General features: G+C 69.3%; 47 protein-coding genes and 1 pseudogene (1 of these 48 running past the window's edge). 28 read left to right on the forward strand and 20 right to left on the reverse strand.

All coding sequences use genetic code 11. The features are described from left to right. Positions 1-132 precede the first annotated feature (132 nt). The gene (locus ACGFY9_RS00005; protein ID WP_393750348.1) at positions 133-1,662 is read right to left on the reverse strand and encodes a S1C family serine protease; all 1,530 of its coding nucleotides are present in this window, start codon (positions 1,660-1,662) and stop codon (positions 133-135) included. A gap of 258 nt (positions 1,663-1,920) precedes the next feature. Between ACGFY9_RS00005 and ACGFY9_RS00010 the strand changes: the two genes are divergently transcribed. The 3 genes from ACGFY9_RS00010 to ACGFY9_RS00020 all read left to right on the forward strand — a co-directional run bounded on the left by ACGFY9_RS00010 (position 1,921) and on the right by ACGFY9_RS00020 (position 4,689). Continuing rightward, positions 1,921-2,766, forward strand: a complete 846-nt coding sequence (locus ACGFY9_RS00010; RefSeq protein ID WP_393750350.1) for a glycerophosphodiester phosphodiesterase — start codon at positions 1,921-1,923, stop codon at positions 2,764-2,766. 218 nt (positions 2,767-2,984) lie between these two features. Next, the gene (locus ACGFY9_RS00015; RefSeq protein WP_393750352.1) at positions 2,985-3,536 is read left to right on the forward strand and encodes an ATP-binding protein; all 552 of its coding nucleotides are present in this window, start codon (positions 2,985-2,987) and stop codon (positions 3,534-3,536) included. Between the two features lie 187 nt (positions 3,537-3,723). Continuing rightward, entirely contained in the window at positions 3,724-4,689 is a 966-nt protein-coding gene (locus ACGFY9_RS00020) for a DUF5926 family protein (RefSeq protein ID WP_393750354.1), read from the forward strand. Positions 4,690-4,933: 244 nt separating this feature from the next. Here the strand turns inward: ACGFY9_RS00020 and ACGFY9_RS00025 are convergent, their stop codons facing one another. Both ACGFY9_RS00025 and ACGFY9_RS00030 read right to left on the reverse strand, forming a co-directional pair. Continuing rightward, positions 4,934-5,500 (reverse strand): hypothetical protein, encoded by a 567-nt coding sequence (locus ACGFY9_RS00025; protein WP_393750355.1) that lies wholly within the window; start codon positions 5,498-5,500, stop codon positions 4,934-4,936. A 56-nt stretch (positions 5,501-5,556) separates the two neighbouring features. Beyond that, a complete protein-coding gene (locus ACGFY9_RS00030) occupies positions 5,557-6,222 on the reverse strand; it encodes a bifunctional DNA primase/polymerase (protein WP_393750357.1) in 666 nt (221 codons plus the stop codon). 462 nt (positions 6,223-6,684) lie between these two features. On the opposite strand from ACGFY9_RS00030, the gene ACGFY9_RS00035 reads away from it, so the two are divergent. The 4 genes from ACGFY9_RS00035 (at position 6,685) to ACGFY9_RS00050 (ending at position 12,626) form a co-directional block, all read left to right on the forward strand. After that, on the forward strand, positions 6,685-8,238 hold the full coding sequence (locus tag ACGFY9_RS00035; protein ID WP_393751719.1) for a PP2C family protein-serine/threonine phosphatase: 1,554 nt from the start codon (positions 6,685-6,687) through the stop codon (positions 8,236-8,238). 93 nt (positions 8,239-8,331) lie between these two features. Further along, positions 8,332-9,798 (forward strand): aminopeptidase P family protein, encoded by a 1,467-nt coding sequence (locus ACGFY9_RS00040; RefSeq protein ID WP_393750359.1) that lies wholly within the window; start codon positions 8,332-8,334, stop codon positions 9,796-9,798. 129 nt (positions 9,799-9,927) lie between these two features. Beyond that, positions 9,928-11,313, forward strand: coding sequence for a PLP-dependent aminotransferase family protein (locus ACGFY9_RS00045; protein ID WP_393750361.1), 1,386 nt, complete (start codon positions 9,928-9,930; stop codon positions 11,311-11,313). Positions 11,314-11,381: 68 nt separating this feature from the next. After that, entirely contained in the window at positions 11,382-12,626 is a 1,245-nt protein-coding gene (locus tag ACGFY9_RS00050; RefSeq protein ID WP_393750363.1) for an MFS transporter, read from the forward strand. Between the two features lie 3 nt (positions 12,627-12,629). On the opposite strand, the gene ACGFY9_RS00055 is transcribed toward ACGFY9_RS00050, so the two are convergent. From ACGFY9_RS00055 to ACGFY9_RS00065, 3 genes are all read right to left on the reverse strand, one after another. Continuing rightward, the gene (locus ACGFY9_RS00055; protein WP_393750365.1) at positions 12,630-13,463 is read right to left on the reverse strand and encodes a triphosphoribosyl-dephospho-CoA synthase; all 834 of its coding nucleotides are present in this window, start codon (positions 13,461-13,463) and stop codon (positions 12,630-12,632) included. Between the two features lie 9 nt (positions 13,464-13,472). Further along, positions 13,473-14,405 carry an intradiol ring-cleavage dioxygenase gene (locus ACGFY9_RS00060; RefSeq protein WP_393750367.1) on the reverse strand — a complete coding sequence of 311 codons (933 nt, stop codon included), beginning with the start codon at positions 14,403-14,405 and terminating at the stop codon, positions 13,473-13,475. A gap of 108 nt (positions 14,406-14,513) precedes the next feature. After that, the gene (locus tag ACGFY9_RS00065) at positions 14,514-14,960 is read right to left on the reverse strand and encodes an ATP-binding protein (RefSeq protein ID WP_019055063.1); all 447 of its coding nucleotides are present in this window, start codon (positions 14,958-14,960) and stop codon (positions 14,514-14,516) included. A gap of 236 nt (positions 14,961-15,196) precedes the next feature. On the opposite strand from ACGFY9_RS00065, the gene ACGFY9_RS00070 reads away from it, so the two are divergent. The 9 genes from ACGFY9_RS00070 to ACGFY9_RS00110 all read left to right on the forward strand — a co-directional run bounded on the left by ACGFY9_RS00070 (position 15,197) and on the right by ACGFY9_RS00110 (position 25,187). Next, positions 15,197-16,033, forward strand: a complete 837-nt coding sequence (locus ACGFY9_RS00070; protein ID WP_393750369.1) for a hypothetical protein — start codon at positions 15,197-15,199, stop codon at positions 16,031-16,033. Between the two features lie 173 nt (positions 16,034-16,206). Further along, on the forward strand, positions 16,207-16,944 hold the full coding sequence (locus tag ACGFY9_RS00075) for a YcnI family protein (protein WP_393750371.1): 738 nt from the start codon (positions 16,207-16,209) through the stop codon (positions 16,942-16,944). A gap of 93 nt (positions 16,945-17,037) precedes the next feature. Then, on the forward strand, positions 17,038-17,688 hold the full coding sequence (locus tag ACGFY9_RS00080) for an SCO family protein (RefSeq protein WP_393750373.1): 651 nt from the start codon (positions 17,038-17,040) through the stop codon (positions 17,686-17,688). Continuing rightward, positions 17,685-18,134, forward strand: a complete 450-nt coding sequence (locus ACGFY9_RS00085) for a copper chaperone PCu(A)C (protein WP_393750375.1) — start codon at positions 17,685-17,687, stop codon at positions 18,132-18,134. The genes ACGFY9_RS00080 and ACGFY9_RS00085 overlap by 4 nt, the downstream gene beginning before the upstream one ends. 16 nt (positions 18,135-18,150) lie before the next feature. After that, the gene (locus ACGFY9_RS00090) at positions 18,151-20,196 is read left to right on the forward strand and encodes a copper resistance CopC/CopD family protein (RefSeq protein WP_393750377.1); all 2,046 of its coding nucleotides are present in this window, start codon (positions 18,151-18,153) and stop codon (positions 20,194-20,196) included. 8 nt (positions 20,197-20,204) lie between these two features. Beyond that, entirely contained in the window at positions 20,205-21,503 is a 1,299-nt protein-coding gene (efeB, locus tag ACGFY9_RS00095; RefSeq protein WP_393750379.1) for an iron uptake transporter deferrochelatase/peroxidase subunit, read from the forward strand. A gap of 111 nt (positions 21,504-21,614) precedes the next feature. Further along, positions 21,615-22,547 carry a prephenate dehydratase gene (gene pheA, locus ACGFY9_RS00100; protein ID WP_393750381.1) on the forward strand — a complete coding sequence of 311 codons (933 nt, stop codon included), beginning with the start codon at positions 21,615-21,617 and terminating at the stop codon, positions 22,545-22,547. A gap of 562 nt (positions 22,548-23,109) precedes the next feature. Further along, positions 23,110-24,387, forward strand: coding sequence for a serine--tRNA ligase (serS, locus tag ACGFY9_RS00105; protein ID WP_393750383.1), 1,278 nt, complete (start codon positions 23,110-23,112; stop codon positions 24,385-24,387). Next, the gene (locus ACGFY9_RS00110; RefSeq protein ID WP_393750385.1) at positions 24,384-25,187 is read left to right on the forward strand and encodes an HAD family hydrolase; all 804 of its coding nucleotides are present in this window, start codon (positions 24,384-24,386) and stop codon (positions 25,185-25,187) included. Before serS ends, ACGFY9_RS00110 begins: the two co-directional genes overlap by 4 nt. A 310-nt stretch (positions 25,188-25,497) precedes the next feature. On the opposite strand, the gene ACGFY9_RS00115 is transcribed toward ACGFY9_RS00110, so the two are convergent. From ACGFY9_RS00115 to ACGFY9_RS00135, 5 genes are all read right to left on the reverse strand, one after another. After that, positions 25,498-25,737, reverse strand: coding sequence for a hypothetical protein (locus tag ACGFY9_RS00115; RefSeq protein WP_393750387.1), 240 nt, complete (start codon positions 25,735-25,737; stop codon positions 25,498-25,500). 79 nt (positions 25,738-25,816) lie between these two features. After that, positions 25,817-26,536: an ABC transporter permease gene (locus tag ACGFY9_RS00120; protein ID WP_365301098.1), complete on the reverse strand. Its 720-nt coding sequence runs from the start codon at positions 26,534-26,536 to the stop codon at positions 25,817-25,819. A gap of 11 nt (positions 26,537-26,547) precedes the next feature. Next, on the reverse strand, positions 26,548-27,459 hold the full coding sequence (locus ACGFY9_RS00125; protein ID WP_393750389.1) for an ABC transporter ATP-binding protein: 912 nt from the start codon (positions 27,457-27,459) through the stop codon (positions 26,548-26,550). Then, on the reverse strand, positions 27,456-28,364 hold the full coding sequence (locus tag ACGFY9_RS00130; protein ID WP_393750391.1) for an ABC transporter permease subunit: 909 nt from the start codon (positions 28,362-28,364) through the stop codon (positions 27,456-27,458). The genes ACGFY9_RS00125 and ACGFY9_RS00130 overlap by 4 nt, the downstream gene beginning before the upstream one ends. Beyond that, complete coding sequence (locus ACGFY9_RS00135; protein ID WP_393751721.1) at positions 28,354-29,334, reverse strand: ABC transporter ATP-binding protein; 981 nt, start codon at positions 29,332-29,334, stop codon at positions 28,354-28,356. The genes ACGFY9_RS00130 and ACGFY9_RS00135 overlap by 11 nt, the downstream gene beginning before the upstream one ends. Positions 29,335-29,580: 246 nt before the next feature. On the opposite strand from ACGFY9_RS00135, the gene ACGFY9_RS00140 reads away from it, so the two are divergent. The 9 genes and pseudogenes from ACGFY9_RS00140 to ACGFY9_RS00180 all read left to right on the forward strand — a co-directional run bounded on the left by ACGFY9_RS00140 (position 29,581) and on the right by ACGFY9_RS00180 (position 37,352). Beyond that, the gene (locus ACGFY9_RS00140) at positions 29,581-30,423 is read left to right on the forward strand and encodes a M24 family metallopeptidase (protein ID WP_393750393.1); all 843 of its coding nucleotides are present in this window, start codon (positions 29,581-29,583) and stop codon (positions 30,421-30,423) included. Then, the gene (locus ACGFY9_RS00145; RefSeq protein WP_393750395.1) at positions 30,420-32,177 is read left to right on the forward strand and encodes an SDR family oxidoreductase; all 1,758 of its coding nucleotides are present in this window, start codon (positions 30,420-30,422) and stop codon (positions 32,175-32,177) included. The genes ACGFY9_RS00140 and ACGFY9_RS00145 overlap by 4 nt, the downstream gene beginning before the upstream one ends. Beyond that, complete coding sequence (locus ACGFY9_RS00150; protein ID WP_393750397.1) at positions 32,174-33,061, forward strand: metal-dependent hydrolase; 888 nt, start codon at positions 32,174-32,176, stop codon at positions 33,059-33,061. The genes ACGFY9_RS00145 and ACGFY9_RS00150 overlap by 4 nt, the downstream gene beginning before the upstream one ends. Continuing rightward, positions 33,058-34,023: a MerR family transcriptional regulator gene (locus tag ACGFY9_RS00155; RefSeq protein WP_393750399.1), complete on the forward strand. Its 966-nt coding sequence runs from the start codon at positions 33,058-33,060 to the stop codon at positions 34,021-34,023. Before ACGFY9_RS00150 ends, ACGFY9_RS00155 begins: the two co-directional genes overlap by 4 nt. 122 nt (positions 34,024-34,145) lie before the next feature. Next, positions 34,146-34,694 (forward strand): RNA 2'-phosphotransferase, encoded by a 549-nt coding sequence (locus ACGFY9_RS00160; protein ID WP_393750401.1) that lies wholly within the window; start codon positions 34,146-34,148, stop codon positions 34,692-34,694. Positions 34,695-34,752: 58 nt separating this feature from the next. Next, positions 34,753-35,211 (forward strand): hypothetical protein, encoded by a 459-nt coding sequence (locus tag ACGFY9_RS00165; RefSeq protein ID WP_393750403.1) that lies wholly within the window; start codon positions 34,753-34,755, stop codon positions 35,209-35,211. A gap of 42 nt (positions 35,212-35,253) precedes the next feature. Beyond that, positions 35,254-35,478: pseudogene (locus ACGFY9_RS00170) on the forward strand (LLM class flavin-dependent oxidoreductase); the annotation flags it as partial. Between the two features lie 285 nt (positions 35,479-35,763). Further along, on the forward strand, positions 35,764-36,696 hold the full coding sequence (locus tag ACGFY9_RS00175; protein ID WP_393750405.1) for a hypothetical protein: 933 nt from the start codon (positions 35,764-35,766) through the stop codon (positions 36,694-36,696). After that, positions 36,696-37,352 (forward strand): Pycsar system effector family protein, encoded by a 657-nt coding sequence (locus ACGFY9_RS00180; RefSeq protein WP_393750407.1) that lies wholly within the window; start codon positions 36,696-36,698, stop codon positions 37,350-37,352. The genes ACGFY9_RS00175 and ACGFY9_RS00180 overlap by 1 nt, the downstream gene beginning before the upstream one ends. Before the next feature lie 111 nt (positions 37,353-37,463). Here ACGFY9_RS00180 and ACGFY9_RS00185 read toward each other — a convergent pair whose 3' ends face one another. Together ACGFY9_RS00185 and ACGFY9_RS00190 are read right to left on the reverse strand one after the other, a co-directional pair. Continuing rightward, positions 37,464-38,636: a serine/threonine-protein kinase gene (locus ACGFY9_RS00185; protein WP_393750409.1), complete on the reverse strand. Its 1,173-nt coding sequence runs from the start codon at positions 38,634-38,636 to the stop codon at positions 37,464-37,466. Between the two features lie 45 nt (positions 38,637-38,681). After that, entirely contained in the window at positions 38,682-40,478 is a 1,797-nt protein-coding gene (locus ACGFY9_RS00190) for a hypothetical protein (protein WP_393750411.1), read from the reverse strand. 140 nt (positions 40,479-40,618) lie between these two features. Here ACGFY9_RS00190 and ACGFY9_RS00195 point away from each other — a divergent pair, with 140 nt between their 5' ends. Continuing rightward, the gene (locus ACGFY9_RS00195; RefSeq protein ID WP_393750413.1) at positions 40,619-41,404 is read left to right on the forward strand and encodes an SAVMC3_10250 family protein; all 786 of its coding nucleotides are present in this window, start codon (positions 40,619-40,621) and stop codon (positions 41,402-41,404) included. Positions 41,405-41,496: 92 nt separating this feature from the next. On the opposite strand, the gene ACGFY9_RS00200 is transcribed toward ACGFY9_RS00195, so the two are convergent. The 3 genes from ACGFY9_RS00200 to ACGFY9_RS00210 form a co-directional block, all read right to left on the reverse strand. Continuing rightward, entirely contained in the window at positions 41,497-42,399 is a 903-nt protein-coding gene (locus ACGFY9_RS00200) for an LLM class flavin-dependent oxidoreductase (protein ID WP_393750415.1), read from the reverse strand. Positions 42,400-42,667: 268 nt separating this feature from the next. Continuing rightward, on the reverse strand, positions 42,668-43,171 hold the full coding sequence (locus tag ACGFY9_RS00205) for a hypothetical protein (protein ID WP_393750417.1): 504 nt from the start codon (positions 43,169-43,171) through the stop codon (positions 42,668-42,670). Between the two features lie 272 nt (positions 43,172-43,443). Then, a complete protein-coding gene (locus tag ACGFY9_RS00210; protein WP_393750419.1) occupies positions 43,444-46,776 on the reverse strand; it encodes a CHAT domain-containing protein in 3,333 nt (1,110 codons plus the stop codon). Between the two features lie 140 nt (positions 46,777-46,916). On the opposite strand from ACGFY9_RS00210, the gene ACGFY9_RS00215 reads away from it, so the two are divergent. Then, the gene (locus tag ACGFY9_RS00215; protein ID WP_393750421.1) at positions 46,917-48,287 is read left to right on the forward strand and encodes a hypothetical protein; all 1,371 of its coding nucleotides are present in this window, start codon (positions 46,917-46,919) and stop codon (positions 48,285-48,287) included. Continuing rightward, positions 48,284-53,194 (forward strand): CHAT domain-containing protein, encoded by a 4,911-nt coding sequence (locus ACGFY9_RS00220; protein WP_393750423.1) that lies wholly within the window; start codon positions 48,284-48,286, stop codon positions 53,192-53,194. Before ACGFY9_RS00215 ends, ACGFY9_RS00220 begins: the two co-directional genes overlap by 4 nt. A gap of 43 nt (positions 53,195-53,237) precedes the next feature. Here the strand turns inward: ACGFY9_RS00220 and ACGFY9_RS00225 are convergent, their stop codons facing one another. The 4 genes from ACGFY9_RS00225 to ACGFY9_RS00240 form a co-directional block, all read right to left on the reverse strand. After that, on the reverse strand, positions 53,238-53,762 hold the full coding sequence (locus ACGFY9_RS00225) for a Pycsar system effector family protein (protein ID WP_393750425.1): 525 nt from the start codon (positions 53,760-53,762) through the stop codon (positions 53,238-53,240). 280 nt (positions 53,763-54,042) lie between these two features. After that, entirely contained in the window at positions 54,043-55,020 is a 978-nt protein-coding gene (locus ACGFY9_RS00230) for a thiopeptide-type bacteriocin biosynthesis protein (protein WP_393750427.1), read from the reverse strand. 29 nt (positions 55,021-55,049) lie between these two features. Continuing rightward, positions 55,050-56,201, reverse strand: a complete 1,152-nt coding sequence (locus ACGFY9_RS00235) for a lanthionine synthetase C family protein (protein ID WP_393750429.1) — start codon at positions 56,199-56,201, stop codon at positions 55,050-55,052. After that, positions 56,198-57,671: the final stretch of a lantibiotic dehydratase gene (locus tag ACGFY9_RS00240; RefSeq protein WP_393750431.1), read on the reverse strand. The gene runs 1,589 nt beyond the window's last position; the window shows 1,474 of its 3,063 coding nt (coding positions 1,590-3,063); the start codon falls outside the window, past its right edge — the gene reads right to left on this strand; its stop codon occupies positions 56,198-56,200. The genes ACGFY9_RS00235 and ACGFY9_RS00240 overlap by 4 nt, the downstream gene beginning before the upstream one ends.

Raw genomic sequence — 57,671 nt, forward strand, 5'->3', positions numbered from 1 at the left:
GGTGTTACCGAGCGCGCCCGGGCGGGCGGTGGGGCTCAAAAACCCCCCGCCGTCGGGGGGCGCGCGGTACTCGGGGGCGGGCGCCCACAGCAACGCGCCCCCCCCCCCGCCGGTTGATCGTCTGGCGCTACGTCAGCTGTCGCCGACCCTCGACCCCAGGGTCAGGTCGGTCGTGTGCTCCGTACCGCCCCGCTTGTACGTGATCTTGACCTTGTCGCCCGGCTTGTGGGTCCAGATCTCGCCGATGAGGGTCGGGCCGCTGTCGATCACCGAGTCGTCGAGCTTGGTGATGACGTCGCCGGCCTTGAGGCCCGCCTTGGCCGCGGGGCCGCCGGCCTCCACCGAGGAGGAGCCGCTGACGCCCTCGGCGGTGATCGTCGCTCCGGAGGTGCTGTCCTCCAGGGAGACGGAGGCGCCGATCTTGGCGTACACCGGTTTGCCGGTCTTGATCAGCTGCTGGGCGACGTACTTCGCCTGGTTGATCGGGATGGCGAAGCCCAGGCCGATCGAACCGGACTGGCTGGTGGAACCGAGGCCGCCGCTGCTGGTCGACTGGATCGCCGAGTTGATGCCGATGACCGAGCCCTGCGCGTCGAGCAGCGGGCCGCCCGAGTTGCCGGGGTTGATCGAGGCGTCGGTCTGCAGGGCGCTCATGTACGACGCCTTGCTCGTGGAGCTGCCGTCGCTGGAGGCCACCGGGCGGTTCTTGGCGCTGATGATGCCCGTGGTCACCGTGTTCGACAGGCCGAACGGGGCGCCGATCGCGATGGTCTCGTCGCCGACGGCCACCTTGTCCGAGTCACCGAGGGCCAGCGGCTTCAGGTTGCTGGGGGCGTTCTTGAGCTTGATGACCGCGACGTCGTAGCCCTGGGCGTGGCCGACGATCTCGGCGTCGTACTTCTTGCCGTCCGGGAAGGTCGCCGTGAGCTTGCCGCCGTCGACCGCGTCGGCGACGACGTGGTTGTTGGTGACGATGTGGCCCTGGGTGTCGAACACGAAGCCCGTGCCCGTGCCGCCCTCGCCGCTGGTGCTCTCGGCCTCGATGGTGACCGTGCTGGGCAGGGACTTGGCGGCCACGCCCGCGATGGTGCCGGCGGCGCGCTTCACGGAGGCGCTGCCGGTGTCGGCGGAGACGGTGGTGGAGTTGGTGTTGTTGTCGTTGTTCTTGGCCAGGGTGTAGCCGATGCCACCGCCCAGGCCGCCGGCGACCAGCGCGGCGATGAGCACCGCGGCGATCAGGCCGCCGCGTCCGCCGCCGGGCTTCTTGGGCGCGGGCTGCTGCTGGTACGGCGTGCCCCAGCCGCCACCGGCACCGGCGCCGTCACCTCCGTAGCCGTCGCCCCCGTAGCCGCCGACGCCCTCGCCGCCGTACGCGCCCGCGCCCGTGCCGCTGTCGGCGTACGACGGGGTGGCGGGCGGCGGGGGCGGCCAGGCGGCGTCGGGAGCGGATCCCGTGCCCTGCGGGGCCGCTCCGGCGTACGCCGGGGCGGGGCCCGCGTGCAGCGTGTCCTGCGGGGCGCCCGGAGGCACCGGCGGGAGCTGCGTAGTGGGCGCGCTCCCCTCGGCCGCGGCCGCCTGCGGGGAAGCTGCGGGAGATTCCACCGGCACAGGAGGTGCAGACGGGGCCGGGGGTACCTCAGTGCCCTCGTTCTCGGTGCTCACAGCTCTTCTCCTCGGTCCACGGCTGTTGTTCTCGGAAGCATGCGGTCACACTCTTCACGCTTGTCGATCGGTCCGGCGCGAAACAGCTGTGCATGTGCTTTTGTATGCCGTCAGCTTTTCCCACCGGCCGTCAGGGCACCATAAGCGGTGCCTGTGGGTTCATGGCGATCCTTTATAAGGTGTCATTCGCGTCAAAAAGCCCCATACCTATACGTTCTTGGTTCCACGTGTACCCCTTCGCGGTGGCACCATGACGCGGTGACCCTCGCACGGCAGCACCGGATCCAAGTCGTCGCCCACCGCGGAGCCTCCGAAGAGGCCCCCGAGCACACCCTGGCCGCCTACAAGAAGGCGATCGAGGACGGTGCGGACGCTCTCGAATGCGATGTACGGCTGACCGCCGACGGCCATCTCGTCTGTGTCCACGACCGCCGCGTCAACCGGACGTCGAACGGGCGCGGGGCGGTCTCGGCACTGGAGCTCGCCGATCTGGCCGCCCTCGACTTCGGTTCCTGGAAGGGCCGCGACTCCCGGACGACACGGGACGAGGAGCCCGACTGGGAGCACCTTCCGGAGGACCGCGAGGACACCTCCGTGCTCACCCTGGAGCGGCTGCTCGAACTCGTCGCGGACGCGGGTCGGCGCGTGGAGCTGGCCATCGAGACGAAGCATCCGACGCGCTGGGCGGGCCAGGTCGAGGAACGGCTGCTGGTGCTCCTGAAGCGCTTCGGCCTGGACGCCCCGGCCTCCGCCGCCGACTCCCCAGTACGGGTCATGAGCTTCTCGGCGCGCTCGCTGCACCGGGTGCGGGCGGCCTCCCCGACACTGCCGACGGTGTACCTGCTGCAGTTCCTCTCGCCCCGCCTGAGGGACGGTCGACTTCCGGCCGGTGTCCGGATCGCAGGCCCCTCGATCCGGATCGTGCGCAATCACCCTGCGTACATCGAGCGGCTGAAAAGCGCCGGTCACCAGGTGCACGTGTGGACCGTCAACGAGCCCGAGGACGTCGACCTCTGCGTTGACCTGGGCATTGACGCCATCATCACCAACCGGCCGGGGGCCGTTCTGAGCCAGCTCGGCCGCGGTCAGCAAACAACCTCATAAAGACCGCCAAACACCCCTTGACCCGGCCACCTCGCCTGCACCATCCTCCGAACCCGGCCACACCGTCGAAAACAAGCCACTCGATTACAGGGAGTGCACCGGCGCGTTCGGTCCGTGTTCGATCGTTGCGAATGCGTCACTGAACGTGGATTGGCCGGTTTCCGGTACAGGCCAAGGGGGCATCCACACCGTGGCGTGGGGCGAAGGAGGTCTCGGGGGTGGCGTTGGTGGTGGCACAGGAGGTGCCCACGTCGTCGAGCATGGCCGTGTCCCATGGCCCTGCGGGCGTGGGACAAGCAAGACATCGCATGCGCGATCAGCTGCGCACGGGCGGTGTGTCGGAAGCGGTCATCGACGACGCCGTACTGATCCTCTCCGAACTGCTGAGCAACGCGTGCAAGCACGGCCGGCCCCTGGGCGACGCCCTGGCCGGTGACGGCGACGTCCGGTGCGCCTGGCGCGTGGACACGGGCGGACGGCTCACGGTCGAGGTGACGGACGGCGGTGGCCCGACCCGCCCGGCTCCGGCCACCCCGTCGGTGACGGCACACGGCGGACGCGGGCTGAACATCGTCACCGCGCTGGCCGACGACTGGGGTGTCCGGGACGACACCCGGGGCGAGGTCACGGTGTGGGTCGTCGTGCAGGACGACGTCCATGATCCGGATGCCGGGCACCGGCGCGACGACTTCGCTACGCGCGTCACGGCTCCCGCGGTGTCGGCGGTCCCCCGGCTGGAGTTCGCGGACGCGTTCGACGACCTGGACTGACCCGTCGGCCCGTACCTGTCCACGTCGGCCCGTACCTGTCCACGTCGGCCACGTCGGCCACGTCGGCCGCGTTGTCCACAGGCCGCCGTCCACGCCCGCCGGGTTGTCCACAGGCTCCCGTCGGTCATGGCGTGAACGGCTAGGCTCCCGCCAGTACGAGACGAGCCGTAACCGGGAGACACCCACGATGGCCAAGAAGCGCCCCCAGACCACGGCCAGGCGGCCGCAGCTCAGCGACGGAGAGGTCGCGGTCGTCGGTGCCCGCGAGCCCTGCCCCTGCGGCAGCGGCCGCCGCTACAAGGCCTGCCACGGCCGGGCCGCCGCGCACGCGGTGACCGAGCTGGTGCAGCGCCCCTTCGAGGGCCTGCCCGGCGAGGGCGACTGGGTGGCACTGCGCGAGCTGGTGCCCGCGGCCACGGTCGCGCTGCCGCTGAAGGGCGGTCTCCCCGAAGGGGTTCCGTCGGTCACGCTCGCCACGGTGCTGCCGATGGCCTGGCCGGCCCTGCGCCGGGACGACGGCTCGGTGCTGCTCGGCCTGCAGAACGACACGGCCTCCGGAGACATCAGCCGCGACCTCGCCGACACCCTCCAGCGCGCGCTGGTCGCCGATCCGGGCACTCCGGTGCAGGCCCGCCGCGCCCCGGCCGAGGGTCCGCGACTGCAGGATCTGCTCGACCCGGAAGGCACGTTCGAGCCAGTTGTGCACCCGGGCTTCGAATTCTGGGTCCCCGAGGCTTCGAGCGCGGCGCCGGAGGTGACCGCCTCCCTGGAGCGCGCCAACGCCGCCGCCATCCCGACCGTGAAGCTCCAGGGCGTGGACGCCGCGTACTGGTGCGAGACCCCGGACAAGAACCATCTGCGCTGGGTCATGCCGTACCCGGAGGAGCAGCTTCTGGACGGTCTCGCCCGGCTGCACGCCGCGGGCCGCTCGGGTCTCGGCGAGGGCACGCGTCTCGTGGGGTCCTTCCGTGCTCACGGGCTGACCGTGCCCGTCTGGGACCTGCCGAGCGGGATGGGCGCGGACGACATCGAGAAGCCGGCCGCCGAGTTCGCCGAGCGCCTCGCCGCCGCTCTGGCCACGGAGGCACCGCTCACCGCGGACGAGCGCCGCGCGCGGGGCGGCCTCACCAACCGGCAGGTCACGCTGAGCTGACACCCGGAATGGGCCAAGGGTTCGACTGAACGACCACTCAGCCGCAACAGGCCTGTTCACTCGGGTGACTCCTGTCACAACTCCCCGTTGTGAAAGGGAAGTCGGTGTCCGAATAGCCGAGATCGAATTTGCTAACCGCCGATCTCTTGTTACCGTTCGAGTAGCCCGGTTGCTGGTGCATCCCCCGTCGCCAGCAACCGGGTCTTTTCATGCCCGGGTCGCGTGTACGGAACGACGTCGTCCGTCAACTCGCCGTAGGCGCCGAGGAGTTGCTCCCCGAGCGCAGCAACAGCGGCCCGCTCCCGCTCCGCCCCGCGAACTCCGCCACGGCCGTGTAGGCCGCCAGATCGCCCCGTGTCCGCTCCCGGGGTGTCTCGCACAGCGCGGGCTCGTCCTCGGCCGCCACGTCGCAGTGCATCTGCACGGCGCGGTCCGCCGGACCCATGAGGCTCAGCACCGAATCCAGGTCGTCGCCGGTCGCGTTCCGGTAGTAGGTGCGCGCCCAGGTGTCCTCACCCTGCGTCATGACACAGGTCTGCGCCTCGATGCCGTCGGGGGAGGAGACCTCGGGTCCGCAGCGCGCCGCCGTCGCGAGTCCCAGGCCGAGCGTCAGCGGGGAGCGGACGGGCGAGGGCGCGACGGACGGCGCCTTGGCGTCACCCTCAGAAGAGCCGGAGGAATCCGAGGAATGGACCAGGGACCGTACGACCGCGTGACCCTCGTCGCGTACGGGTCCCGCGGACGCCACGGCCAGCGGCAGCGCGACCGCGCACACCGCGACGCCCGCGAGGGCGAGCAGACGAAGGTTCATAGGTCGGAAGATAACGACCAACTACGGGCGCCATGTCCCGCGCACGCCCGACACCCTTACAACTCGGGCGCGCTCACACCCGTACGAGTGAGGGCCTCGACCACGGCGTCCACCACGGCCTCGACGTCGGGCACCCAGGGCGACGACGAGCCGGGCAGTGGTGCGCGCTCCCAGCGGATCTGGCCCTGGCCGGTCTCGGAGGGGGGCAGGGCGAGATAGCCGCCCTGGCCGTGGAAGCGGAGCGAGCCCGGGACGTGGTCCTTGGCGTAGAGCAGCTCGCCCAGCTGCTCCAGGGAGTACGGCTTGACGAGTAGCGACCAACGGGTCGGCGCGGCGACGACCGGGCCGAGGCGCATGCCCTGGCGGTCGAGCGCGGCGAGGGCCCGGGAGGCCGCGGGGGCGGGCAGGCTGACCGCGCAGGGAGCCTTGTCGCCGGTGGCGAGGACGATCGGGGCGGCGGGCCGGTTGCCCCACCACCAGCGCACCATGCGGGCGTCGGTGGTGGCCGCGAGGAGACCGGGGTCGAAGGGGTGTGCGCCGGGGACCGTGCACTCCGGATCCGGACAGCCGCAGCGCGCCCGCCCTTGGGGATCCGGTGCCACGCCCGGGAGGACGGGCCATTGCCATTCTGTCGCGAAGGTCAGGGCCGCGCTGAGCATCTCAGACCTCCTGTTGTCTCGCCTGGACAGGAGCCTGCGTCGCTTTCCGAGGATCTCGCGCATGAGCGCTCGTTCCTTTCCGTTGCACCGCTGGCAACACCGAGGACCACATCACACCATGTGTCGATCACTTCACTGTGCGTACCTGTTGGCGCATCACACCCCTGCCTTCGGCAAGGGGAACCCGTGCGTGCTTGAAAAGCATGGGCGTGGCGATTGGGGGTGGCGAAGTCTGGCGTTTTGCCGTCCCGCGTAGTTCTCTCCGCCTCCGCCACGGGAGGATGGGGCACGATCGTCGGTGGTTAAGACGCCCGGGTCCTTCACCAGGTTCCGGGTGGCTCCCAGCCACCCCTGGCCTTCTCCGAGTACGTACCCATCACGACCGCTGTGACGCTCCGTCGAGCAAACCCAGTCGACCGCAATGGACCGTCCCCTGATGCAGTTTTAAGCCAACTTTGCCAATCCGCAAGGGGAGAGCGAAATAGCACCCGTAAACCCATGGACACCAGGAATCCCAGCAGGACAATGCTGGACATCCCCTCACGAGTGCGTGTACATGTGGAGACACTGCCAGCGGCGCAGAATGACATGGGGGTTTGCGATGCTTTTGAGCAATACGCACCGGTCGGAAAGCCGGACGCCATGAACGCCCCGCACCCTCCGAAAGTGGCTGGAATCGATTCAACGGTTCCCTCGCCCGCACACACTGTCGCGCCCGCGCCTGCCGCCACCGATACCCCTCCGAGCCCCTCCTCGAACACGCAGAACAGGCCTGATACCGCTCCGAACGCGCCAAGTGCCCTGCTCCAGGACCGGCTCGCCGGGTGGGTGTCCGATCTCACGACCCTCCATGAACTCACGGAGCGGCTGGCACGCACGGACGCACTCGACGAAGCACTCCAGGAGCTACTCCGCGCCGGAGCCGCCCTGGTGGGCGCCCGCCGCGGGCTCGTCGTCCTGGAACCCGGCGACGGTCTGGGCCCCGACACCACCATCGGCCTGGGCCTCGCCCGCGCCGACCTCGGCCACATGGAGACCGTCCCGCGCGGGGCGATGTCGTACGGCCAGCTCCTCGACGGACCGGCCGGCGCTCCCGGGGGCGAGGGCGGCGAGATCGTCCACCCCGACCTGTTCGCCGAGGACGCCCTGGACCCGCGCCACCGCGAGGTCGCCGTACGCCTGGGCTACGCGGCCAGTTACGCGCTCCCCCTGGCGACCGACGCGGCCGGGCGCCTGGGAGCCGCCGTGTGGCTCTACGACGAGCCCGCCGAGCCGGTCGAGCGGCAGCGCCACCTCGTCGGCCTGTACGCCCGGTACGCCACCGAGCACCTCGCCCGGGTCATCGAAGTCGAGCGCACGCGCGCGTGCATGACGACCATCGCCGAGGAGCTGCTGCCGTCCCGGCTCCCCCGCGTGGCCGGTGTGCAGCTCGCCGCACTGCACCGCACGGGTCCGCGCGGCGGCGGCGACTGGTACGACGCGCTGCCGCTGCCCGACGCCGCGCTCGGCCTCGCGGTCGGCTCGGTGACCGGCTCCGGGCCCAGCGCGATCGCCGCGATGGGCCGGCTGCGCGCCTCCCTGCGGGCGTACGCCGTGATGGAGGGCGAGGACCCGGTCGCGGTCCTGTCCGACCTCGAACTCCTCCTCAGGCTCACCGAACCCGCCCGCTCGGCCACCGCCCTGTTCGCCTACTGCGAGCCCGCGCTGCGCAAGATCACCCTGGCCGGCGCCGGACACAGCCCGCCCCTCCTGGTCGGCGAGCGGCGCACGGAGTTCGTCGAGACCTCCGTGTCCGCGCCCCTGGGCATGCTCGCCTGCTGGGAGGCGCCGAGCGTGGAGCTGGAGGCGGAGGCCGGCGAGACGGTGCTGCTCTACACGGACGGGCTGCTGCACCGCACCGGCGACCCCATGGACCGCGCTTTCGCCCGCCTGCACGCGGCGGCCGCGAGCGTCCCCAAGGCGCTGCGCGAGGACCCGGCCGCGATCGCCGACCACGTCCTGCGGACCGTGCTGCCGGACGGCCTCGACACGGCCGACAGCGACGAGGACGTCGTCCTCCTGGCGGCTCGCTTCGAGTAGTCGCCGGACAGCCATGTGTAACAGGCCATACGGCCCTGGGCCCCCTTCCGTACGACCGTACGATGGACGGGGTCCAGTGCCGTATCTAGGAGGATGACCGTGGCCGACGAGCTCAACCCGGAGACCCCGGAAAGCGAGCCTGAGGAGCCCATCAAGAAGCGGAAGAACGGTCTGTACCCGGGCGTGTCCGACGAACTCGCAGACAGCATGAAGTCCGGCTGGGCCGACACCGAGCTGCACGACCTGCGGCCCGTCGAGCAGGCCGAGCACACCGCCCGCCGCCGTGCCGCGCTCTCCGCGCGCTTCCCGGGCGAGCGCCTGGTGATCCCTGCGGGCAACCTGAAGACCCGCTCGAACGACACCGAGTACCCCTTCCGGGCGTCGGTCGAGTACGCGTACCTGACGGGCAGCCTCACCGAGGACGGCGTCCTCGTCCTGGAGCCCACCACCGAGGGCCACAAGGCGACGATCTACCTCCTGCCGCGCTCCGACCGCGAGAACGGCGAGTTCTGGCTCTCCGGCCAGGGCGAGCTGTGGGTCGGGCGCCGCCACTCCCTCACCGAGGCCGAGCAGCTCTACGGCATCCCCGCCTCCGACGTCCGCGAACTGCCCGCCGCCCTGCGCGAGGCCACCGGCCCCGTCCGCGTGGTCCGCGGCTACGACGCCGGCATCGAGGCCGCGCTGACCGACAAGGTCACCGCCGAGCGCGACGAGGAACTGCGGGTCTTCCTCTCCGAAGCACGCCTGGTCAAGGACGAGTTCGAGGTCGCCGAGCTGCAGAAGGCCGTCGACTCGACGGTCCGCGGCTTCGAGGACGTCGTGAAGGTCCTCGACAAGGCCGAGGCCACCAGCGAGCGCTACATCGAGGGCACGTTCTTCCTCCGCGCGCGCGTGGAGGGCAACGACGTCGGCTACGGCTCGATCTGCGCCGCGGGCCCGCACGCCACCACCCTGCACTGGGTGCGCAACGACGGCCCGGTCCGCTCCGGCGACCTGCTCCTCCTGGACGCCGGCGTCGAGACGCACACCCTGTACACGGCCGACATCACCCGCACGCTGCCGATCAACGGCCGCTTCAGCGAGGTCCAGAAGCAGGTCTACGACGCCGTGTACGAGGCCCAGGAGGCCGGTATCGCGGCGGTGCAGCCGGGCGGCAAGTACCGCGACTTCCACGACACGGCACAGCGCGTGCTGGCCGAGAAGATCGTCGAGTGGGGTCTTGTCGAGGGTCCCGTGGAGCGCGTCCTGGAGCTGGGCCTCCAGCGCCGGTGGACGCTGCACGGCACGGGTCACATGCTCGGCATGGACGTCCACGACTGCGCCTCCGCGCGGACCGAGACGTACGTCGAGGGCACCCTGGAGCCCGGCATGGTCCTCACGGTGGAGCCCGGCCTGTACTTCCAGGCGGACGACCTCACCGTCCCGGAGGAGTACCGCGGCATCGGCGTCCGCATCGAGGACGACATCCTCGTCACCGAGGACGGCAACCGGAACCTGTCCGACGGCCTGCCCCGCACCTCGGCCGAGGTCGAGAGCTGGATGGCGTCCCTCAAGGGCTGACAGCTGACGACCGCCACCTGATACAAGACTGATGGCCGGGCACACATGCGGTGCCCGGCCATTCGTGTGCCGATCGCATGCCTAGGGGGAGGCTTTTTTCATGAACGCGCCTAGGGGGAGGGCTTTTTCGTGAACGACTTCTGGTCCGGCGTCGGGGTCGACCTGCACCTGGAACCCGACCCCGAGGGAGGCCGCCGGGTCGGTCTCGAACGCGCCCTCCGGGACGCCGTGCGGGACGGCCGGCTCGCCCCGGGGACCCGCCTCCCCGCCACCCGCCGGCTCGCCACCGAACTCGGCGTCTCCCGGGGCACCGCGAAGGCCGCCTACGACCAGCTCGTCGCAGAGGGCTACCTGACCGCGCGCCAGGGATCGGGCACACAGGTCGCGCTGCTGCCCTCCGTGGACGCGGAGGCCCCGGGCGCGGCGGCACGCGCGCGTGTGCCCCGTTTCGACCTGCGGCCCGGCAGCCCCGACGTCGGCATGTTCCCGGCGGCGGCCTGGCTGCGCTCGCTGCGCCGCGCCATCGCGACGGCGCCCTCCTTGGCGTACGACTACGGGGACCCGCGCGGCCGCGTCGAACTGCGCACCGCGCTGTCGGGGTACCTGGGGCGGGCGCGCGGGGTGATCGCGCCGCCGGAGCGGATCGTGATCACGTCCGGGTACGTGCAGGGACTCGCGCTCCTCACGCGCGTGCTGGACGCGGCGGCGGGGCGCGGTGCCGCCGAGGTCGCCATGGAGGACCCGGGACTGCCGTTCCACCGGGAGGTGGTGCGGCACAACGGCGGGCGCGTGGTGCCCGTACGGGTCGACGAACGGGGCGCCCGCGCCGAGGACTTGGGGAACGCGGCGGCCGTGGTGGTGACACCGGCCCACCAGTACCCGACCGGCGTCACCCTGCACCCCGAGCGCAGACGGGCGCTGACCGACTGGGCACGCGCGCGTGGCGGGCTGATCGTCGAGGACGACTACGACGGGGAGTTCCGCTACGACCGCCAGCCCGTGGGCGCGCTCCAGGGGATGGCGCCGGGCCAGGTCGTGTACCTGGGGACCGCGTCCAAGACCCTCGGGCCCGCGCTGCGGCTCGGCTGGATGGTGCTGCCGCCGCACCTGGTCGACGCGGTCGCCGACGCCAAGCTGCACAGCGACCACCACACCGAGACCATCGGCCAGTTGGCGCTCGCCGAACTGATCGACAGCCACGCCTACGACCGGCACGTCCGCGCGTGCCGACTGCGGTACCGGCGCCGCCGCGACCAGCTCCTCGGCCGGCTTGGCACGCACGCAAACGTTTACGGCATCGCGGCGGGGCTGCACGCGCTGGTGGAGGTCGCCGACGAGGAGGCGGTGCTCGCGCGGGCCGAGAAGGAGGGGCTCGCGGTGGGACGGCTCGGGGAGCACTGGCACACGGCGGGCGAGAACCGGCCGCAGGGGCTGGTGGTCGGGTACGGAACGCCGCGCGAGCGGGTGTACCCGGAGGCCTTGGACGCGTTGGGGCGAGTGCTGGAAGGCTTCTGAATTGGACCAACAAAAGAAGGGCTCATTGGGTCTCACCGGAGATCCACTGAGCTTCTAACGTCAGAGGCATGACGAACGCACTCGTCCCGCCCGCGGGCCCGCAACGCACCCTCGCTCTGGCCCAGTTGACCAACTCGGTCGGCGACGGTGCCTACTACGTGACCTCGGCGCTGTACTTCACCCACGTCGTCGGGCTCGCCCCCGCGCGCGTGGGCCTCGGGCTCACCCTCGCGTGGGCCGTCGGTTCGCTGGTCGGGGTGCCGCTGGGGCGGCTGGCCGACCGGCGTGGACCGCGCGGTACGGCGGTGCTGCTGGCGCTGGCGACGGGGCTCGCGGTGGCGTCCTTCCTCGCTGTCCGGGGATTCGTGCCGTTCGTGGTCGCCGCGTGTGCCTACGCCTCCGCGCAGTCGGGGCTCGCGGCGGCCCGGCAGGCGCTGCTGGCGGGGCTGGTGTCCGCCGGGGAGCGGACCGGGCTGCTGGCGCATCTCCAGTCGACGCTGAACGCCGGTCTCGCGGTCGGCGCGGGCCTCGGCGGGCTCGCGCTGCGGGCGGGGACGCGGTCGGCGTACCTCGGCGTGTTCGCGCTGGACGCGGTGAGCTTCCTGGTGTGCGCGGGGCTGCTGGTGCGGCTGCCGTCGGTTCGGGGCGTCCAGGTGCGGAGGGCCGGCGGTCTCGGAGTGCTGCGGGACCGGCCGTACGTCGTCGTCACGCTGCTCAACACCGTGCTGCTGCTGCGGATGCCGTTGCTCAGCCTCGGGCTGCCGCTGTGGATCGCGGAGCGAACGGACGGGCCGACCTGGCTGGTCTCCGCGCTGTTCGTGCTCAACACCGGGGCGGTGATGGTCTTCCAGGTGCGGACGGCCCGCGGTATCACGGGGCTCGCGTCGGCCACGCGCGCGGTGCGGCGGTCCGGCTGGATCATGCTGGCGGCCTGCACGGTGTTCGCGCTGTCGGCGGGCGCGTCGCCGTGGGTGGCCGTCGGGGCGCTGGTGGTCGGGGCGGTGCTCCAAGTGGCCGCCGAGATGGGGCAGTCGGCGGGTTCCTGGCAGCTCTCCTTCGACCTGGCCCCGGCCGACCGGGTGGGCGAGTACCAGGGCTTCTTCGGGACCGGCGTCACCGTGGCCAGGACGATGGGCCCCCTGGTGCTGACGTCCCTCCTCCTGGAGTGGGGGACGCCGGGCTGGCTGCTGCTGGGCGGGGCGACGGTCGTGGCGTCGTACGCGATGGGGCCGGCGGCGCGGCGGGCGGCGGGTGCAGGCCGCACGGCGGGCGATGTGGATGAGGTGAACAGGCGGCCCGCACTGGCGAGTTGAGGTTCAGGCCGCCCACGCCGTCGAGTTGACCGGTAACGAGTCCAGGAACAGCGCGCCCGCCAGGAGCCCCGCACTTCCGCGCGGGCTCCACGCGCGCGCGTGCAGGTCGGTGTCGAAGGCGGTCAGGGCCTCCGCGCCGGCCGGCGTGGCCGTGCCGCCCGCCTCCAGGACACCCCGCGCCCCCGCCTGGACGTGGCGCAGGCCCAACGGGCCCACGGCGTGCAGGAGTTCGGTGTCCTGGAGGGTGGACATCACCGTGAGCAGGGCGTCGAGGCGGGCCTGTGTCTCCGTCGCCCCGGCCGCGCGGGTCGTGGCGAGGGTGTCCAACGCCCGCCGTACGTGCGGGAATCCGGCCTTGGCCTCGCCCCGCGCACCGGCCGCGCCGTACTTCGCCGAGATCGACGAGCCGCGCGAGGGCCTGCGCGGGGCGCGGCGGTCGGGGTGGGCGGCGATGCGCTTGGCGGTCGCGGCGACGTCCTTGGCCCCCGCGTGGGGGTCCAGGGCGGCCGCCGCGACCAGCAGGCCCAGCGCCCACAGGGCACCGCGGTGGCCGCCGCCGGCGAGCGCCACGGAGTGCTCGGTGCAGCGGCCGATCGCGCCGAGTTCCGCGCGGAGCACGGAACTCGGCTCGCCCGTGCGGCGGGCGGACGCCGCCATCGCCGCGAGGCCGGGTGTCAGCGCCTTGGCGGACCAGCGCAGGGCGCGGTGGTCCACGCGGGTCGTACGGGCGGCCAGGTCACGCGGGTCGGGCAGGCCCGGCTTGGGAGCCAGCGCCAGTTGCCCGGTGAGCGCGTGCACGGCGGCCCGCGCCAGTGCCTCGTCCTCGCGGCTCTGCATCGTCGTACCTTACGAGGAGGCGGAGGCCGAAGGGGAGGGGCTGTCGCTGGGCGGTGTGCCCGTGGGGGCGTCGCTCGGGGGCGTACCGCCTCCGCCGCTGCCCGCGCCCGTGCTCTCGGCGTCCGGGTCGACGCCGAGGGTCAGTGAACCCTTGTACCCCTTGGACGGGTCCTTCTTGTGCACGGCCTTGAGGGTGAGCAGGCCGCTGGCGGCGCCACCGCCGTCGTAGACCATGTCGTCGGCGAGGACGGTGTACGAGCCCGTGTGCTTGGCGTATGGGTCGAGGGTGAAGATCTCCTCGGCGATGTCGTCGGCGAAGAACAGCTGGCCGGTGTAGTTGACCTTGCCGCCCTCGTAGGTGCCGTCCTCCTTCTCGCCGCCGGTGTGCACCTTCACGTGGATGTGGCAGGTGCGGGGCGTGTACCAGCCCGGGAAGATCGTCTCGAACTTGACGACCCCGTTGGCGTTGGCGACCTGGTAACCCCGGAGGTACGTCTGGTCGTTGGCGGAGTCGCCCTCCTCGCTCTCCGCGGGGGCCGAGCCGCCCGGGTTGGCGGTGGTGTAGCCGGAGTAGTAGCCCCAGGCGTCGCAGTGCCAGATCTCCACGGCCGCGCCCTTGACCGGGGTGCAGCCGTCCGTGGCGTCGACGACGGTCAGCCGCAGGGTGAGCGGGACGCCCGCCTTGCCCTCGGTGATGTCCTTGCGCACCAAGGCACCGTCGAGGTAGTAGGGGCCCTCCGTGACGCTCGTCATCAGCGTCATGCACTCACTGCTGGTCGAACTGGCCGAGGCCGTCGCGTCCGCGTCGGTCGTGGTGTCGGCTGTGTCGGCGAACGCCGACTGGAACCCCGCGGCGACCAGCCCGCCGGCCGCGACCGTCCCGCCGGTCACAGCGAGGGCGCGGCGCCGGCTGATGGTTCTGTCTGTGTGTTTTCCCGTCATGATCGCGAAGTTATGGACGGCAGCCGTCAGGGGCATGGGCCTGAGCTGTGCGCGAGGTAAGAATCCTCAGAAACCTGTAGTCGCCCGGATCCGGCCGCTCCCGGCCGACTACACCGCCATCAACGGCGCGTCCTTCCGCCACTTCAGGATCTTGTCGAAGCTCACCACCGCTCCGCCCACGCCCGGCTTGTTGCCGATGTGGACGTGGTCGGCGAGTTCCTGGATGAGACACAGGCCGCGGCCGTTCTCGGCCTCGCTCGGGGCCGGGCGGACGGACTGCGTGCGGGCGAAACCGGGTCCCGAGTCCGCGACTTCGATACGGCACTTCTCGCCGTCGAGGTAGGCGGTGACCCGGTACGCCTCCGTGGGCGCGCCGTGCGCGGTGTCGCCGCCGTGCTCGACGGCGTTGGCGCACGCCTCGCTCAGGGCGACGGAGAGGTCGTAGGAGATGTCCGGGTCGACGCCCGCGGTCTCCATCGTGCCGAGAAACAGTCGCCGGGCGAGTGGCACGCTCGCGGCCTCGCGCCTCAGATGGAGTGACCACCAGATGCTCATGCTCCAGCCTCCCGGCCGCGGCTCGACATAGTGATACCTATTGCCGCCAGTGCCCCTGTGTAAGCACGGAGTTGACGTGATGCCGCCCATATGGGCGATGCGTCCCAAACGTAATTGGTGTATCCGGAGGTAGCTCACGTCGGAGAGTGATCTTTGTGACCTACGACACACTATGGCCTCGGTGGTGCGGACCTGCCGTATGGCGGCGACAAGGCCGGTGCGATGATGAGCCCGCCATGACTGCCCCCCACCCGAGTACGGCGCGCTCCGGAGGTGAACTCCGGGTCCTGCGGGCCGCGGTGTTCGCCGCGGTCTGTGTCGTGCTGGCCGCGGCCGGTCACGCGATCGCCTCCTGCGCGACCGTTCCGCTGTGGACACTGGGCGCGGGCTTCCTCGCGACCTTCCTCGTCGTGACGCCGCTCGCCGGGCGGGCGCGCTCGCTGCCGGGGATCGTGCTGCCGCTCGCGGTCGGACAGACCGTGCTGCACACGCTGTTCGGGCTCGGGCAGAGCGCCGGCACGTCGGCCACGGGCACCTTGTCCGCGTCCGACGCCACGCTCGTCGCGCGCGCCGCGCATCTCCTGTGCGGGACCACCGCCGCGGCGATCAGCCCGGCGCAGGCCCACCAGATCCTCACCGACGCGCGGCTCCTGCCGACTTCGGGCTCGATGAGTTCGATGAGCGGCATGGGGTCGATGCATCACCCGGCGGACGCCATGTCCACCTCCGCCGCCTCCTCGATGTCGCTTTTCCCGTCCCTGTCCATGCTGCTCGGTCACGTCCTCGCGGCGCTCGCCGCGGGCTGGCTGCTGCGGCGCGGGGACCTGGCGCTGCTGCGCCTGATGGAACTGTCGGCGCACGGAGTCGCCGAAGGGGCGCTCGTACGGTCCCTGCGCGGGGCCCTCGCCCTGGTGTGCGCCCTGCGGGCCGGGCTGCCGGGGGCGCCCGAAGTGGGCCCGCGTCCGCTGCGTAGCGCCCTGTTCGCGCCGCCCGCGCCGCACACCACCGCACTCCAGCACTCGGTGATCCGCCGCGGCCCGCCGGCCGCCGCCGCACACATCCTCGCCGCCTGACGCGACGCGACCACCGACCCGCACTCCCTATCTGTGCGTGAAGAGGCCGCCGTCGTGCGGCACACGCGCGTGCCCGTGTTCTTCAGCCGGGAAACCACTGACGCACCCGGGACACCACGCGCCCCTCTTCACCACCGGAACTCACTCGAACTCGAAGTGGAGTGCTCCTTTCCATGAAGGCCATGCAGTCTTTGAAGACCTCTCGTGTCGTCGCCGCCGCTGCCGTCGCCGGTTCGGCCGTGCTCGTCCTGTCCTCCCCCGCCTTCGCGCACGTCTCCGTGCAGCCGGAGGGCGCAGCCGTCAAGGGCGGCTACGCGGTCGTCGACTTCAAGGTCCCGAACGAGCGTGACGACGCCTCGACCACCAAGCTGGAAGTGACCTTCCCGACCGACCACCCGCTCGCTTCCGTGATGCCGGAGCCGATCAGCGGCTGGACCGTCAAGGTCACCAAGTCGAAGCTCGCCAAGCCGGCCGAGATGCACGGCGAGACGATCACCGAGGCCGTCACCAAGGTCACCTGGACCGCGACCGGCAAGGGCGTCGAGCCCGGCTACTTCCAGAAGTTCCCGGTCTCCGTCGGCATGCTGCCCACGGACGCCGACCAGCTCGTCTTCAAGGCGCTGCAGACGTACTCCGACAAGCAGGTCGTGCGCTGGATCGAGGTGCAGAAGGACGGCGAGGAGGAGCCCGAGAACCCGGCTCCGACGCTCACGCTGACCTCCGCCTCGGCCTCCGGCGCGACCGCCGAGGACGCCTCCGAGAAGACCGGGACCACCGCAGCCGACTCCACCTCGTCGTCCGCCGACTCCTCCGACACCACCGCCCGCGTCCTCGGCGTGGTCGGCATCGCCGTCGGCGCGGCGGGCGTGGCGTACGGCGTTCTCGCCGGCCGACGGCGTACGACCGTCTGAGGCCCGTCCGCTCATGGTGCGCACAGGGGTCCGTGCGACTCTTGCGTACGACCCCGGTGCGCGCCGGAGCTCTCACAACTGGGACATTTCTCTATGCGCAAGAAGACGTTCGCGGCGGCCGTTCTGCTCGCCGCCGCCACCCTGACGCTCTCCGCCTGCGGCAGCGGCGACGACGGCAAGAGCCCCGTCTCCGTGGTCTCCGAGGACACCGCGACCCAGGCCGCCACCGTGCTCGACACCCCGTTCGAGAAGCCGGACCTGGTCCTCACGGACACGCACGGCAAGAAGTACGACTTCCGGGCGGAGTCCAAGGGCCGGCCGACGCTGATCTACTTCGGCTACACCCACTGCCCCGACATCTGCCCGCTGACGATGAACAACATCGCCGTGGCCAAGAAGTCGCTGCCCAAGGCCGAGCAGGACAAGCTGCTGGTCGTGTTCGTCACCACCGACCCGGCGCGGGACACCCCCTCCGAGCTCGGCAAGTGGCTCAAGGGCATCGACACCCAATTCGTCGGCCTGACCGGCGACTTCGCCACCATCCAGGCCGGCGCCCGCTCGATCGGCATCTCCATCGAGCCGACCTCGAAGGACAAGAACGGCAAGCTGGTCTCCGTCCACGGCACCCAGGTCGTCGCGTTCTCGCCGAAGACCAACGGCGGTTACCTGCTCTACGGCCAGGACACCACCGTCGACGACTACACCAAGGACCTCCCCAAGATCGTCAAGGGGGAGACGCCGTGAGACACGCGGCCGCGTCCTTTGTCGTAGTGCTGGCGGGGGCGCTGGTCCTCACCGGCTGCGGCGGCTCGGACGACGCGAAGGCCCAGCTCTCCGTCAGCTCCGCCTACATGCCCCAGCCGGTCTCGGACATGGCGGCGGGCTTCCTGGACATCGCCAACAAGGGCGGTGCGAAGGACGAGTTGACGTCCGTCACCAGCGACCTCGGCCCGGTCTCCGTGCACGAGACGGTCGGCCAGGCGATGGAGGAGGTGACGTCCCTCGATGTGCCCGCACACGGTCAACTCGTGTTCAAGAGCGGGGGCAACCACCTGATGTTCGACAAGCTGAAGCACACGCTGAAGCAGGGCGACAGCGTGACCGTGAAGCTGCACTTTGCCAAGTCCGGCCCTCTCACGGTTGAGATGCCCGTGAAGTCGGCCACGTACAACCCCACGACCGGGCACTGAGGGAGGGACCCCCACCTTGAAGACGACCATCACCCCCCGCGTCCGCAATCTGGTGCTGCTGCTCCTGGCTGTCACCGGCATGCTCTTCGCCGGGGCGGGCACGGCCTCCGCGCACGCCGCGCTGACCGGCAGCGACCCCAGTTCGGGGGTGGTGGTCGCCAAGGCTCCGACGCAGATCTCGCTCACCTTCTCCGAGAAGGTCTCGACCAACGACGACTCGCTGCGCGTGCTCAACCCGAAGGGCAAACGCGTCGACGTCGGCAAACCGTCCAACATCAGCGGTACGACGTACGCCACCCAGGTCCGCAGCGGCCTGCCCGACGGCACCTACACGGTGGCCTGGCAGGTCGTGTCGGCCGACAGCCACCCCGTCGGCGGCGCCTTCACCTTCTCGATCGGGTCCCCTTCGAAGACGGTCGTCTCCGCGTCGGCCGAGCAGGACGTCGGCGGCGGGCTCGTCGGCGGGCTGTACGGCTTCGGGCGCTACATGTCGTACGCCGGCTTCATCGTCATGGTGGGCGGCGCCGCCTTCATCCTGGCGTGCTGGCAGCGGGGCGCCGGAGTGCGCGCCCTGCAGCGGCTGGTGGTCTCCGGCTGGGTCTCGCTCACCGCGGCCACACTCTGGCTGCTGCTCCTGCGCGGCTCGTACTCGACCACCGGGAAGGTCGGCGACATCTTCGACCTGAACCTCCTCGGCCAGGTCCTCCAGACCAAGACCGGCGCGGCCCTCGTCTCCCGGCTCCTTCTCCTCGCCGCCGCCGCGCTGTTCATCGCCGTGCTCTTCGGGGCGTACGACAAGCGGGAGGACGAGGAAAAGCGGGACCTGACTTTCGGTCTGGCGATCGGCGGCGGTGTGGTGGCCGCCGGGCTCGCGGCGAGCTGGGCGCTGGCCGAGCACGCCTCGACCGGGCTGCAGCCCGGCATCGCGATGCCCGTCGACGTGGTCCACCTGCTGGCCGTCGCCATCTGGCTCGGCGGGCTCTCCGCCCTCCTCGTCTCGCTCTACCGGGCCCCCGTCGACAACCTGGTCGGGCGGGCGGCCGTACAGAACTTCTCGCGCATCGCGTTCGGCAGTGTCCTCGCGCTCGTCGCGACCGGCATCTACCAGTCCTGGCGCCAGCTCGGCTCCTGGTCGGCGTTCACCGACACCGGCTACGGCCAGCTGCTGCTCGTGAAGATCGGCCTCGTGGCGCTGCTCGTCGGCATCGCGTCGATCTCCCGGCGCTGGACGGCGCGGCTGGCGGAGACCACCGCGACGGCCGGGACAGTCGTCGAGAAACGTGCGCCGGAGAAGGAGAAGGCACACGCCAGCGCGTCCACGAAGACCGCCGACTCCAGCGCTACGACGTCCGCCGAGGCCAGTGCCTCCAGCGCTACGGCCTCCGCCAAGGCCGGTGTCGCCGGCGCCACCGCGTCGGCCGAGGCCGGCTCCGATGGGGCCGCGTCCACCAAGGGCGCCGGTTCCGGGGCGCCCGGTGACTCCAAGCGCGCCGCTCAACTCGCCCGCCAGCAGAGCGCCGTGGACACCGCGCGGCAGAAGCGGCTGCGGGACGCCGACCCGGTCCGCTTCGGGCTGCGCCGCTCGGTGCTCGCCGAGGCCGCCGTCGCGGTCGTCGTCCTCGCCGTCACCACGGCCCTGACGGCCACCGAACCGGGCCGCACGGAGGAGGACGCCAAGGCGGCCAAGTCCTCCTCCTCGTCCTCTTCTTCGTCGTCCGCCGGCGCCCTGACCCTGGACATGTCGTTCGACACCGGGGGCACGGACGGCAAGGGCGTCATACGCCTCGACCTCGACCCCGCGCGTGTGGGCGGCAACGAGATGCACGTCTATGTGCAGCGCCCCAACGGCCGGGCCTTCGACGTCCCCGAGGTGAAGGTCGCCTTCACCCTCGCCGCGAAGAAGATCGGCCCGCTGCCCGTGACGCCCGACCGCATCACCACCGGGCACTGGGCCGCGAACGGAATCCAGATCCCCATGGCGGGCGACTGGAAGATCTCGGTGACCGTGCGGACCTCCGACATCGACCAGACGACCGTCGACAAGAACGCGCAGATCGGCTGAACCACGCCATGCCTGACCAGTCCATTCCCGAGGCCCGTATCGCAGAGGCATCCCCCGGGGAGGCCGTTTCCGAAAACGCCTCCCCCAGGGAGGGCATTTCCCGCCGACGGCTCCTCGGTACGGCCGGTGCCACCGGGCTCGTGCTCGGTGCGGCGGGCGGGGCCGTGGGATACGCGTCCGCGCCCGCCGGGGCCACACCGCTGACCTCGCTGGGCGAGGACATGGCAATGTTTCACGGGAAACATCAGCCCGGCATCACCGAGGCCCTCCAGGCGCGCGGCCATCTCGTCGCCTTCGACCTGGCGGCGGGCGCGAGCCGCAAGGAGGCGGCGGCCCTGCTGCGCCGCTGGTCGACGACCGCCCAGCGGCTGATGGCGGGCGAGGCGGCGACGCAGGACGACACGGATGTCGCCCGGGACGCGGGCCCCTCGTCGCTGACGATCACCTTCGGCTTCGGCAACTCCTTCTTCTCCCGTACGGGACTGGAGAAGCAGCGCCCGGCCTCCCTCGACCCGCTGCCCGACTTCTCCTCCGACCACCTCGACAAGGCGCGCAGCAACGGCGACCTGTGGGTGCAGATCGGCGCCAACGACGCTCTGGTGGCCTTCCACGCCCTGCGCACGATCCAGAAGGACGCGGGCAGCGCGGCCAAGGTCCGCTGGCAGATGAACGGGTTCAACCGGACGCCGGGTGCCACGGCCCACAAGATGACGGCCCGCAATCTGATGGGCCAGCTCGACGGCACCCGCAACCCCAAGCCCACGGAGTCCGACTTCGACAAGCGGATCTTCGTGCCGGCGTCCGGTTCGACCGACCCGGCCTGGATGGCGAACGGCTCCTACGCCGTCGTACGCCGTATCCGCATGCTCCTCGACGACTGGGAGAAACTCTCGACCGGCGCCCAGGAGAACGTCGTCGGGCGCCGCAAGTCCACTGGGGCGCCCCTGTCCGGGGGCGGCGAGACGACCGCGATGGACCTGGAGAAGACCGACGCGAAGGGCGCCCTGGTCGTCCCCATCAACGCGCACGCCCGGATCGCCCGGCCCGACCAGAACGGGGGTGCGGCGATGCTGCGGCGCCCGTTCTCCTACCACGACGGCATCGCCGCGGACGGCACCCCGGACGCCGGGCTCCTCTTCGTCTGCTGGCAGGCCGACCCGTTGCGCGGCTTCGTCACCGTGCAGCGGAAACTCGACCGCGGGGACGCCCTGTCGACGTACATCCGCCACGAGGCGAGCGGCCTGTTCGCGGTGCCGGGCGGGGCGGCGGAGGGCGAGTACGTGGGGCAGCGGTTGCTGGAGGGGTGAGGCCGTCGCCTTGAAGGGGCGGTGACTGGTGGAGGCGGGAGCCGTCGCCCTGACGGGTGGCCGGTCCGGGAAGCGTGCGCCCGGTTTCGCAAGGCCCATTAGGGTGAGGTCATGCCAGCCAGCTACGCGTATCTCGGCCCTGAGGGCACCTTCACCGAAGTCGCCCTGCGGACGCTTCCCGAGGCGGCCACCCGGGAGCTGATCCCGTACGTGTCGGTGCAGTCCGCGCTGGACGCGGTGCGCACCGGTGAGGCCGAGGCCGCGTTCGTGCCGATCGAGAACTCCGTCGAGGGCGGCATCACCACCACCCTGGACGAGCTGGTCGCGGGCGCGCCGCTGATGATCTACCGCGAGGTGCTGCTGTCGATCACCTTCGCGCTGCTGGTCAGGCCGGGCACGAAGATCTCCGACATCAAGACGGTCTCCGCGCACCCCGCCGCCCAGCCGCAGGTCCGCAACTGGATGAAGGCGAACCTCCCGGACGCCCTGTGGGAGTCGGCGGCCTCGAACGCGGACGCCGCCCGGCTGGTCCAGGAGGGCCGCTACGACGCCGCGTTCGCCGGTGAGTTCGCGGCCGCCCGGTACGGTCTCGAAGCTCTGGAGACCGAGATCCACGACGCGGAGAACGCGCAGACCCGGTTCGTGCTGGTGGGCAGGCCCGCCCGCCCGGCCGCCGCGACCGGCGCGGACAAGACGTCGGTCGTGATCTGGCAGCGCGACGACCACCCCGGCGGGCTGCGTGACCTGCTGGGCGAGTTCGCCACCCGGGGCATCAACCTCATGCTGCTGCAGTCCCGCCCGACCGGCGCCGGCATCGGCAACTACTGCTTCTGCATCGACGCCGAGGGACACATCTCCGACCGCCGGGTCGCCGAGGCGCTGGCGGGGCTCAAGCGGATCTGTCTCCAGGTGCGCTTCCTCGGGTCGTACCCGCGCGCGGACGTCGGCGTGGACGGGGTGCGGCCGCTGTTCCCGGCCACCTCGGACGAGGATTTCCTGGCCGCGGCCGACTGGGTCGCGCACTGCCAGGACGGCCGTTTCTGACCGGTAGTACCTGTGTGGCGTCCCGGTACTACCTGCGTATCTTCGTTATCCACAGAAGTTATCCACAGGTCCGCTTCTCGACCTGGGGACAAGTCGACAACGAAGTGCGATCCAGTCGACAAATCTCCCTACAGGCCGCCCACTCGTCCACCGGGGCGTAGGTCACTCTTCGTCCACCCGTTTCCTTCGGGCAATCCTATGGAGCGACACATTTCCACCCGAAAGTGGGTGGGAGGTGCGTTTGGGACAGGAATTGCCCGTCGCGCGAAACCCTTTGGAAATGATCATTTTCGATGTCCACAGATCTTTCGCACACCCTGTGGATAACTCTTCCGGGATGTGGATTCCTGTGGACAACCGCGCCCTCAAGTCCCGTTTCCCACAAGGGATTCGGGTCAACAGGCCGCCTCGCGCCTGCCCCGTTCCAGGGAGCGGGACGCCTTTTCGTTGACCCGCATCGACCTGCGGGAACACTCTCCGCAATTACCCCATAACTGGACGTAAGCAATAGTTCGGAATACCGAGTCGTGAGCCGGAACCCGGCACCGGTAGCCTGTTCCGCGTGATTGACCTTCGCCTGCTCCGTGAGGACCCCGACCGTGTGCGCGCGTCCCAGCGCGCCCGTGGAGAGGACGTCGCGCTCGTCGACGCTCTCCTGTCCGCCGACGAGCGGCGCAGGTCGTCCGGCGTCCGCTTCGACGAGCTGCGCTCCGAGCAGAAGGCGCTCGGCAAACTCATCCCCAAGGCCTCCGGCGACGAGAAGGCCGAGCTGCTCAAGAAGACGGGCCAGCTCGCCGCCGACGTCAAGGCGGCCGACGCCGAGCAGCACGAGGCGGACGAGGAGACCAAGCGCCTCGCGCTCCAGCTCGGCAACCTCGTGCACCCCGACGTGCCCGTCGGCGGCGAGGAGGACTTCGTCGTCCTGGAGACGCACGGCACGATCCGCGACTTCGCCGCCGAGGGCTTCGAGCCCAAGGACCACCTGGAACTCGGCGAGTCGCTCGGCGCCATCGACGTCGAGCGCGGCGCCAAGGTCTCCGGCTCGCGCTTCTACTACCTCACCGGCGTCGGCGCCCTCCTGGAGCTGGCGCTCGTCAACGCGGCGATCGCGCAGGCCACGGAGGCCGGCTTCATCCCGATGCTGACCCCGGCGCTGGTCCGCCCGCGCGCCATGGAGGGCACCGGCTTCCTCGGCCAGGCCGCGGAGAACGTGTACCACCTGGAGAAGGACGACTTCTACCTCGTCGGCACCTCCGAGGTCCCCCTCGCCGCTTACCACATGGACGAGATCCTCGACGCGGACAAGCTCCCGCTGCGCTACGCGGGCTTCTCCCCGTGCTTCCGCCGCGAGGCCGGCACATACGGCAAGGACACGCGTGGCATCTTCCGCGTGCACCAGTTCGACAAGGTCGAGATGTTCTCGTACGTCCTCCCCGAGGACGCGGAGAACGAGCACCAGCGGCTCCTGGACTGGGAGAAGCAGTGGCTCACCGCCCTCGAACTGCCCTTCCAGGTCATCGACGTGGCCTCGGGCGACCTCGGTTCGTCGGCGTCCCGCAAGTTCGACTGCGAGGCGTGGATCCCGACCCAGGGCAAGTACCGCGAGCTGACCTCGGCCTCCAACTGCGACAGCTTCCAGGCCCGCCGGCTGTCCGTGCGGCTGCGCGACGGCAAGAAGGTCCAGCCGCTGGCCACGCTCAACGGCACGCTGTGCGCCGTACCGCGCACGATCGTGGCGATCCTGGAGAACCACCAGCTGCCCGACGGTTCCGTGCGCGTGCCCGAGATGCTGCGTCCGTATCTCGGCGGCCGTGAGCTGCTGGAGCCGGTCGCCAAGTGAGCACCGGCTTCCCGTACAAGCTGGTCGCGACCGACCTCGACGGAACGCTCCTGCGCTCCGACGAGTCGGTCTCGCCGCGCACCCGTGCCGCCCTCGCGGCGGCCGCGGAGGCCGGTGCCGCGCACATCGTGGTGACCGGCCGCGGGGTCCCCTGGACCCGGCACATCCTCGACGACCTCGGCTACGACGGCCTCGCGGTCTGCGGCCAGGGCGCCCAGGTCTACGACGCCGGGGAGCACCGCCTGCTGACGTCGGTCACCCTGGACCGCCAACTCGCCGGGGTGGCACTCGCCAAGATCGAGGCGGAGGTCGGCCCGCTGTACCTCGCGGCGAGCCGGGACGGCCTGGACGGCGAGGTGCTGGTCAGCGACGGTTACGCGCTCACGGGCACGCTGCCGTCGACGCCCCTCTCGGACGTGTCCGAGCTGTGGGCGGCGCCGCTGAACAAGATCTACATCCAGCACCCGACCCTCACGGACGACCAGCTCGCCGAGGCGGCGCAGCTGGCCGCGGGCGGTTTCGTCTCGGTCGCGATGGCGGGCGAGGGCATCGTCGAACTGCTTCCGCTGGGCCTGTCCAAGGCCACGGGCCTGTCCATCGCGGCCCGCCGCCTGGGCCTGAAGTCCGCCGACACGATCGCCTTCGGCGACATGCCCAACGACATCGCGATGTTCGCCTGGGCGTCCCACGGCGCGGCGATGGCCAACGCGCATGAGGAACTCAAGGCGGTGGCGGACGAGGTGACGGCGTCGAACGAGGACGACGGGATCGCGGTGGTGCTGGAGCGGTTGCTCGCGTAGGTGTGGGCAACCGCCCCAGCGCAGGATGCCCCCGGCAGTGGGGGCGAAAGGGAAGGCGGCCCACGCGATAATGAGTCGCGTGCTCGAAGCGGCCGCCCCGGGCAGCTCCCCGTGGTGGGCGACTCGACGGAGGGTAACTACTCCGGAGACCGCCGCGGGCTGCCCTGAAGGGAGTTGGACGTCCTGTCGTGCATCGACATCGTCCAGCTCCTCTCCCAGTCGGTGGCGCCGGCTGATCCGGCGTCGACACAACAACTGTGCCTGTACGCCGAGTTGGACGCCACCGAATAAAAGGGCAGCCGCGTGACGCCTACCGCCGCCGCCACTTCCGCCGCCGCGCCTTGCTGAAGAACCACCCCGCGGGCGGCTCGTCAGAGCGCCACGGCTGGGGCTCGGGAGACTCGGTGCGCCAGCGCGCCGCGAGCATCCGCGCGCGGGCGGACGGCTCGGCCGTCTCGGCGGACCGTATGAAGTCGTCGTCCAGGACCAGCTTGTCCCAGCCGTCCCCGGACTCCGCCTGGCCGCCGCCGTACGTCGCCTCTCCGGCCATCCCCGTTCCTCCTAGCCGTGCGTCCTGTTTGCCCAGTGTGCCCGGACAGAGATGAAGCCCCCGTCAAGATCAGGACCTGTCACTCCTCGCCGGCGAGCTTCAGCGAGCGCAGCTTCTGTCCGGCGTACCAGGTGGCTCCCGCGGTGACCGCGACGAGGAACACCGTGGCCGTGGTCAGTCCGACGTCCGAGGTGACCAGGTCTCCGCCGGCGACCTTGTGGGCGACGGCCAGGGACCACTGCTGGACGCTGAGCGTGCGGGCGCCGGCGACCAGGGAGCCGAACAGGGCTTCCCAGACGAGGGCGTAGACGAGTCCGAAGACCACCGCGTGCCGGGAGACCGTGCCGAGCAGCAGGAAGAGTGCCGCGTACGCGATGGAGGCGACCAGGGCGGCGACCGTGTAGGCGACGGCGATCTGCTGGCCGTTGCCGTTGAGGATGAGGCCGGCGATCAGCATGGGGACCGCCGAGAACACCATGGTGACGGCGACCGCCACGATCAGCTTGGTGAAGATGATCGTGGGCCGCTTCAGCGGCTTGGACAGCAGGTACACCACGGAGCCGTCGTCGATCTCCGGTCCGATCGCGCCGGTGCCCGCGATGACGCCGATGATCGGCACCATCGTGGCGAGCCCGAGCCCGCCCAGGACGTCGACCGCGGTCTGGTCGTCGGCGCCGGTGAGGCCCCGCACCACCACGGAGATCATGATCAGCAGGAAGGGCAGGGCGCCCAGGATGAGGGCCCGGCGCCGGCCGAGCAGGGCCCGGTACGTGAGTCGGGCGACTGTGGGGTCGTACATCTCTTGGCCTCCTACGCCGCGACGAGATACGAGAAGACTGATTCGAGCGACTCGTCGGACGGCGAGACCGTGAGCAGCCGGATGCCGTGGTCCTTGGCCACCCGGGGCAGCAGGGCCGTGAACCGGCCGAAGTCGACGGCCTGGATGCGCAGCGCGCCCTCGGCCAGGTCGACCTCGATGCCGGACGTCGACGGGTCGGCGATCAGGGCGGCCGCGAGGGCGCGGTCGTCGCTGGAGCGGACCAGGTAGCGGTGCGGGCGGTCGGTCATCAGGCGGCGGATCTTGCGGAAGTCACCGCTGGCCGCGTGCCGGCCGGCCACCACCACCTCGATGTGCCAGGCGAGTTGCTCGACCTCTTCGAGGATGTGGGACGAGAACAGCACCGTGCGGCCCTCGTCGCCCATCCGCCGCAGCAGGTCCATGAGCTGCATGCGCTGGCGCGGGTCCATGCCGTTGAACGGCTCGTCGAGCAGGAGCAGCGACGGTTCGTGGACCAGGGCGGACGCCATCTTCACGCGCTGGCGCATGCCCTTGGAGTATGTGGAGATCTTGCGGTCCTGCGCGTACTCCATCTCGACCGTGGCCAGCGCCTTCTGGGCGGCCTTGGCGCCGAGGCCGTGCAACTCGGCGTTGGCGACGACGAATTCACGTCCGGTGAGGAAGTCGTACATCGCCTCGCGCTCGGGGACGATGCCGATGTGCTTGTAGATCTGTTCGTTGCGCCAGACCTGCTGGCCGTCGAGGGTGACGGTGCCGGTGGAGGGGGCGAGGAAGCCGCCCATCATGTTGATGAGGGTGGACTTTCCGGCGCCGTTGGGGCCGAGGAGTCCGGTGACGCCGGGACCGACGTTCATGGTGATGTCGTTGACGGCGACCACGTTGCCGAACCAGCGGGAGACGTGGTCGATGGAGAGCGTGGTCACAGGCCCACCTTCCGGTAGCGGCGGATCAGGAGGCCGTAGGTCGCGGCGATGAGGCCCAGGACGGCGAGGACGTAGACGACGCCTTCCGCGTGGCTGGGGCCGACGCCTCCGGGGAACGCCGAACTCGCGCCCAGGAACGCCGACTGCAGGCCGTCGATGAGGGTGACGGGCGAGAAGAGGCCGATCCAGGGGATGGCGCTCGTGGAGTTCTGCGCGTCGGCGATCGCCTGGAGGGTGGAGACGGCGCCGGAGGAGACGGTCAGTACGGCGATGACGGCGGCGATGCCGAAGCCGCGGCGCGGGGTGACCGCGGCGATGACCAGGCCGATGCCGGCGAAGAGCAGCGAGAGGAGGGTCACGGACACGAGTCCCTGGGCGAAGCCCTTGGTCTGGTCGGCGAAGTCAAGCTTGGCCAACAGGGCGCCTACGTAGAGCACGATCAGCGGGGCCCCGGTCAGGATGAGCATGGCCGAGGCCAGGGCCGCGAACTTGGCCCGCACGTAGTCGGCGGTCTCGATCGGCCGCGAGAAGTACAGCGGCACGGTCTTGAAGCGCAGGTCGCGGGAGACCGACTGGGGTGCCTGCGAGGCGACGTACAGGCCGATGACGGCCTGCATGATGATCGCGTAGCGCGTGTAGTCGACGGGCAGGTCCTTGGCCTTCGTGGCGACCGCGACGGCCACCATGATGGCCGCGGGCACGCACATGACCACGAACAGCAGCATCGGCAGCACCTTGGACTTCACCGAGCGGCCGAGGCCGTACGAGCCGCGCAGGGACTGCGAGTAGAGGGAGCGGCGGGCGTAGGCGCGGCCCAGGCGGGGGCCGTCGTAGTGGCGGTAGCCGATGTTGTGGATGCGGGTCTGGTCGCCCGGCTGGGGGACCAGGGGCTGGTCAATTGCCATGGCCTACGGCCTCCTTCCGCTCTGCGTAGCTGTCGGTGCCGGTGTCGGCGTCGGTGAAGACCTCGGAGATGTGGTGCCTGCGCTGCTCCATGCGCACAAGGCCCAGACCGAGGTCCGCGATCGTGTCCCGGACCACGTCGTACGTCTCCTCGCCCGTGGCCGTCAGGAGGAGGACGTGGCCCGCGCCCGGCAGGCCGCTGCCGTCGTGGGTGTCCACCCCGCGCGCGTGGAGCGCGTCGCGCACCGCGCGGGTGCCGTCCGGGTGGTCGTCGGTGTCGGTGACCTCGATCGCCAGGGTCGTCGTGGTCTGGGTGAAGTCCGTGGTGGAACTGGAGCGCAGGAGCTTGCCGCCGTCGACCACGATCACGTGGTCGCAGGTGCGCTCCAGCTCGCCCAGCAGGTGCGAGGTCACCAGCACCGAGATGCCGAAGTCCGTGTGGATGCGGCGGATGAGGCCGAGCATCTCGTCGCGGCCGACCGGGTCGAGGCCGTTGGTCGGCTCGTCCAGGAAGACCAGCTGCGGGTCGTGGACGAGGGCCTGCGCGAGCTTGACGCGCTGCTTCATGCCCGTCGAGTAGCCGCCGATGGGGCGGTAGCGCTCCTCGTACAGACCGACATGGCGCAGGGTGTCCGCGGTGCGCTCGCGGGCCGCGGTGGGCGGCAGGCCGGACATGCGCGCCATGTGGACGACGAACTCGGTGGCCGAGACGTCGGGCGGCAGACAGTCGTGCTCCGGCATGTACCCGACGCGCTCGCGGATGTCGGCACCCTTGGTGGCGACATCGAGGCCGAGCACTTCGGCTCGGCCCTCGGAGGCGGGGGACAGACCCAGCAGGATCTTGATCAAGGTGGACTTGCCGGCTCCGTTGGCACCGACGAGCCCCGTCACACCGGGTCCGACGTCCACGGAGAGCCGGTCAAGCGCGGTCACCCGGGGGAACCGCTTGCTCAGGCTTTCGGTCGCGATCACAGTCACGTCTACGAAGGTAGTGACGCGGACCACTGCGGTCGTCACCCCGCAGAGCTGTCCTCACGTCAGACTCCAGACGTACGGGCCCGTAGGGGATGCCCTGCTTGAGGGCTACGCGGCGTCACCCTCGCACTTGTCCACAGGTGGAGATCGCGGCTATTGACGGAGCCTCTAACAACTGTCACATTCACCAGTGTCAAGTTGCGAGCACGTACCGCAGTCGGTGTGGACAGGTGGGGCGGTGGCATGACTACGGCGGTGACACGCGAACTCTCCGCGGAACTGCGGGGGTTCAGAGAGGTCCAGCGGCTGGCGTACGAATGCGCCGAGGCCGTCGCGGACCGGTTGGAACCCGGGGTGACCGAGCGCGACGCGGCGCGGATGCAGCGGTCGTGGCTGCGCGCGCGGGGTGTGCGGGACTGGTTCCATCTGCCCTTCGCCTGGTTCGGCGACCGCACGGCGTTCACCAACTTCCGGGTGCCGCTGCAGTTCTTCCCCACGGGCCGCCGTCTTGAGCCCGGGATGCCGTTCATCCTGGACATGGCTCCCGTGCACAAGGGCTTCACGGCCGACATCGGCTACTCGGGCTCCCTGGGCGCCAACCCCGTGCAGGACCGGCTGATGGCCGACCTGGAGGCACACCGCGCGCTGCTCCTGCGCGAGGTGCGCGAGCGGCGCCCGCTGCGCGAGATCTACGAGGACGTGGACCGCCTCATGGTCCGCCAGGGCTATGCCAACCGGCACCGCGCGTACCCCTTCGGCGTGATCGCGCACAAGGTCGACCGGGTCGCCGAACGCCCTTGGTCCCCGCGCCTGTTCGGGTTCGGCACCCAGTCCCTGAAGGGCCTCGCGAGCGACGCGCTGCACGGCCACCGCGACGGCTGGTCCCCGCTCTGGTCGCCGTACCGCTTCTCCGACCATCCCCCGCACCCGGGCCTGTGGGCGGTCGAACCGCATCTCGGATTCCGGGGCACAGGCGCCAAGTTCGAGGAGATCCTCGTCGTCACCGACTCCAAGGACCCCGAACAGAGCGCCTTCTGGCTCGACGACGATCTGCCGCACGTGCGGCGCTGGGCGGAGGACAAGTGACGCTTGAGGGTGCGCGTGAGCGCTGGGTGCGGACCGGCGGAGTCGAGCTGTGCGTGGCCGAGCTGGGGGACCCCTCGCGCCCCACGGTCGTCCTGGTGCACGGCTACCCCGACAGCAAGGAGGTGTGGACCCAGGTCGCGTCCCGGCTCGCGGACCGCTTCCACGTCGTCCTCTACGACGTCCGGGGCCACGGCCGTTCGACGGCACCGGAGCCGCTGCGGGGCGGGTTCACCCTGGAGAAGCTCACGGACGACTTCCTGGCGGTCGCGGACGCGGTCAGCCCGGACCGGCCCGTGCACCTCGTAGGGCACGACTGGGGCTCGGTGCAGTCCTGGGAGTTCGTCACCGTCGAGCGCACGGTGGGCCGGATCGCCTCCTTCACATCGATGTCCGGACCGTCCCTCGACCACTTCGGGCACTGGATCAACAAGCGCCTGACCCGGCCCACCCCGCGCCGCGTCGGCCAACTCCTCGGCCAGGGCGCCAAGTCCTGGTACGTGTACCTGCTGCACACGCCCGTGCTGCCCGAACTCGCCTGGCGCGGCCCCCTGGGCAAGCGCTGGCCGAAGATCCTGGAGCGCGTCGAGAAGGCCCCCAGCGGCGACTACCCCACGTCGTCGCTCCCCACGGACGCGGCCCACGGCGCCTGGCTGTACCGGGACAACATCCGCGCCAGGCTGCGCAGGCCACGCCCCGACGCATACGCGCACGCGCCCGTGCAGCTCGTCACGCCCCTGGGGGACGCGTTTCTCTCCGAGAAGCTCTACGACGAACTGGAGCTGTGGGCGCCGGGGGCGGTGCGCCACACGCTGCCCGACAAGCACTGGATCCCGCGCACCCGCCCCGATCAACTGGCGTCCTGGATCACGGAGTTCGTGACCACCCATGAGGGTGAGCGCCCCAGGTCGACGCCGGCGACCGGCAAGTACGTCGAGCGGTTCGGCGGGCAGCTCGTGCTGGTCACGGGTGCGGGCAGCGGCATCGGGCGGGCCACGGCGTTCGCGTTCGCCGAGTCCGGCGCGCGCGTGGTGGCCGTCGACCGGGACGCGGAGAGCGCGGCCCGCACCGCCGAACTGGCCCGGCTGATCGGCGCCCCGGAGGCCTGGGCGGAGACGGTCGACGTCTCCGACGAGCAGGCCATGGAGAAGCTCGCAGCGAAGGTCGCCGCCGAGTACGGCGTGGTGGACGTCCTGGTGAACAATGCCGGAATCGGACTCTCCGGTTCCTTCTTCGACACGACCCCGGAGGACTGGAAGAAGGTCCTCGACGTCAACCTGTGGGGCGTGATCCACGGCTGCCGCCTCTTCGGGAAGCAGATGGCCGAGCGCGGCCAGGGCGGCCACATCGTCAACACGGCCTCGGCGGCGGCGTTCCAGCCCTCCAAGGTGCTGCCCGCCTACAGCACCTCCAAGGCGGCCGTGCTGATGCTCAGCGAGTGCCTGCGCGCGGAACTCTCCGGCCAGGGGATCGGCGTCTCGGCGATATGCCCCGGCCTCGTCAACACCAACATCACCTCGACCGCGCACTTCGCCGGGGTCGACGCCGCCGAGGAGAAACGGCGCCAGAAGAAGTCGGCGCGGCTCTACGGGCTGCGGAACTACCCGCCGGAGAAGGTCGCCGACGCGATCCTGCGGGCCGTCGTGCGCAACGAGGCCGTCGTGCCCGTCACCCCGGAAGCGCGCGGCGCCCATCTGATGTCCCGGTTCGCCCCGCGCGCGTTGCGGGCGATGGCCCGCCTGGAGCCGCCGCTGTGACCTCCGAGAGCGAGCAGCACGCCATCGCCCCGCGCCGGGTCTCCTTCGACTGGTCGCGCACGCCCTTGCACTGGATACCGGACGAGCCGACCGCCACCCATGTCATCAACGTGCTGCATCTGCTGCTGCCGGCGGGGGAGCGGTGGTTCGTGAAGGTCTTCAAGGAGGGCCTGCCGCTGGTCGGGGACCCCGAACTCCTCGCGGACGTCAAGGGGTTCATGGGCCAGGAGGCCACCCACAGCGTCCAGCACGCGCACGTGCTGGACCATCTCGCGGCCCAACGGCTCGACACCACCGACTTCACCCGGCACGTCGACTTGCTCTTCGAACGGCTCCTTGGCGAACGCCCGCCGCTCGGGGCGCCGTTGCCGGAGCGGGAGTGGCTGCGCTTCCGGCTGTCGGTCGTCGCGGCGATCGAGCAGTTCACGGCGGTGCTGGGCGACTGGATACTCGCCGCCGAGGCCCTCGACCGGTCCGGCGCGGACGCGATCATGCTCGATCTGCTGCGCTGGCACGGCGCCGAGGAGGTCGAACACCGCGCGGTCGCCTACGACATGTTCCAGCACTGCGGGGGCCACGGCCTCCCCCGCTACACCCGCCGTCTCGTCGGCATGGCGGTCACCGCGCCCGTGATGCTCTCCCTGTGGGCCTGGGGCACGGCCTACTTGATCCGCCACGACCCCCAACTCGCGGGCCGCGTCCGCTACTCGCTCACCGAACACAACAGGGCCGTACGAAAAGGCCTGTTGCCCACCTGGCGCTCACTCGGCGCGGCCGTCCCCCGCTATCTGCGGCGCTCCTACCACCCGTCGCGGGAAGGGTCGTTGAACCGGGCGGTGGAGTACCTGAAGCGCTCACCTGCGGCACGGGTGGGGGCTGCGTGAACACCGGGTCGGATTCGGGCTCCGGCCCCCGCGAAGCCGCCTACCGCATCGAGGACCTCGCGCACCTCAGCGGCGCCACCGTCCGCACGATCCGTGCCTACCAGGACCGCGGCCTGCTCCCCCGCCCCGAGCGGCGCGGCCGGGCCAACGTGTACGCCGATGTCCATCTCGCCCGGCTCCGGCAGATCGCGGACCTGCTCGACCGCGGCTACGGCCTGGCCTCCATCAAGGAGTTGCTGAACGCCTGGGACGCGGGCCGGGGGCTGGGCGGGGTGCTCGGGCTGGCCGCCGAGGTGGACGGGCCGTGGACCGACGAGGAGGCGGTCCGGATCTCGCGCGCCGAGCTGGAACAGCGCTTCGGCGGCAGCCCGGACGACGCCGCAGTCGCCGAAGCCGTCGAACTCGGCGTACTGGAACCGGTCCCCGGAGACACCGACTCCTTCCTCGTGCCGAGCCCCCAAGAGCTGGCGGTGGCCGTCGAGTTGTACGCCTCGGGGGTTCCGCTGCCCGCGATCTCGTCCCACCTGAGGGAGTTGAGGGTCCAGGTAGAGCACATCGCCTCCCGTTTCCTGGAGTTCACCACCGAGCACGTCTTCGCCCGCTACCTCGACGGATCGCACCCTCCGACGGACGCGGACGCGACCGAAGCGGCCTCACTCGTACGACGGCTGCGGCCCCTCGCGCAGCAGACCGTGGACGCCGAACTCGCCCGCGCGATGCGCCTGTTCGCCAACCGGACCCTGCGCCGGCACCTCGGTGCGGCGGAACCTCCGCGGTCCGTGTCCTCGTCACGTTCCGTGGCCGTGCCCGAGACGACAATGCGGGCTGTGGAGGGGTTGGTTGGCCCGGCGAAGGCCGCCGAGTTCATCGCGCTGGCGGCTGAACGGGAGCTGCGGGCAAGGGCGTTGGATGCGCTCATGCCAAGGTGTGGGCCCCCAGCTGATCTTGACGAACAGGTGTGACATGACAGGGAGTTGTCCACAGAAACGCCAATTCCCCTGTGGATAACTACAGTTGGTTGTGGATCAAACATCGGCCGCAAAATAAAGTGCGTGATCCACGTCTCTCCCATCATGCTGACCGGATGGATGAAAGACGCACCGTCAAAGTGTCGAAGTACCTCTCCAAGCATCTGCGCCACCAGCCCGAGCGGATCGGGCTCACCCTCGACGAGGCCGGCTGGGTCGAGATTGACACGCTGATCGCCGCCTGTGCCGCACACGGGTTCCGGTTCGACCGCCAAGAACTCGACCACGTGGTGGCCACGAACGACAAGCGCCGCTTCGCGATCGAGGGCACCCGTATCCGCGCCAGCCAGGGCCACAGCATCGAGGTCGACCTCGGCCTGCCCCCGGCCACCCCGCCGCCGTACCTCTTCCACGGCACGGTCGCACGCAACCTGGACGCGATCCGGGCCGAGGGTCTCCGGCCCATGAACCGCCATGCCGTCCACCTCTCCGCCGACCGGGAGACCGCGACCCGCGTCGGCGCCCGCCGCGGCCGGCCCGTCGTGCTCTCCGTGGACGCGGGCGCGATGCACAAGGACGGCCATGTGTTCCGGGTCAGCGAGAACGGGGTCTGGCTCACGGAGGCCGTACCCGTGCGGTATCTACGGTTCCCCGCACCCCACTGATCCCGCACCGCCCGAGGACTACCGCCCCCGGTATGGCCTCGGCCGCACCAAGCCCGGCATGATCAGTGGTATGGACCACTTCCACAGCACCGAGGCCGCCGTCACCGCCCTCCGCGCCATCGCGTCCGAGTACTCCCGGGAGATCGAGGTCACCCATGACATCGGCGCCGACCAGACCTCCCGCCGCACCTCCGCGGGCTTCGGCGTCACCACGGACCCGGACGGCTCGCTCCCGCACGAGGCCTTCGCCGAGTTCGGCGGACTGCCGCGGGTGAGCGTGCGGCTCTATCCCGAGGACGACGCCCTGATCACGGTCGAGGGCATCGACTGCCCCGACGTCGCGCGCGACGACGTCCCTGCCTTCCTCCGCTCCGTCTTCGACGGCCACGCCTACGTCAAGACCCGCAGCTTCCCGCCCAGTTGTCGCCTGATCGTCCCGCTGCCCGGTGACCGGACGCACGAGGAGTGGATCTCGATGATCATCCTCACTCCGTGGCTCAACAGCCGCATACGGTGACGGTTTCACGTGAAACACGGACAGCCGCATAGCCTGGGAATCATGAGCCTGCGTCTGAGCACCGTGATCCTCCCGTACCGCCGCTGGAACGAGGGGAGCCGCGACTCCTGGCAACGCGCGGAGCAGCTCGGTTTCCACACCGGTTTCACCTACGACCACCTGTCCTGGCGCACCTTCCGGGACGGCCCGTGGTTCGGTGCCGTACCGACGCTGACCGCCGCCGCGGCCGTCACCGAGCGGATGCGTCTGGGCACCCTCGTCACCTCAGTCAAGCCTTTTTCGCCTATCGCGCATTGACTTGCAGAGACGCGACTTGGCGGGTGACGGGGGGCGTTGCGCGTAGCCACAGCCGGGTGAACGTCGCGGCTACTTCCCGACGACGCTTTGTCGCAGTAGGCGACGCCAGTTCGAGGACACGCGGGCTGGGTGCGTTGCGAAGGTCGAATTCACATCTTGTCGGCCACGGCTGGCTTGTGCGGTCCTGCGCTCGGACCGCTTTGTCATACCCCACCCGTACCGTAAGAGCAGCAGCATCGAGCGGGAGAGGTGTCCGTGACTGAAGTGGGACTCGAGGACCTGATCAAGGACCTCGACCAGAAGGCGAAGGACGAGTTCGCGTCCACCCCAGAAGTGGTGGACAAGGGGCACAACCTCGACGTGTCTGCACTGCCGATCACTGCGAGGAGGTGGCACAAGGTCACCGACGCCGTCGCCGTGGTCGCGGACTTGAAGGGCTCTACCAAGTTGGGTACTGGCAAGTGGGCCGCGAGTACGGCCAGCATCTACGAGGCGAGCACCGGCGGAGTCGTGAGGATCTTCGACGAGTTCGAGGCCAACTTCCTGGCGATTCAGGGAGACGGCGCGTTTGCACTCTTTTGGGGGGACCTCCGATACGAGCGTGCGCTGGCCGCGGGGATCACAGTCAAGACGTTCAGCGTCGACCTGGTGAAGCGCCTTGAAGACCGCTGGCCGAACGACTCCGAACTGCCCAGCACTGGATACAAGGTCGGTGTCGCATCCAGCCGTCTCCTCGTCAAGCGGGTCGGTACGCCGCGCAACATCAACCAGCAAGAGCCGGTTTGGGCGGGCAAGGCTGTCAACTACGCTGCCAAAGCAGCACAGTCGGTCGACCGACACCTTATGGCCGTGACTGGCAGCGTGTGGGACAGGGTTGAGAAGAATGACTACCTGGCTTACACCTGTCCGTGCGGCGAGGGACCGTCTGACACCATCTGGGGCGACCACATCATCGATCGTCTTCCCGACGGAGATCCAGAGGCTCAAGGACGCGTGCTGTCATCCACTTGGTGCGCCATCCATGGGGAGGAATACTGCGCGGCCGTCCTGCGCGGCGAGAAAAAGCGCAACGACGTCGATCACCTGAAACGGGCGGCCGCTTCGACTCAGATGCGCAAGGCAATCTGGGTGAAGGCGCAGCAGGAACGTCAGACGCTGCGAGCACGACGTGCTGGATTTCCCTCGTGATGCCACAACAGGACTCCCCGGCCGGCGAGCAGGCCGGGGAAGGCGTCGCAAGTTCGAGCAGTCTCCAACCGGAACACGCATGGAAGGCGCTAAGCCTAGTTAACGACTGGGTGAAGCACGCTGAGACCAAAAGCGTCGCGACCCTGGCCGCCGCTGGCGTCGCTGGCGGGGTTGCCTACAACTTGCTCAAAGACCAGAGCGACCCTGGGATCATCCTTGACGTCGTTGCGGCCACTGGCTGTCTCATGATCTTTCTCGCCGGACTATTCGCTTTGGCCGCCCTTGCGCCGCAGCTGAAACCCCCTTTGCGTGGCGAGCTTCGCGCGAAGCTGCGCGGCATGTGGGCGAGGCGGAATGTTCCTCGTAGCGAAGGCGAGGCCGAACCAGCGCAGGCCGAAGCTGAGCGCAGTCCAACAAACCTGCTGTTTTATGGTGACGTAAAGCGTCAATATGAGCATGATGCGCCGACATATGCACAGGTACTGGCCACGCTTACAGGAAACGCCGAAGAGATCACCAATCACATTGCACTTCAGGTGCACGCAAACTCTCTCGTCGCGAATAGGAAGTACGTATGGGCTAACCACGCAATCCGAGCGCTGCGTGTAGGTCTCATTTGCCTGGCCCTAATCGCACTGCTCACTGCCACTCACTAATTTCCATGTTCCACAGAGATCTCACCATGACTCAGGAAATATAGAAGTTGCACCATATTAGTCACGACTTGAGCAGCTTGCAATAAGCGCACGCCCCCAGGCATGAGACAGTTATTCTGCGCCCGATCTTGCGATCCAACGTGCGACACCTTCAAAGGCATTTAGCGCCCGCATATCATAGGGGCCGAAGAAGTCCTGACAGTCACGGCCAAGGCTGCTGTAAAGGGCTGCGGCCCCTCGCACATCGCCCGACTGACCGGTGAGTTCGGCGTGCTCTACGCGTGCCTCAACCACCGCCTGGTCCTGCGGCCCGAACCGGAGTTCCAGTTCGAAGATGCGGCGATCCAATACCCGGATGCGCTCCGAATGACGAGTTTCGCTGTCCACGTCTTCAGACAGGGCTGTTGCCTGTCCGCTCGCCTTGGCCAGGTCCTCAATGCCGAGAGAATTCTGGATATCTCTCATCACTTCCGCAACCGCTTCGGCGCTTCGTGGGCGATACGCCGGGTCCTTGGCCAGGAGAATCCGGACGATGGAGTCGAGTTGGTCGGGCACGCCTGGCCGGTGGGCACTCGGAGGCGCCGGCGAATCGTCCTGGTGCATTCTGCCCACGGTCATGGGGTCGTCCTGAGGGCTGCCGAAGGGAGGACGCCCAGCCAACATCTCGTACAGGACGCATCCCACTGAGTACAGGTCACTGCGCACGCTGCCCGGGCTGTCGTTCCACCGCTCCGGTGCCTTGTACAGCGGGGTGCCCACGCCCGTCTGGGACTGGGTGACATCAGCGAAGGACGCCAGCCCGAAGTCAACGATCTTCACCTCGCCCTGGTTCGTGATCATGATGTTGTCTGGCTTGATGTCGTGGTGGAGGACCTTGCGGGAGTGCGCGGCAGCGAGGCCCTCGCAGATTTCGCGTGTCCATCGAACGGTTCGCTCAAGTGTGAGAGTGGGGCCAGTCTTCAAGTGACTGGTGAGCGACCTGCCCTGGATGTACTCCATGACGATGTAGAGCTCACCGTCATGTTCGCCAGTGTCATAGATGTGTGCGACGTGGGGGTGGTTGACCCGCGCCATGGCAAAGCCCTCGCGCTCGAACCTTTTCACCGTCCAATCAGTGAACTCCGTGGGGGCTCCCTGCTGGCGGAGGCGTCGCCGTGCTAGGAATTTCAGGGCCACGGTGCGACCCAGCTTCATGTCCTCGGCTGGCCACACGTCGCCCATGGCACCGCTGACAGGGCCATCCTTCGCTTTGAAACGGCCACCGATCAGCTTGGAGGTGTCCATCCGGTCCCTTTTCTACTCCCGGGCAGGGTCGCGTCAATCCGTCGATTACTTATGCTCGTGTTGCATTCCCCATTGGGTGAGGGAAGTCAGTTGCCCCATCGCCTCGCGCCATTCCTCGAAAAAGTCCTCGTGCTGGCGTAGCGCCTTGACTAACGTCGTGACAGCCTCATATCGCAACCGGTTTCCCTGATCACGTACGTGCTTCTTTCGAAGTGGAAGGCTCCAGATCTCCCAAATCGGCCACGTGAAAATGCCGATCGTGAGCAGGGCGAATATCCACCGTGCCACTCCGTCGACGAACGGGACCACGAGTGCCCCACTGAAGGCACCGATCACCAGGGCTGCAACCACGCGAGGCCATCTGCGCACCACAGCGTCCGACTGGACCTGGGTCTGCTGCTCGATGTACGTGGTGAGCTCATCGACAAGCGGCTCAGGTTCCACCATCAGCCGCAGGTCCGTAGCCACCCTGCAGGACCAACCTGCGACGCTCAACGTGATGTGCCGCGGAAGGCGGTGCTGAGAGAGGGCGATGAATCGTTGCGCAACGTTCTCCAAGCCCGGCCAGATAGCACGTAAGGCCATAAGGCGGGCGGGCGGGCCGAGCCGTACTTCGTCCGGCTCGAAAACGGCTTGGTCGAGCAGCGTTATGAGTGCGACCGGGGCTGAGTCAGGGGCGAGTGACGACTCGTGTGCCCTGACGGCTTCCTCAAGGTCTCCCTCGTGTTCGATAATGCGCTCAAGTCGCCGCATTTTCACGCGCATATCCGCTTCATCCAGCTCGAGTTGGTCGATGAGGCGTTCCAGAGCACTCTCGACGTGACCGCCGCCGCTGACCGGCGTATCGACCCCGTCGACTCCGTCCGGGAATACACGCCGGAGATAGGACAAGGTCATATCGGGCACGGTCGCCAGTTCCCAACCGCCCCGGAGTACCTCCCACTGGTGGTCACCGCATGTCTCACGCAGAGCTGTGTACCGGTTCTCGGCAATGCGGCTACGCAGGTTCATCAGGCGTGATTCCAGGTGAGTGCCACCGCGCATGTCGGGGGTTGTATCCGCACCGATCACGAGGTGCGAGTTGCCTCGGTTCCATCGCGCCATGGCTTGCTGGGCATACCCGAGTGCCTTCTCGCCCAGTTCCCTGCTCGCGATCGCGTCCAGGACGACGAAGAAGTCCTGCCCCAGTTCGTCGGGGTCGAGTGACTGGAGGTACAGGTCCATCCATGCGGCGGCTTCGTTCTCGTCTCCGAGGCGAGAACATGTCAACGAAAAGAAGAGGTTAGCCTTGGCGGCGTCCAAGGCGCAGGCGTGTGCGCGGGCGCGCCCACCTTGCTCGTCCTCGTTGCGGAACTTGGCCGCGACCGCCATGGTGGCGGGTGCAAGCCAGTACGTCGGTTCGAGGAGCAACCGCTCCTCAGAGCAGGCCCGCACGGTAGCTGTGTTCACCACGTTCCTGTAGATGGCCTGCGCGGTGAGGGTGTGCACAAGGCCGCGGGCTAGGGCACGGGTCTGCTTGCGCTGTGCGAAGTTTGCGTGCCACTCCGTTGTCAGGCGAGACAGTTCGGCCTGAGCCTTGGAGACTTCTCGGTCGCGTCCGTACTGCTCGATGAAGGTGTCAAGGGTCTGGCGTGTGTCGGTGACAGCGCTCTCCAGCTCTGCGATCTCCTGACGCACATTGGTGACCTCGCTGCTGAGCCTCACGACGTCGGCTTGCACGCCATGCAGCCCTCCTCTGAAGCTGTCCAGCTTCTCCTCGTGACGCCCTTGCCCCTCCTCTACACCTTCGATTCGTTCGCTGATTCGGTGCAGTGCTGAGTCCGGCTCAAGCCAATCTTCCATGGCCTCCCCCGAGGTCATCGCCGCGTGCGGTGCGTAACTGCTTATTGTCGGCTGCACATGGGCCTTGAGTCGGCAACTGGCTTGATTTATAGCGGTATTGAGCCGTTTCGGCCAGTGTCAGTGGGGGGTGGCAGTATGACGTGTCACGTGACCAGCCGATCGGACGGGAGCACTCCTTGCGTGAGATCGTTTACTTGTCGGAGAGCAAGCTGCGGCAGTTCGTGCCTGAGCCGCGACGTGTCCCGCGTACGGGTGCCCTCCGCTTGACCACGCCGCTTGGCGGTATCGACATGGACGCGCCAGCAGCAGACATAGAACAGGGGCAGTTGCGGCACCTGCGTGACGTATACAAGCATGTTGAGCTCGTGGCGGATTGGTACGCGGTGCCTAACCTGCGTCCTGGTCAGTGGGTACAGTTCGAGACGCCTCTTCGTTGCGTAACGCTCAGCGGCGCCCACCAGGATCTCGTACTGTTCGTGGACCCAGCAGGTGGCAGAGGAACAGCCCCGGTGGGTGACGGAGGCTGTCGTTTGCTCATGCATGGGTCGGTCCGGCATCTGAGGAGCTGGACCCCGATGTCGGTGGACGGTCCCGCGTTGGAGGTGGAGAACTCAGCCTCCAGCCTGGGAACTGCATTCGTCACCAGGGTCGGCCAGGTCGTAGAGGCGCTCACCAGCCACCGGGACCCGCTGCCAGCGGAGGACACTCCATCCCGGACAGAGGTACGACTGCACGGCCGAGGCGTGCAGGAACTGTTGGACACGCTGGACGATGAGGATGCCAGCATCGACATGTCCGCGATGATGACTGGGTACGCGCGTGTAACCGGGCTTCTTCCGAGTACCCGTGCAACACCTCGGTGTGTAGTGGCGAGCCCTCTCGTGGTGGAGTACGCGACAACCGACTCTACGCGGGTTCCCGTGTGATCCCACGGCAACTTCGCGTGCCAGAAGGCCCAACCACGATGTCAGCGAAGTGACTGCTGGGTATTCACTGCGACCCACTTTCGGTGCGTCCACTAATCGAGCTGCTTGAGCGCTTCTGTGGCGATGCGCTCGAAGACGGCCTGGTCCGCAGTGAAGTCCGAGTCGGGAATGGGCCAGTGGATCACGATCTCGGTGAAGCCGAGCTCCCGGTGGCGGCCGGCGAACTCGACGAAGGCGTCCACCGACTCCAGCGGGCGGTTTCGGTCCGGGGTGAAACCGGTCAGCAGGATTTTGTCGAGCTCGGCCAGGTCCCGGCCGAGCTCCGCGCATGCCTTGTCGAGCTGGCCGACCTGGCCGCGCGTCGCCTCCAGCGACTGCTCGGGGGTCCCCGTTTCATACAACTTCGGGTCACCGGTAGTCACCCACGCCTGCCCGTACCGGGCGGCGAGCCGCAGTCCGCGCGGGCCGGTCGCCGCCACCGCGAACGGCAACCGGGGCTGCTGCACACAGCCGGGGATGTTCCGGGCCTCTTCGGCCGCATAGAAGGTGCCCCGCTCCGTCACTGCTCCCTCGGTGAGTAGCCGGTCAAGCAGCGGCAGGAACTCGCCGAACCGGTCCGCCCGCTCCTTCGGCGTCCACGCCTCCTGACCCAGCACGGTGGCATCGAAGCCGTTGCCGCCGGCACCGATGCCGAGGGTAATCCGGCCGCTGGAGATGTCGTCGAGCGAGATCAGCTCCTTGGCCAGCGTCACGGGATGCCTGAAATTAGGCGACGTAACCAGGGTGCCCAAACGCATCTGCTCCGTGACGCCCGCCGCGGCCGTCAGCGTCGGGATCGCGCCGAACCACGGGCCGTCCCGGAACGAACGCCATGAAAGATGGTCGTAGGTGTACGCGGTGTGAAACCCGAGCTCCTCCGCGCGCTGCCATGAGGAGCGGCCTCCCTCATGCCAGCGGCGGTACGGAAGGATCACGGTGCTCAGGCGCAGGCTCATGTCTCAGAGCCTACGGCGCTGCTCGGCGAGCCTGAGACACACAGGGCTCGGCGCAGATCCTGGGCCTGACCTCGCAGGAACACCGGTGACTCCCTCCTACAGAGGTGAGCGGGCGGCCTTGAGGAACACCGTCCTCGCATGTTCCACGTCGCTGGGCAAGCGCTGTTGGTCGTCCTGCGCGAGCGAGGCCAGGTGCTGTGCAGAATCAACGACCGCACGAAGCGGTGACTTGCCATGGAGACACTCCCCTGGACCGCCTGCATCCGAACTATGCCGCCTCCGCCTCCTGCGCCGCCTGGCGCGCCAACCGGTGCGCCTCGGGCAAAGCGTCGGGCGTAGTCAGAGGAAGGCGCACCGAGTGGGGGTTGTCGGCCTGAACGTCGCGCGCTACGGCGTAACGGCAGCCCTGCGCCGCCTCGCCGGGCAGACGGAAGTCAAGGTAGGTGCGGTCTGGTCGTACGTAGCAGTACGCGCCCACCTTGCGCGGTCCCGGCACATAGAGCTTCACGTAACTGGTCTTTTCGGTTCCGAGTTCGGCGACCGCCCCATGCTCGCGGACCTCCATCTCCACGAAGGAGACGAAGATGTCGGCGTACGAGAAGGCGGCCCGGGTGCGCAGCAACGCTAGGACGTCCGGGTCCAGCACCGACGCGGTCTGCGGCCCCTCCGCCTGCGTCGTGGTGTGCAGGCTGAACTCGGCTCCGTGGACAGCCAGCGCGTCGATCAGTGCCGGCAGTTCCTCAGGACTCGCGTGGATGCTGACCTTGATCACGGCATTCCACCTCTTCGATATCGATCACGACCGCGCGAACCTCAGCGGCCCGCCTCACAGGCAGCCTAGCCGCCGCCGACACTTTACTGTCAACTGCTGCTCGCCTTCTTTCATCAACTGTTCGCTTCTGTTCGAGCCTCCGCGTCCCGGACGCGCTGCCCCGCCGACAACCCCCACAGCACACGCCCACACCCTGACAGACCTGGTCCGTGGCGCCAGTACGCCTGGTCACAGCTACCGTTGGCCGACATCTTCGACGCACGCCCCCGTCGTCAGCGACCGAAGTGCACATGAGCTGCCCAAAGGCCGGGGGACAGCGGATGCCGGGCTCGCACGGCGACGACTGCTGTGTGCAGTGCCCGAGCCGGGGTGGTGGCGTTCGGTGGCCTGGTGCCGTCTGCTGTCAACTGCGCGTAGACGGTCGCGGCGATGCGTGTGGCGGAGGTGCCCTGGACCTTCCACAGGCTGCCGATGACGTTGCGATACCCGGCAGTTTGGAAGGCTCCGGTGATGTGCAGCGCCTCGTCGACAAACCTCGGCGCGGTGTCGCTAGTTTCGCAGGCCGAGAGATAGGCCAGGTTCGCGTGCGGGATGTCGAGCCGAGAGACGTCAGCCACGGTGAACGCACGCGTCTGGTGGTCATGGAGCAGCAATCTGCTGTAGCCCCTGCCGCGTAGGTCGCTGACCCCATGGCAGACGAAGTGGGCGACGGAGTTTTGGCGCATGGCCGCCGTCACCGCGTCACGGGTTGCATCCGGGCCGTACAGGGACGTGACGTTGGGAAGGAGGCTCTTCAGGGCAAGGCACTCCTCTTCGGCCGAGCGCAGGACAGGCGCACCCGGTGTGTCCGGCAGTCCGACGATCAGTGTGCCGCCTTCGCGGTATCCGTCGGCGGGCGGAGGCTCGTCGGTGCCTGGCCCACCGTCAGGGCCCGTCGCCCGGCGTGCGTACGCCAGCGCCCCGACGGTGGGGGTGTACGAGGTGACTGCGCGGTCGAGAACCGACGGCCCGCTCCCGGCCTCGTCGTATCGCTCGGCCGCGTGCAACGGGAGGAAGGCCATGATGCCCACCGGACACCACCACAACCTGGGCAGGGCTGTTCCATCGGGCGGCGGGACGTTCATGCCGCAGGCGTCCAGCACGGGCGACGCGACCGTGTGCCACAGGTCGCCGAGTACCTTGCCCAGATCCCGCTGGGCGGTCCTTCGTGCGCCATAGCTCGGTTCGTCGTAGATTCGTGTATAGGCCGACCGCAGCCGCACCACTAGGTTCAGCGCACGTTCCCACGAGAGCCCGGCCAGTTCGACGACGTCGACCGGCCGGTCACCCTCCGGACACAGGACGAGCGCGTCGCTGCGCAGAGGGCCTGCGTAGACGGTGACGACGGGTCCCTCGGCGGCCTGCGCACGCAGTTCGCTGAGCGTGGGCGGCAGCAGAAAGCGTGAGAAGTCGTCGTGGGAGCGCCTGATACGGGCCAGCAGATCCGTCCAGTCATCCGCGAGTTCCTTGCGGCGCCGGGCGGCGGCGCGGTCGGAGAGGGCAGGGTCGAGACCGGGGCCGGTGGTCGAGGGCAAGAGGCTGTCGGCCGCTTGGGTCCGGGCACGGAGGCTGCGAAACTCCTCGGCGAGGCCCGGTTCGTGGTCCGCCAGCGCGTCCAGAGGAGTCCGGGTTCCTACCAGTTCCGCTTGAAGCAGCACGCGTGACTGCTCCAGCAGTTCCAGGGCGCGTCCGGGCTGTCCTGCGGCGGTGGCGGCCCCAGCCGCCTCGGCTGCCAACCCGGCCACCGCGCCGAGGCCGGATTCCCGGTCCCCGCGAAGGAGTTCGCGGGGTGCGATCCTCGGCAGCAGGTCGACGGCCCGTTCGAAGGCGACGAGGGCGTTGGTGGGGTTCCCGGCGAGGTGGGCCGCTCGGCCGGCCAGCCGCGCGGCTGCAATGCGGTCCTTTGCCCTCACTTCATGGCGTGCGGCGACACGTTCTGTCAGCTCGTCATGGGCTTCTTCGAGTGCCGCGCGCCCCTGGCTCCGGTCGGGATGGGCGCCGCCGAGAGCCAACAGCGCCTGTCCGAGCGTACGGACCGCAGCGGGCATCAACATGGATTCCGCGGGCAACATCGTCACCGCCTCGCGGGCCAAGGCCACCGCCTCCTTGAGGGGTGTCACGCTGCCGGGCCGCGCCGCCTCTTCTTCCGGCCCTGCCTCGCACAGCGACTGGGACAGGATCAGCAGCGCACCAGCCATGTCCGGGTTGTCGTCGTCCAGCGCGGCTACGGCCGAGCGGCAGATGTCAACAGCCTCCTGTGCGGCTGCGGGGTCCCGGCTGGTCCGAACTGTCTCCAGCAGCAGTCGGGCGAGGTCGTACAAGTTCCCGGCGTGGTGGGGATGTTCGGGCGGGCAGCAGTTGACGGCGAGCCGTGCCAGAGTCACGGCCTCGGCAAGCGGTTCGGGGTCCTGTTCGTGTGTGGAGAGCAAGTGGAGGGCGTTGACCAGCCGGTTGATCACCACCACGCGGTGTGCTTGCCCGTCCGTGGTGGCCGCCAGGGCCCGGCGGCCCGCCTCCACTGCCCACAGCAGAGATTGCAGGTCGCCGTCCCGGTCATGGCGCAGCCGGAGCGCGAGGCACAGATCCGCGAGCGCGGTCGCGGCCACAGGCCCGCCCGTCGCCTCGCGTGCGACGGTGACGGTATGGCGGACATACTCCTCAAGGCATGCATCGTCGCCGGTGTCGCTGTACAGCAAGCGCAAGCAGGCGGCGAGGCTAGACAAGCATAGGACGCGGTCCAGGCGGTCGTCCCCGACGGTTTCCACCGCCTCCCGCGCTGACGTGAGCGAGGCGTCCATCAGCGTGCGGTCGCCGGTGCGCGCGGCCAACGCCCGCAGTGCGTTGGCGTGGTTGGACAGGGCGATCGCTCGGCGTGGGTCTTTGGCGACGAAGGCGGCGATCGTAGCCACCCCCATCGTGATCGCCTCGTCCGCCATGCCGTCGTCATCGCTTCGTTCGAACAGGGACACCAGCGCGTTCTGCAGGTTGCCTGTCACGATGGCACGCAGCGGATCCTGCCGGTCCCGGGTAAGCGCCTCGGCCTCTCTACCCACCGTCACCGCCTCGTCCAGCGCGGCACGCTCACGGGTGTTTGCGCGGTACAGCGAGTGCAGCGAGTTGCACAGGTTGGCCATGCGGCCCGGTCTGTTACGGTCAGCCAGATCGGAGCGTCGTACGGCTTCGCGGTTCACGCCGACGGCCTCAGTCAGCAAGTGTGCGCCGCCTTGACGCTGGTGGAGTTCCTCCAGGGCCGATCCGAGATTCGACAGCAGGGCGACGTTCGACGGTCGGCCAGCCGCCGCGTCACGAATCCTCGTCGCTCTGCCGGTCTCGACGGCCTCGACTAGCAGCGTGATTTCGCCGGTGCGAGCGAACAAGGTCTGCAGGGCACCAGTCAGCTGGAAGTGGTGGGTGTCGCGCGCCTCGAGGGCGGTGACAGCTGTCCTCAGCTCGCGGACGATCTCCCGGAGGACGCCGAGGTCCTCCGCGCGCCGGTACGCGTCCAGCAGTTCGCTGAGGGATTGCTGATTCGGCCCGTCGAAGCCGTCGGGCTCGGGAAGCGTCACGTGTGCCCTGCCGTTCTGTCGCACTTTCCGTCTCGCCGGATAACTACCCTTCGTATTACCTACACTGCACAGAGCGAGCAGTGCAGCCAAACGGTCCAGGTGTGGACGGTCATCGACTCGTGGGGCCAACAGGCCCGCGCGTGAACGGAAGCGAGCCGTTTTCTATGGAGTTCCCACCCGAATACGCCGAGTTTCCCACGGAGTTCCCGCCCGAGGACGCCCAGCCTCTGGCGGAGGTCGGGCTGTTTCTGATGGACGACGTCCGCTCCGGGGAACCGGATCCAACGGGGGCCGCAGTCGGCAACATCGTCTTTCACGGCTGGCAGATACGCTCCCTGCCGCGTACGCCGCCCGAACTGCCGCGCCGCGACGCGTATCTGGTCAAGGCGCGCTACGACGTGGACTTCGACCCCGAGGTGCCGGGCCCTCGATGGGCCGAGGCGGGCTTCTCGTTCGACGCCGGGGACCTCGTCGTCAACGCCGCGCTGCCCGCCGGTGTGGCCGAACACGAGCCAGCGCGGACGTACGTACTGACGCACGACCTGGACTTCGCCCTGCCGGACGTCAACGACCTGGGCGACGGGGCGCTTGCGCGAGTACAGCTCCCTGCCCTCACACCGGACATCACCGTCTTCGGGGTCGGGGGACACACCTGTCGCTGGCGTCATCGCGCGGTGGACGACGGCGAGGTGCGGCTGGGCTCACACGTCGGCTGGTTCGTCCTTTTGGTGCCAGCCGGCTGTGACGAGGTGCACGCCACAGCGAGGGCGGGCTACGCCCTCACCGAGGAGGCGTCAATGGGGATGCAACCCCATGCCAGCATGGACGAGTTCACAGTGCGGCTTCCGGTCACGGAGCTGCCCGAGCCGTCAGCGCCACCGTCACCGCAGGACTCGGCGTGGACGCACAGCCATGGGAAGGAGGTCCGCCGAAATCCCACCGAGACGCGCATGGGCTTCGGTGTCGACGTGGTCGGGTATTCCGAGCGCGACGCCTTGGGCAGGGAGACACTGCAGCGGCGTCTGGACCAACTCGTACGCGACGTCCTCGGTGACATCGGGTTCGACCTGGCGAATCTGGAACACCAACGTAACGGCGACGGCATGAACGTCGTCCTGCCTCTGAACACCGACATCACGCAGGCGCTCCCGGGTCTGATCAGCGCGATGGGATCCCGGCTCCGCCAGGACAACGAGCGCCACGCCGACCGGATGCGCATAAGGATGGCCTGCGACGTCGGCACCTTCAGGACGGGCGCCAACGGCTACGAAGGCGAAGCGGTCCTGAGCTTCTGCCGCCTACTGGACAGCCTCCCGCTGCGCGCTGCCCTCAGAGCCCACAGGAGTGCCGAACTGGGCGTGCTGATCAGCGAGTTCCTCTACGGACAGGTCCTCGCTCCAGGCTATCCCGGGCTGAACCGGACGGAGTTCACCCGGGTGACCGCCGTGGTGAAGCACTATCAGGCAGACGCATGGCTGTACACGTCACCGAGTGCCGGGAGCGTGGAATGACCCGCCCGTCCGCCGAACGCGCGGACCTGCTCGGGGTCGTTCGCGCGTACACCGATGCCCCCGTCGGCGGAGGCGGGGCCAGTGGGCCCACCAGGCCCGGCGCTCTTGAGTCCCTCGGACGTCTGCTGGCCGGGGTCGGCGACCTCTTCGACGACGTGGAAACGGCCGTCGCGGCGGGACAGCTACATCTCCGCCGCGCGACAGTGCGGAGTGCGGACGAGGATGCCATGGAAGCGGACCTTCGGACGGCCGCCTGGTACTTTCTGCCCGTGATCGCGGAGGGGGTGACTCACCCGCCCCAGGCCGTCACCGACTTCTACGGGCGGGCCGCAGCCACGTACGTGCCCGGGGCCGGGCCTCCGACCGCCCCCGGGCTCTCCCTTCGCGAGTGCCACGACCGGATGGTGACGGCGATGCAAGGGCACGGGCAGGGCTCCCGAGGCGGCGTAGCACTGCGGCCGACCCTGTTCGTCCTCCGGCACGTCGCGGCCACCTCGACAGCTGGCACCGACCGGCACGCAGCCTGCCTGTCCAATCTCTCGGGTGCTCTGCTCACGCTCTACCGCCTGGAAGGTAAGGCGGGGCTGCTGAACGATGCCGTCGCGGCGGCACACGAAGCTGTCCGTACGACCGAGACCGCAGCCAGGGACACCGGCCACACCACCGCCCCCTCCACCGACTCCACGTCGCAGGACGGATCGTCCGCCGACCAATCGGACCGTGACCTGGCGGACCGCCTGATGAACCTCGTCGCGGCACTGCACGCCCGCTACGGCCGAAGTGGCTCCCCAGAGGACCTGCGGGACGCCTTGAAAGCGGGCCGCAGGGCAGCCTCCCTCGATTCCGCACCGGCACAGACCCAGGCACGCAATCTCAGCAACCTCGCCCTGGCCCTCCTGTCGCACTTCGAGCGGACCGATGACGAGGAGGCGCTCATCGAGGCGGCGGCCTACGCCCGACAGGCCGTCACCCTCGTGCCCGAGGGCCCCCGGGCCGCCCTGCCCCTCACCAACCTCGCGGCCGTCCTGGGGTCGTTGGGGTCCCGGACCGCGGACCCCCACGTCGTACGAGAGTCCGTCGACGCTGCCAGAAGGGCCGCACTGTACGGTGGCGATACCCTCGACGGCCCCGAGGAGTTCGCGCTCGCGCTCGCCCAGTCCCTCTTCGACCTTTACCGGACGACCGAAGACACGTCTGCCCTCGACGAGTGTGTCGAGGTCTGCCGCGCGGCGCTGGCCTCACTGCCCGTGCACAACCCCGAGCGATACCGCTACCTGCTGACGCTCGGACGGGCCTTGCGTGTGCGGGCGCATTCCGCGCCAGGCGACGCCGCGGCGCTGTCCGACGCGGTCGGTACCCTCAGGGAAGCGGCGGTGGCCACACCGCCCGGTCACCCGGGCAGGGCGGACACTCTCGGCAACCTCATGCTCGCCCTGCAGGACGTCTACGACGGCACCGGGGATCCCCACGCCCTGAACGAGGCGATCGACACCGGCCGGCTCTCCGTACACGCCGCTGCCGAAGGCGATTCCGTACTTCTCAAGGTTCAGGGCAATCTCGCCAACTCACTACTCGACCGCTATCGCCGGACCGGCATCGTTATTGATCTTGACGAGGCAGTGGAGATCGGCCGCCGTGCAGTGGCCGCGACTCCTCCCGGCCATCCTGACAAGGCCGCTCATCTCACCTCGTGGGCGTACCAGCTGCTCGTCCGCTATCAGGCGACGGGAGATCCGGCGGCCCTGAAGGAGAGCATCTCCGCCGCGCGACGGGCGATGGACACGGCGAGTCCAGGAAGCGCCACCGCTGTCGCCGCGCAGTCGAACCTGGCCATCGCGCTGGAGACGCTCTTCGAACGAGCCGGATCGCTGGATGCCCTTGACGAAGCGGTGGAACTCAGGCGCAAGACGATCCGCGCGACGCCCACCGGCTCACCAGCGCTCGCGGGTCGGCTCTCCAGTCTTACCGGGGTGCTCCGTATGCGTTACGACCACACCGGAGACCGCGCAGCGTTGGAGGAGGCCACGGATTGTGCGCGTCGGCTTATGTCCATGATCGTGTCAGGGCAGCCGGAGTACCCCCTGCGCATGGCAAACGCGGCTGCCACTCTCCATCAGTGGAGTGAACTCGCCCATGACGACGTAGCGGGCAAAGAAGCCGCGGCCGCAGCCGGCCTGGCGGTGGAATCGGTGCCCGAGACCCATACAGCGCGACCGGCTCTGCTGAGCAACCTCGCCGGGATCCTCCTCGCCCGCTACCGGAGGACCGGAGTCCTCGCCCGGCTCACCGAAGCCGGTAACGCGGCCGACGCAGCGGTCCGTACCGCGCACCCCGCCGACCCGGACCGGCCGCTGTATCTGCTGAACCTCGCGATGGCGTCGCGGTCCCGGCATGAGCGCACGGGCGAGCCGAACGCACTGCGCGAAGGCATACGCGCGGCTGAAGAAGGACTAAGCCTCGCTGCAGCCGGACATCCTCTCAGGCCGCAGCTGCTCTCACAGATCAGCCTAGGGTTGCGGGCCCGCTACGAGCGGAGTGGTGAGATACGGCATCTGACCGAGTCGGTCAAGGCGGCACGTGAAGCTGTCGGTGCATGTCCGTCCGGCCATTCAGACCATGCCATGTACCAGTCGAACCTCTCCGCTGCCCTGCAGACACTGCACCAGCGGCAGGACCCGCCGGATGCGGAGCGCACGATCAGCGAAGCGGTCGTAGCCGCCCGCGCGGCTGTCGTCGTCACCGCACGCGGCCATCCCGACCTGCCCGCCCTCCTCTCCCATCTCTGCGGGGCGTTGATGTTCCAGTACGGCTCGACCGGCGGGCGGCGAGAGCTGGCCGCCGCCGTCACCGCCGGCCGCCGGGCCGTCGCCCTCTCGCCGCACGGCCACCCCGACCAGACGCACCGGCTCGCCAATCTCACGGCCGCATGGCGACTGCGGTACCGCCACGACGCCTCGCCCAAGGCCCTCGGAGAAGCCGTGGCCACCGCCCGCCGCGCTGTCGTCTCCCTCGCCCCCGACCACCCCGACGAGGCGTCCGTCCTGACCGGCTGCGCGGCCGCGCTGCGGACCGCGTACAGGGCCGGGGCGGGTCGAACGGAGCTCGAAGAAGCCCTGCGTCTCCTCGACCGGGCGGCACATTCCACGGTCAGCCCGATCGGGGACCGGATCAGGGCCGCCCGTGCCCTCGGCCGTGCCGCCCTGGAGGCCGACGAAACCGGTCGGGCCCTGAAGTCCTACGAAACCGCGGTCGACCTGCTCGGACAGCTCGCTCCCTGGCGGCTGTCGCGCGGGGACAGGGAGTTCGGTCTCGGGGAGATGGAAGGGCTGGGCAGCGAGGCCGCCGGGGCGGCGCTGAGCCACGGAGATCCCGGACGGGCCGTCGAACTGCTGGAGCAGGCACGCGGCGTAATGCTCAACCAGACACTCGACATGCGCAGCGATTTCGACGAGTTACGAGCAGCCTGTCCGGACCTGGCCGACGAGTTCGAAGCCCTACGGGCGAAGCGGGACGCCGCCGACCACATCAGCCTCGCCGAGCAGTTCGACGAAGCGTCCGGTGCACAGGACGGCGGCCCTGGCGATCCCGACAGCATGAACAGCCCCGGCCAGGCCGTCCGGCGCATCGCCGCCGAACGGGCCGCGATGGACTCGGAATGGCACGCGCTCCTTTCCCGCATTCGAGCCCTTCCCGGCCTGGACGGCTTTCTTGGCCGCCCCGACCTGGAAACACTCCGACGGCAGGCCGAACACGGCTTTGTGATCATGCTGGCGGTCGGCAGGCATCGAGGTGACGCCCTGGTACTCACCTCGGATCCGCACTCCCCCGTCACCGTCATCGGTCTCCCCGAAGTGACCGAGAACCGAGTGATCGACTGGGCTGATCGGCTCTTCAAGGGACGGGTGCCGGGCTCCCCGCCGGTGACCGACTACGCGCAGGCCAAGCGGCGCATGCGGGACCTCGTCGAACTGCTGGAGTGGCAGTGGGACCATGTGGCGGAGCCCGTGCTGGAGCGGCTCGGACTCACCCGGTCACTTCGACCGGACAACGATCCCAGCGAGTGGCCGAGGATCTGGTGGTGCCCGGCCGGTATTACGGCCTTTCTGCCCTGGCACGCTTCGGGCCACCACCAGGAAGACGGAGCGCGGAGCGGGACCGCGCACACTGTTATGGACCGCGCGGTCTCCTCCTGGACGCCAACCGTTCGGGCTCTCGCCCACGCGAGGCGCCCCCCACGGACAACAGCACTGGTTCCCCCATCCGGGCCCGGCGTCGCCGCGCCCAGAAGCGGAAAGGGCACTCTGCTGGTCGAGATGGCACAGCCAACCGGAACGACCCGCCCTCTGCTGCATGTGCGGACCGAGACCGAACACATCGTCGGCCTGCTGCCCGGTGCGACCCGGGTCAGACCTCCTCACAACACACCGCAGACCGTGCTCGACGCGCTGCCCGCCCACCCGGTGGTCCACTTCTCTTGCCACGCCGTCAGCGAGTGGGGCTCTCCGGGGCACAGCGGACTGCTGCTGAGCGACGGCGGTGGCACCGGGACGGCACGCCTCACGGTCGACGCGATCTCCTCACTGCACATTGCGGATGCCGAACTCGCCTACCTCTCGGCATGCAGTACCACGCTGACTAACCAGCGGCTGGCGGACGAGTCCGTTCACATCACGGCCGGATTCATGCTCTGCGGCTACCGCCATGTGATCGGCACCCTCTGGCCCGTCGACGACACGGCAGCCGGAGAAATCGCCGTCGACTTCTACACCCGGCTGACGAGCAACGGCGGCGCGGGGCTTCGAACAGAGAATGCGGCGTACGCGCTGCACCTCGCCCTGCACCGTGGGCGGGCGAAGCGCCCGTGGGCCCCGTCGCTCTGGGCGGCGCATCTGCACACCGGGGCTTGAAGTGGCCGTGTCGTGTCCTGGGCGGTGCAGTCGTCGTCGGCGGTCAGGCCAGCACTGCGGCGATGACCACGAGAATCAAGCCGAGTGCGAAGAAGGCGAGCGACATCTGGACGTGCCGGTGCTTGCTCCAGGCGATCTTGCTCATGGCGATGAGCTGACGGCTGAGGACAGGGAGCAGATCGGAGCGCCTCATGGATTCGGCCAACTCGGTGGCCTCACGGTGCATCAGGTGGCCGAAGTAGACGAAGTTGTCGGAGGCTTCAGCCTGCATCCTGGGGGCGCGAAGACGGGGTACTACGACGAGTACCGCGAAGACGGCACCGATCAGGATGAGCGTGCTGCCAGCCCACAGCAGGCAGCGGGAACCCCAACCGTGCAGATCGGCGAAGACGTTGTCCTGCCCGGAGAGTGCGATGATCCCGGCCGCAGCGGCCGATTCGAGAGTGAGCGCGAACGAAGCCTTGGCATCGACCCGGGCCGTCCACTCTCCGACCGCCCCATGAATCCGCCAGGCCGTCTCCACGGCCTTCTCCTCGGTCTCGGGGCTAGCTCCACTCCGTTGAGGCATCAGATCTTCCGCCGGCGAGAGGTTGGGTAGACCATCGTCAGGTGTACTCCTCACGAACGTCGCCGAGCCGGGCCCGCGATGTCCGGTGCCCGGCCGACGTCTCCCGATGTCATGTGCTGCTGGATGGCATACCCAATTCCGGTCGGACAGTTGCGCGTGGGTGGACCTGGGATGTCGGCCCTTTCGACCCTTTGATCGCGTGGTCCAGTTCATCCCGTAGCTGAGCTGCCCTGCCGCCTTCGTCGACGAGAAGCCGGATTTTGTGTCGGGGAGCGTGCGATCAATTTCCGAGGATGGCCTCCCGCGCCGCCCGTGACCAGATGGCCTGCTGACGCGTGGTGAAGCCCATGCGATTGAAGTGGAAGAGGACGTGGCGGGCGAGGACACCGCGGGTGGCGAGGGCGAGTCGTCCTTCGCGTCCGGCGTCTCCGAGAGTCTGGCCGCCGTGCTTCACCGCGTCGGCCCAACTGGCGAGGGGAGCCAGCGAGTTGCCGACGGTGAGGGCGGGCTCGGTGTCGGCCGTCAGGAGCTTGCGCACCGTGCCGGTCATGGCGGTCACTCGCTCCGGCGGAACGTCGTCGGGGAGAGGGCGCTTGGCTTCGACGCGTGCCCACACGTCGCCCTGCTCGCTCCATTCCTGGCCAGCCGCACGCAGGAACAGACTAGTGATGATCAGCGAGGTCGCCTTGGCGTCGAGCGAGGCGCTGTTTTCTGCTGCCGAACGACGCAGGTAGTCGAGAATTCCCACGCTGTCCGCATGGAACAAGGCGTGGGCGATCCTCATCCCGTCAGTGCCGCCGAAGGCCACGCTCTCGGCCTCGTACGGCGACGGCCACCAGCGTTTCACCACGCCCCACGAGACTGCGCTGTTGAGAGCCTCATGGATGGGTTCCGACGCACACTCGCCCATCGTCTGCGGGCCGGAAGCGACGCGGAGACGCCAGCAGGGGAACTTGCGCACGAACCACCAGGCGCCGATGGCCCCAGCGTCGCAGGCTTCGCGTAGAGACGGCAGCAAGTAGGCGAGGAAGGCGCGTTGGGCGGTCGGGTAGTCGGTGAACTCGATGTTCACCTGCTGCCAGTCGGAGGTGGACGACCGTGCGTCGAGTGCTGTCCGTCCAGCGGCGCAGTACAGCTTGACGGCTTCGGCCAGGTGTTCCGGTGACGAGTGCAGCCGAGCGGAGACCGTCTCGATCGGGGTACCGGCCAAGACGGCGTGGACGGCTCGTTCTGCCGTTCTGCTGTCATGCAGGTCCACCTCTTCCTCCTTTCGGGGCCTCTGCCATGTCAGGCGAGGAGCAGGCAGGCATCCCAGTCTCTGACCGGTGCTTCGTCGGTTTCGATGCTCTGGAAGGCGAGCGCGACTCCTGCCGTGCCTTCGAGGAACCCGGCTTCCGTCGGTGTCTCAGCGGCGAGGAAGCGTTCGGTGAGGTGCGGCAGGAAGCTGGTGAAAGCGTCGGGCTCGTCGGCATCCTGGGCAACGCGCTGAACGACCCGTATGAGGCCGCCGATGCCGTGGCACAGACCCCGACCGGTGAGTTGGACGAGTTGGAGGGGGTCGGCCAGGCAGTCCAGGAGCGCTCGTTCGGCTATGCGTTTGCGGTCGGTGTCGCCGAGGGCGAGGGCGGCGAGTTGCTGGGCGCGGGTGAGGCCGGGGGTGCCGTAGCACCAGGATGGTGCGGCCGAGTGCCTGGGGCTGGCGGTGGTGTCGGTGGTCCAGCGCGACCATCGGGTGCCTCGGTGGTCGCTGACGCGTATCTGGTCCAGCCAGCGGCAGATGCGCAGCATCGCCTCCTGGTGGCCGGGCACGGTGGTGCCGCGCAGGTGGGCGAGTGCAAGGAGGGCCAAGGGGCCAGTGATGCCGTGGGCCAGCCCGGCGTTGGCGTGGCCGCCAGGGGTGGGGGTGCTGAGGTTGACGGGGCTGTGCCCCGCCCACCATCCGGGCCGTGTGCGTCCGTCGGGTCCGGGGAGCGGTTCGGTCAGGCGCACGAGGTATTCCAGGACGCTTTTGAGTTCTGGGCCGTCGGGGGTGCGGCGTAGGAGGAGGGCTCCGAGGCCGGTGAGGCCGCGCAGTAGGTCGTACTCAGCGAAGGTGGTGGGTCGGCCCTGATCGATACGAGTGTGGGCGGCTTGCAGGCGGCTTCGGGTGTGCGTGGCCACGATGCGGTCGAGGGTGTTGAGGGCGCCAGCGTATTGGTTGCTGTCGGCGGCGGTCAGGTGCAGGACGTATGCCATCGCGGGTGCGCCGAGGAAGAGGCCCGCTTGGTCGCCGTCGATCAGTGGGCCGACGGCGGCGAGTCGGCGGTGGACGGTCTGCCACGATCCACGGCCTTGGCGGGCGCGTTCGATGTGGAGCAGGGCGATACCGAGGGGGCCGTGGGCGAGGGACTGCCGGAAGGCGGTGTCCTGCTCGGGGACGGGTCTGACGCCGGTGGTCACGGTGGTGCTCCTTCGGTGCGGGCGCTCCAGGACAGGGCGGCGGTGCGGGCCAGGCGGCGGCAGACGGTCTCGTTGTCGGGATCGATGCCGGCTGCTCGGTTGTGGTGCATGTGCAGCAGAGACGGCAGTACGTCGGTGGGTTCGATGCTGTGGTCGGCGAGGGCGGTGCGGTACGTCGCCAGTGCGGATCGGCGATTGGCCCAGGCGGTGACGACGCGTTCGCCGCCTGGCAGGGCTCGTAGCGCGGGTAAGTCGCTGTCCGGGGCGGTCAGCTGTATGGCCAATGCTTGGAGATCACGCGAAGGCATCTCGCCTTCCCCTTTGAGCAGGTGCTCGGTCAGCCAGCGACGCCGGGCCGCCGGGCTGCCGGTGAACGTGGCGGCGATGTCCGTGAAGCTGGCGGCGGTGACGGCCGGCTGCAGGTGGGGAAGTAGGCCGAGCGTCCGTTGGGCGATTGCGGCGGCGGAGTCGGCGGCGAAGGCGTGCTCGGCGGCGGCCAGGGTGTCGCCGGTGCCGTAGCGGCCGGTCTCAGGTTCGTCGGTGTCCCACTGGATGCTGCGGAGCAGGCCGGTGTTGCGGAGTTCCGCCGCCCAGGCTCCGACGTGCTGCGCGGCGGTGCCGAAGGCATCTGGGGTCGGCAGTCGGAGGCGCAGACGCACGTGGGTGTCCGGGTCGCTGTAGCGGGTGTACCACCACAACGGCTCGCCGCCTTCCCAGCCCTGGAACAGACCGGGCAGGTGCGTGGCCAGGATCTCCGGGACGCGTTCGGGGTGGCAGTAGATCTTCAGGTACGCCCATGGAGAGGTGCCCGGCAGGCGCCCGCTGTCGCGCCGTACGACCACTGTCGTTCGGGGGTGGTGGACTGCGGGTGGGAGGCTGGAGGCGAACGGCATGGTGACTTCGTGGGCGTGGCCGAGCCAGCCGTATGCCTCGTCCTCGGGAGCTTCGTGCAGTGTCGCGGTGCCGGTGCGCTCCAACTCCATGCGCAGGAGGTGTTGGTGGGTGGGGTGGTCGAGGTCGAGGCGGAGGCGCTGGTCGTCGGAGCCGAGGAAGACGGTGCGGGTTACGCCGTAGCGGCAGCGCCAGTTGGTGAAGCGGCGTAGCCGGCCGGAATGGTCGTTGTGGCCGAGGTCGCTCAGCCGGAGTCGCCAGCAGGCGGGCGAGAGGACGGTGCGGCCGGTGCGGACTTCGGGCAGGAAGGGCAGTCGGGCGGCGGCTCCCCAGGCGAAGGGGGTCAGCACTGCTGTGTGGGAGCGGTGCACCTCGGTGACGAAGCGGACCAACGGATGGGTGGCGTTGGTGAGTTCGACGGCGTTCATCACCGACGGCTCGATGAGTTGGCCGGTGGACAGCGAAGCCAGGTAGAGGCACTTCGAGTCCGCGGTTACCGCGAGGTCGTCCAGGTCGAGCGTGGCGGCGGGGTTGTGTTCGCCCAGCGACAGCAGGTGTGGCGTTACGGCGAGGGCACGG

This window comes from Streptomyces sp. NPDC048504 (assembly GCF_043200035.1).
In the GTDB taxonomy this organism is placed as follows: Bacteria; Actinomycetota; Actinomycetes; order Streptomycetales; family Streptomycetaceae; genus Streptomyces.

What these genes read in the sequence shown, in the direction of transcription:
- ACGFY9_RS00020 (WP_393750354.1), top strand. Translation starts at nt 3,724, where the DNA reads ATGGCCAAGAAGCGCCCCCAGACCACGGCCAGGCGGCCGCAGCTCAGC.
- ACGFY9_RS00025 (WP_393750355.1), bottom strand. Translation starts at nt 5,500, where the DNA reads ATGAACCTTCGTCTGCTCGCCCTCGCGGGCGTCGCGGTGTGCGCGGTC.
- ACGFY9_RS00030 (WP_393750357.1), bottom strand. Translation starts at nt 6,222, where the DNA reads ATGCGCGAGATCCTCGGAAAGCGACGCAGGCTCCTGTCCAGGCGAGAC.
- ACGFY9_RS00035 (WP_393751719.1), top strand. Translation starts at nt 6,685, where the DNA reads ATGCTGGACATCCCCTCACGAGTGCGTGTACATGTGGAGACACTGCCA.
- ACGFY9_RS00040 (WP_393750359.1), top strand. Translation starts at nt 8,332, where the DNA reads ATGACCGTGGCCGACGAGCTCAACCCGGAGACCCCGGAAAGCGAGCCT.
- ACGFY9_RS00050 (WP_393750363.1), top strand. Translation starts at nt 11,382, where the DNA reads ATGACGAACGCACTCGTCCCGCCCGCGGGCCCGCAACGCACCCTCGCT.
- ACGFY9_RS00055 (WP_393750365.1), bottom strand. Translation starts at nt 13,463, where the DNA reads ATGCAGAGCCGCGAGGACGAGGCACTGGCGCGGGCCGCCGTGCACGCG.
- ACGFY9_RS00060 (WP_393750367.1), bottom strand. Translation starts at nt 14,405, where the DNA reads ATGACGGGAAAACACACAGACAGAACCATCAGCCGGCGCCGCGCCCTC.
- ACGFY9_RS00065 (WP_019055063.1), bottom strand. Translation starts at nt 14,960, where the DNA reads ATGAGCATCTGGTGGTCACTCCATCTGAGGCGCGAGGCCGCGAGCGTG.
- ACGFY9_RS00070 (WP_393750369.1), top strand. Translation starts at nt 15,197, where the DNA reads ATGACTGCCCCCCACCCGAGTACGGCGCGCTCCGGAGGTGAACTCCGG.
- ACGFY9_RS00075 (WP_393750371.1), top strand. Translation starts at nt 16,207, where the DNA reads ATGAAGGCCATGCAGTCTTTGAAGACCTCTCGTGTCGTCGCCGCCGCT.
- ACGFY9_RS00080 (WP_393750373.1), top strand. Translation starts at nt 17,038, where the DNA reads ATGCGCAAGAAGACGTTCGCGGCGGCCGTTCTGCTCGCCGCCGCCACC.
- efeB (WP_393750379.1), top strand. Translation starts at nt 20,205, where the DNA reads ATGCCTGACCAGTCCATTCCCGAGGCCCGTATCGCAGAGGCATCCCCC.
- pheA (WP_393750381.1), top strand. Translation starts at nt 21,615, where the DNA reads ATGCCAGCCAGCTACGCGTATCTCGGCCCTGAGGGCACCTTCACCGAA.
- ACGFY9_RS00115 (WP_393750387.1), bottom strand. Translation starts at nt 25,737, where the DNA reads ATGGCCGGAGAGGCGACGTACGGCGGCGGCCAGGCGGAGTCCGGGGAC.
- ACGFY9_RS00120 (WP_365301098.1), bottom strand. Translation starts at nt 26,536, where the DNA reads ATGTACGACCCCACAGTCGCCCGACTCACGTACCGGGCCCTGCTCGGC.
- ACGFY9_RS00130 (WP_393750391.1), bottom strand. Translation starts at nt 28,364, where the DNA reads ATGGCAATTGACCAGCCCCTGGTCCCCCAGCCGGGCGACCAGACCCGC.
- ACGFY9_RS00140 (WP_393750393.1), top strand. Translation starts at nt 29,581, where the DNA reads ATGACTACGGCGGTGACACGCGAACTCTCCGCGGAACTGCGGGGGTTC.
- ACGFY9_RS00160 (WP_393750401.1), top strand. Translation starts at nt 34,146, where the DNA reads ATGGATGAAAGACGCACCGTCAAAGTGTCGAAGTACCTCTCCAAGCAT.
- ACGFY9_RS00165 (WP_393750403.1), top strand. Translation starts at nt 34,753, where the DNA reads ATGATCAGTGGTATGGACCACTTCCACAGCACCGAGGCCGCCGTCACC.
- ACGFY9_RS00180 (WP_393750407.1), top strand. Translation starts at nt 36,696, where the DNA reads ATGCCACAACAGGACTCCCCGGCCGGCGAGCAGGCCGGGGAAGGCGTC.
- ACGFY9_RS00185 (WP_393750409.1), bottom strand. Translation starts at nt 38,636, where the DNA reads ATGGACACCTCCAAGCTGATCGGTGGCCGTTTCAAAGCGAAGGATGGC.
- ACGFY9_RS00190 (WP_393750411.1), bottom strand. Translation starts at nt 40,478, where the DNA reads ATGGAAGATTGGCTTGAGCCGGACTCAGCACTGCACCGAATCAGCGAA.
- ACGFY9_RS00200 (WP_393750415.1), bottom strand. Translation starts at nt 42,399, where the DNA reads ATGAGCCTGCGCCTGAGCACCGTGATCCTTCCGTACCGCCGCTGGCAT.
- ACGFY9_RS00220 (WP_393750423.1), top strand. Translation starts at nt 48,284, where the DNA reads ATGACCCGCCCGTCCGCCGAACGCGCGGACCTGCTCGGGGTCGTTCGC.
- ACGFY9_RS00225 (WP_393750425.1), bottom strand. Translation starts at nt 53,762, where the DNA reads ATGCCTCAACGGAGTGGAGCTAGCCCCGAGACCGAGGAGAAGGCCGTG.